Raw genomic sequence first — 52,276 nt, forward strand, 5'->3', positions numbered from 1 at the left:
AGTCAGCTTAAATTAAGCTGGCTTTCTTTATAAAAAATTTGGGGTGGTGGATTTATGAATATAGTAATTGGGAATGCTTGGCCGTACTCTAATAGTAAGCTTCATTTAGGAAGGATTGCAGTACTTTTACCTGGAGATGTTATAGCTAGATATCATAGAATGATGGGTGATAACGTAATTTTTATATCAGGAAGTGATGCACACGGAAGATTAGTTTTAGAAAAAGCATTAGAAGAGGGGCTTAGTCCAAAAGAAACTAATACAAAATATCACAAAGAATTTTCAAGGTGTTTTAAGGCTTTAAACTTTTCTTTTGATTTATTTACAAGTACGGAAACAGATTATCATAAAGAAAAAGTAAAAGAATTTATAAAAGAGCTTTACGATAAAGGATACATATACGAAAAAGTTGCTTTTGAAAGAGAAACAAATAAAGAAAGTAATCATTTATTTTTTAAGTTATCAAACTTTGAAAATGATATAAAGAGGATCTTTATAAAAAGGCAAATGTTTAGAGAAAATGCAGAAGAGATAACTAAAAGATATTTAGAAGAAGGACTTAGAGATAGGGCTGTTACTAAAGAAATAGACTGGGGAGTTGAAGTTCCGATAGATGGATTTAGTGATAAGAGGATTTTCGTTTGGATTGAGGCTGTTATGGGATATTTAACTGCAACTATGAAAGTTTTAGAAGATTCAGATGAAGATTTATATGATTACTGGGATGATGAAGATAGCAAAATTTACTTAGTTCACGGTAAAGATAATATACCTTTTCACACTATTATTTTCCCAGGGATTTTAGCTGCACTTGGAATTAAAAATCCTAATTTAAGCATAGTTTCTAGCAATCATTTAAAACTTGAAGGAAAGCCTTTTTCAGGGGTTAAGAACTGGGCTGTTTGGGTAGATTATATAACTTCTAAGTATAACGTTGATTCTATTAGATATTACTTACTTTTAAATGGACCTGAAGATTCAGATACTGATTTTAAGTGGAGAAATTTTATAAGCTTAAATAACTTTGATTTAGTTTCAGAACTTGATAATTTATATAAAGATACAATAAAATGTGTTAATTTAGATTCTTATAAAAGAACTTTATCAAAAGAAGATAAAAGTAAGATTTTGAAACTTTATTTTAGTATTGGAGAGAAGATTGAGGAAGGTTCTTTTAGAGCTTCTTTAAAAGAATTATTCTCCTATATTAAAGATAAAAATAAGAGTAGGGCTAAATCTATAGATGAATTAATAAATATAGCAAATATATTAGAAGTATTCTTGCCAGATACGGCTAAAAAGATAAAAGACACATTTAAAATAAAAGAAAGTGTTTGGAATATTATAAATAGTGTAGAAATAAAAGAAATATTAGATTATAAACCTTTATTTATACCTATAGATAGGAATAATGCTTCTTATGAATTTTCAAGATTAAAAGAAAAAAGAAAATAAAAAAAAACCTAGAATATCTGCAATAGGGGGACGAGATATTCTAGGAAACCAATCAATTAAGATGGTTATAAGGGGTAAATAATAATGCTTTAACTACTTTACAAGTATTATAATATACCTTTTATATGTCAGTTATGTGTCAAATAAGACAAAAATAAATTTAATATGCATCTAAATTTAAAATTTTAATTGTTTTTCTATCAAAATCAATTAAACCTTCATTTTTCATCTTTATAAGTTCCCTAGATAAAGATGGTCTTTGCACTCCTAAGCTATCTGCAAGTGCTTGTTTTGTCATATTTAAACTTATGGTATTTGAAGATTGTTTTTCTTTTTCTACGAGTATAAAGTCTATTAACATTTCTCTTAAAGATTTCAAAGAAACCTGCCTTATTTTTTTATTTAAAAGCTGTGCTTTATTAGAGAGTAAACCTAAAAAAGAAAGTGTAAAATCAAAGTTTGTTTTTAGTAAGTTTGAAACGTCTGATTTTTTTACACTTATAATAGTAGATTTAGATTTACTTATAACGTCAACGGGGTATATATTATTAGTTCCAAATAGCAAATTTTCACCAAACATATTTGAAGAATGTAAACTTGCAAGAGTTAATGTGTTTCCTGATGCATCATTTTGCTGAAGATCTATTTCACCAGATAATATTATGTTTAATTCTCTGCAAGGTGTTTCACATAAAAATAGTACTTCATCTTTATCGTAGTTTGAAATTTTTAAGGTGTTGTTTTTAAGTAGTTTTATAATTTCATCCTCATCAAAAGAATTGAATAAAAATGTAGATTTAAGTATTTTTATTATAGATTCATTTGTCAAAATAAATCACATCCTTTCTATTTATAAAATTGTCTGTCTTTGTATGTATTATATAAAATGTATTATAATAATTAAAGAATAAATAAAAGGATTGGAGAAATTGATATGGATTTTAAATATAGAATTTTTGATACACACGCTCATTATGACTCAGAAGATTATGATTTAGATAGAAAAGAAGTTTTTAAGGAATTACAGGAAAATGATGTAATAGGAATCCTTGATTGTGCTTCATCATACGAAAGTATTAAGGCTGTAGATGAATTAACAAAAGAAGAAGCTTTCATTTTTGGGGCACTTGGAATTCATCCTGAAAATGCAGATGAACTTACAAAAGAAAGATTAGGAGAAATAAAAAATAAGATACAAAACAACAAAAAAATACTAGCAGTTGGAGAAATCGGCTTAGATTATTACTGGGAAGAAAATCCAGATAGAGAAATTCAAAAAGATACTTTTAGAGCTATGATGAATTTAGCAAAAGAGTTAAACTTACCAGTTGTAATTCACGATAGAGATGCACACAAAGACACTTTAGAAATAATTAAAGAATTTCCGGAAGTTAAGGGGGTTGTGCATTGTTTTTCAGGAAGTGTAGAATTTGCAAAAGAATGTATTAAAGAAGGATACTATATCGGATTTACTGGAGTTGTTACTTTTAAAAATGCAAAGAAAATTTTAGAAGTAGCTAAAGAAATTCCTGTAGACAGAATTCTTGTTGAAACAGATGCACCATATATGGCACCAGTACCAAATAGAGGAAAAAGGAATATGTCTCACTATATAAAATCAATAATTGAAAAAATCGCGGAAATAAGAGAAATAGAGCCAAAAGAATTAAATATTATAGTAAACAAGAATTTTTCTGACTTGATGGGAATAGAAATATAAAGTAAAATAAAATGGTATTGATTGTAAAGTAAAACAGAATATGTAAACGGCTATAGAGAAGTGATTAAAATAAGTTTTTATTTGTTAAGGAGACTCTAAAAAAAGAACTGGAATAGTTGTATTTTCAATAAAAATCAGATTGAAAATTATGCACAGTGTTGCATTGGAAAAATTGCAGTTTTAATAAGCAAGAGCAGTCAAATTTGACAAAATGTCAGATGTTCTATATAATTCAAAATACGTTCTTGCCAAAGGAGGTAAAAAAATGGTAGAAAAATTAAAAGCGTTTTACGAAAAGAATTTTTCTAATAGTCCTAAGGCTAAATATTCTGTAATTGCTATTGCATGCGTAATAGTAGTTGCACTAGCGATAACATCAATGAGGAAGACTGTAACGGTTAGTATAGACGGAAAAGAAGAAGCATTTGTTACTTATAAAGGGACTGTTAAGGAAGCGTTGCAAGACAAAGGCATTCAATTGTCTGAGAAAGATAAGGTGCAACCTTCTCTAGAAGCCGGAGTAAAAGAAAATCAGTTAATTGCAGTTAAAAGAGCTGTACCAATAAGCGTTGAATTTGCAGGTAAGAAGGTAAAATTACTATCGGCAGAAGAGACTGTAGGAGATGCACTTTTAGCAGAATCTGAAACTCTTAAACAAAATGGAGTTGACTACAACAAAGAATTAGACGAGGTTAGTCCAAAAGTAGACGAGCCTGTAGCTAAAGATATGGATATAAAAGTTGTAGATGTAGAGGTAAAGAATCTTAAAGAGAAACAATCAATACCGTTTGAAACAGTAACGAAAAAAGATTCAGGGCTTGAGAGAGGAAAAACCGAAACTAAGACAGAGGGTAAAAACGGACAAAAAGAAGTGACATATGAGTTAGTATATAAAGATGGAAAAGTAGCATCTAAAAAAGAAGTTAGCTCAAAGGTAGTTGCAAAACCAGTTAATGCAATAGTATCACATGGAACTAAAAAACCATCTGTTTATATACCAAACAGAGGTAGTAATGTTGAATTTAAAAAGCATTTAGTAATGGAATCAACTGCATATAGCGGTGATGGAATTACTGCAACTGGAAGCGTACCTGTTTATAATCCAGGTGGAATCAGCACAATAGCGGTAGACCCAAGTGTAATACCTCTAGGAAGTTTAGTTTACGTAGAAGGCTACGGATATGCTAAAGCTGCAGACACTGGTGGAGTAATAAAAGGCAACATCATAGATGTTTTTTTATCATCAAGCGCAGCATGTTCATCTTGGGGTAGAAAATACGGTGTTGATGTTTACATCATATCATACCCAGGTGAATGGTAAATTACAAAAAGATAACAATTTTATAAAAAAGCTTCATGGCTTAAAAGTCATGAAGCTTTTTTGTTTTCTTTACTAATTTGACATAACCAATATATATAGGTAAATTATTTATATAAGTTTTATAAAGAATAAATAGATAAGCTAGATAGATACATATTTAACTTACACGAAAGGATGTATAACGTGATTAAAGAAGTTATTGTAGTAGAAGGAAGAGACGATATAGATGCTGTAAAAAAAGCAGTAGATGCAGAAATTATAGCAACTGGTGGTTTTGGAATAAATAAGAGAGTTATAGATAGAATTAAAGAGGCTCAAAAAAGAAAGGGAGTTATAGTTTTAACTGACCCTGATTTTGCAGGAGAAAAAATAAGAAGCATAATCTCAAAAAGAGTAAAAGGAATAAAACATGCATATATCGCTCAAGAGGACGGAATAAAGGGTGACGATATAGGTGTTGAAAATGCGACTCCAGAATTAATTTTAAGAGCCTTAAACGAAGCTAAGGTTACATTAGAAGAAAAAAATGAAGAGTATTCTATGGAAGATATGTTCTTCTTTAAGTTAACAGCTGATAGCAAAGCTAGAGAAAGAAGACTTAAATTAGGTAAAGAATTAGGGATAGGATACGGTAATGCAAAGCAAATGGTATCTAGATTAAATAACTACGGAATAAATAAAGATGAGTTTGTTGAAGCTATGAAAAAAGTAGAAAGTATATTAGGAGAGTAAGAGTATGGATATATATAATTACAGCACGTTAGAACTTGTTCACAAGTACGGATTTAGATTTACTAAAACATTAGGTCAAAACTTCTTAATAGATAATGCAGTTCCAAGAGATATAGCTGAAGGTGCAGACGTAAATGAAGAAGATTTAGTAATAGAAATAGGACCAGGGGTAGGTACTTTAACAGCGCAACTTCTTCAAAGAGCTAAAAAAGTTACAGTTATAGAAATTGATAGAACATTAATTCCTATATTAGAAGAAGAACTAGGTAATAACGAAAAACTAACTATCATAAATAAAGATGCCCTTAAGGTGGACTTTAATGAAATAATAGGTGAAGAAAAGAGCGTTAAGCTTGTTGCAAACCTTCCATATTACGTTACGACTCCAATAATGGCTAACCTTTTTAAAAGCGGAGTAAAATTTAAAAATATGACTGTAATGATCCAAAAAGAAGTTGCAGACAGAATGAATGCAGAACCTGGAACTAAAGATTACGGTTCAATATCATTATTAGTACAATACTACTGTGATACGCATATAGTTAGAAAAGTAGGTCCTAATTGCTTTATGCCTAGACCAAAGGTAGATTCTATAGTTATAAGATTAGATAGATTAGAAGAGCCTAGAGTTAAAGTTTTAGATGAAAAATTATTATTTGATGTAATAAGATCATCATTTAATATGAGAAGAAAAACTTTATGGAACGGTCTTAAAAACATAGGACTTTCAAAAGAAGATTTAGCACTTGCTTTTGAAAATGCAAATATAGATCCAAAAAGAAGGGGAGAAACCCTTAGTTTAGAAGAGTTTGGAGCCCTTACAAACGAGATATACAAATTAAAATAAAAAATTTGTTATCATAAATAATACCTTTAAGCATATACTGTATTGAATAAATATATGTGGAGGTATTAGGGACTTGGCACATAACAAATTATATAGAAATTTTATAATACTACAAGAAGATGAAAAATTACAATCACCTAATGGAAAAGTTCTATCAGGATATGCAAAGATAGAAGCTAAAGGAGATAAGTGTAAAGTTACATTCTATGCTCAAAACTTAAAAAAAGAAGATGAATATTCCATAGTACTTATTTGTAATAAAAAAGATATGAAAAAAATTGTAGATATGGGACCTATAAAAGTTAGTGATTCTGGAAAAGGTGAAGCCTTTAAAGAATACTATGTAGATAATATAGCTGGGTTAGAGTTCGGATACGAGAAAATATCCGGTGCTGGTATCTGCAAAAAAGGTTCTAGTAAAGCAGAATTTATGCTTTATGGTTTTATGAATGGGGAAAAACCTCAAGAAGGATGGAAGAGTTCAGAATTAATAAAATGTGATGATAAGAATGTAAATTCAAAACCTAAAGAATATTTAAAAGAAACTAAAAAAGAAACAAAGAAAAAAGAAGACGGATGCGGCTGCAAAGATCGAGATAATTTATCTAAAGAATTTGAAGATTACGAAAGAAGCATTGAAGAAGAAACTGTAGATCCTAATGATTTTAGAGTAAAAGGCGGAACTGGAGATTATTTTGAAGGTATAGCTAAGGGATTCTCAGAAGTTAAAGGATGCTTTAAAGAAATATCTTATTCTAAATGGTATAAGATACCTGTAAAAGATATAGAAGATATGTGTAATGCTAAAGAGGTTGATAAATACACAGTAGTCTATTATCCTATGCTTAACTATTATCCTTATATAATAAAGCATGGACATTTTATGATGGGTTATAAATGCGATAAAAAAGGTAATTTAAAATATTTAGTTTACGCAATACCTGGAAAGAAAGATAAATACGATCAACCTTATGTTGGTAAATCAGGTTTTGTAACTTGGGCTAAGTGCAAAGATGACGAAGAACACGGATATTGGTTAATGTTTTACGATTATAAGACTTCAAAGGTTGTAGTACCTTCTAAGTAAAGTCTAGAAATATTGCCATAAATATCTTAAAGTATTATAATTATAGATAATTAGGAGAAGCATGTTATGCTTCTCCTAATTACATATATAGGGGTTTTTGGAGGAGACATGAAGCTAGTTTTATTTCAAATTGGAAGTTTTAAAGTCTATAGCTATGGACTTATGATAGCTATAGGAATTATAGTTGCAGGATATTTATTTTTAAAAAGTGCAACTAAAAAAGGTTATAACGAAGATAAGTTATTTAATCTACTTATTACAGCAGTTATATCAGGAATCTTAGGTGGGAAACTGCTATTTATAATTGTTGAGTTTAAAAATATAATGAAAGACCCTGAAATATTGCTTGATTTTGGGAATGGTTTTGTTATATATGGGGCAATAATATTAGGTGTAGTAGGTGTTTACGTATACTCTAAGAAAAACAAATGGGATACTTTAGATATTTTAGATTCTGTAGTTCCTGGAGTTGCAATAGCACAAGGTTTTGGTAGGATAGGATGTTTTTTAGCGGGGTGCTGCTACGGAAGAGAAACAACTTCTCACTTTGGAGTTATTTTTCCAAGTGATTCACTAGCGCCAGCTGGAGTTAACCTTATACCAACTCAAATCTACAGTTCTATCTTTGATTTCTTATTAGGATTCTTTTTACTTTGGTATGCAAAAAAGGCAAAAGCAAAAGGAAAAGTAGTAGCTATGTATGTAATAATATATAGCATAGGAAGATTTCTTATTGAATTCTTAAGAAATGACCCTAGAGGGAATGTTATGATGTTATCAACATCACAATTTATAGCTATATTTACTTTAATAATAGGTATTTGTATCTATAACAAAGATAAGATAAAGAAGGAGAGAAAATAATCTATGAGAAAATCAAAAGTTATAATTGCCTTTTTGATGGTTATTCTTAGTTTCGGACTTATAGGATGCGCACCTGTTAATGACGCTCTTGTTAAAATGGGATTTAAGAATAATGACTTTGAGTTTATGAAAAACAACAAAGTAAATCAAATAGTAATACAAAACACTAGAGATATAGGTTTTAGATTTATAGTTACAGACCCTAAAGTTATAGAAGATATCTATAAAATATTATCAGACGGTAACCCTGAAACTGAAAAGAGTACTTTAGAACCGGATTACATATTCGAGATACAAACTGGAGATACAGTTAGAAAGTACGATTACGTAGTTGGAGACCCTGAGTCTGGTAAGGGTAACTTTTATGATAAAGATAAAGCTTACAGAGTTCCTAAAGATTTAGACCAAACTATATTAAATAACTTATCATTTATAAAAAAACCTAGAGATTTCTATAACATTTATTATGGAAGCATATTAAAAGTTGTAGAAGGAGTGAAGGGACAGCTTGATGGTCAAAAAATAGGAGTAGATATCTTAGGAGATATAGATTGCGTTAAATATCTATTCTCAGTAGATCTTGGAGATTTCCAAAAACAACTTCAAAAAGTAGTGCCTAGTGCAGAGGTACTAAACAGTAAATCTAATAAGAATGATTATGATGCTATTATAAGTGTTCAAAACAGAGGTTATAATAGTGATACATTTAAAACTATAATAACAGTTGATGATAAAAAGAAAAACATATACGAAAAGTATTATGTTTTAGGTAAATATGAATTTAAAAACTGGGATATAAAAGTTGGAGATGTGAATGAAAAACCAGAAGGTTGGTAAAATTAAGGAGGAAGCAAAAGATGAGTGATTGTTCAAGTTGTGCAAGTAAAGATAGTTGCGCGTCAAAAGGAATAGATATATGTCCATCAAAAAAGACTCCAAAATACGGTAAAATTAAAAACATAATAGGAGTAATAAGTGGTAAAGGTGGAGTTGGTAAATCAACTGTAACAGGTATACTTGGAACTATGCTTAGAAAAAGAGGATATAAAGTCGGTGTTTTAGATGCTGATATAACAGGTCCTTCTATGCCTAGATTTTATGGAATCAACAAAGAGAGAGCTAGTATTTTACCTGTTAATGATAAAGAGGTTAAATTTATACCAGTAGAAACTAAAAGTGGAATAAAGGTTATATCTATGAACCTTTTAACTAAAGTTGAAGAAGATCCAGTTATTTGGAGAGGACCTGTAATTACAGGAGTATTAAACCAAATGTTCTACGATACAGAGTGGGGAGAATTAGACTATCTATTAATAGATATGCCTCCAGGAACTGGAGATATTGCTCTTACAGTAATGCAAGAGTTTGGAGTAGATGAACTAGTTATAGTATCTACACCACAAGATATGGTTTCAATGATAGTTAAAAAAGTTGTAACTATGGGTGAAAAAATAGGAGTTAAAATAAGAGGCGTTGTAGAAAATATGTCTTACATCGAATGCAATGATTGCGGCAAAAAAATAAAGCTATTTAGTAATAAATCAGCAGAAGAACACGCTGAATATTTAGGAGTTCCTTTAATCGGAGAACTACCTATGAACCTAGAACTTACAGAAGCTTTAGAAAAAGGTGAGGCTGAAAGTTATGTATTAAATAACCCTCTTTATTCTTTAATATTTGAGGGCTTATATTAATAAATAAGACTTAAGAGGAGATGAGAATAATATGAAAGCAAATGTAGATCAAGATACATGTATAGGTTGTGGACTATGCACTTCTATCTGTCCTGCAGTTTTCGAGTTAAATGATGAAGGAAAATCACACTCTATAGTAGATGTGGTTCCATCAAACGAAGAAAGCAGTGCAAAAGAAGCAGAAGGAAGCTGTCCAGTAAATGCAATAACTGTAGACTAAAAGATAAAAGGTGAGTTCTAAAAAATTTAGAACTCACCTTTTGTTTTAAAAGAATCTCATTATAGGACTTATGTAGTCAGTAGTTCTAAAACTCCCAGAGTTTAAAACTTCTGATTCTGATAAAAACACAAAATCACCTATATTGCTAGTGCTGACTTTATATATAGGAATAGAAATAATTCTATTATCATCTAAAGCGACAAAAGCTTCTAAATCATTAGTATCTAAAATTTTTCCTCTCATAAAAAAAACCTCCTTTTGCAAATTATTTTTCACAAAATGGAGGTTTTATATTCAAAATGATTAATAAATATCTTTATATATTATTTTAAACACTTCTAATGCTTCTTCTATTTTAGGCTTTAATAATATTTTAATTCTTTCATATTCATCAAAACCACTAGGAGTTAAAGAATATGTTTTTCTAAACTTCTTTTCTGGGTCATCCCATTCTCCAACTACAAGATGTGCAGTTTCTAATTTTTTTAAGAGAGGATATATTCCTCCGGTGCTAGGATGCCATTTGCCTTTAGTTTTATCAGAGATGATGTTTGATATCTCGTTACCGCTAATTGGGCCTAAGCTTAAAATATGAAGCACATAAATAGGTAATAAACCTTTAGTAAATACTTGACCTGATGGTTTGGAGTTTGTATTTTGCTTTTTTTTAAGTGTTAGTAAGTTCTTTTTATACTCTTCGTATAGTCTTTTTTCTTCTGCTCTTATCTCTTTTTCACTTAAGAGATTTAAGTCATCCATAATATTAAACTAAACCTCTTGAATTATAACTCCAAGTAAACCAGGTCCTGTGTGAACTCCTAAAGCAGGGCCTACTGTTGCTTCATTAAGTTCTATTATATTTTTTAAATCTAAGCCTTTTATAGTTTGGTAGAATTTAGCACCATCTTCTTTAGCACCACCGTTTAAGACCCAAACTTTACATTGGCCTTTTGAAGCTGCTTCTTCTACTATTTTTTGAAGTCTTGAAATAGATTGTTTTCTTCCACGAACCTTAGCGTAAGTTTCGTATACTCCATCGTCACCAACGTGGATTATAGGTTTTAAGTTAAGTAGTTCTCCGATAGTTCCAGAAACTTTCCCTATTCTTCCACCTTTTTTAAGGTATTCAAGTGTATTTAAAGTAAAGTACCCTTCAGTTCTATTTCTTATTTCAGGAAGAGCTTCTATTATCTCTTCAAATGATTTTCCGGCTTTTATAAGTTTCGCTGCATCTAAAACTATTGCACCTTCTGCGATACTTAAAGTTTTACAATCATAAACGTATGATGTAAGGTTTGGATGATCTTCTAATAAAAGTCTTATTGAATTAGAAGTACCTGATAATTTAGAAGAGATATTTATAGCTAATACGTGAGTATAGCCTTCTTCTTCTATTTTGTTTAGTATTTTATCTATTGTTTCGTTACTAGGTAGAGATGTTTTAGGAACTTCTACTTCGATTTTTTCGTAAACATCATCTGCACTTATCTCGATTATATCTTCGTATTCACCACTGTTATAAATTATTTTTAATGGTGCAAGTTTTATGTTATTTTCTTTTAATTGTTCAAAAGTTAAGTCGCATGCACTGTCTGTAAGTAATGCTATTTTTTGCATAAAGCAATCTCCTCCTTATATAAAAAACTATATCACTATTGATAATGTTAACTATATCACTATTGATATAGTTTTACAATGGTATTTGTAAAAAATGGAATTAGAAAAATGGCTTTATTTTTGTGAGGTTACAAAAATAAAGCCATTTTTTAATAAATAGTTATAAATTTAAAACTTAATAGGTGCATTGTTGTCAATTATATTCCAAATTGTAGTTCCTGAAGGAATAGAAATTTCTTTTCCTTCTAAATCTAAAAGTTTAGTTTGACCGTACTCAGCATCTTTTTTCCATTTTATTTCTTTTACTTTTCCTTTAGAAAAAACATAACCTGTTCCGTTAGATATAAGGTCTACATCTAGATGACTACCATCGTTTTGAAGAGTTATATTTGTTTTTTGAACAATTACATTATCAAAAGCTAAAGGTTTTTTAGTTAATGCATCATAAGATAAAGTTCCATCCATATATTTTTCATACCTTCCGTCTTTGAATTTGTATGATGTACTATATAAATTATTACATTTTATATCTATAGTGTTAGAAGCTTTTAAGTTTTCATCATTAAAAGATGAATCATCATAATTTAAAAAATCTTTAGGCGCTGGATTAAAACTTTTATCTTTAAGTGCTTCTAATACTTTTTCGCTACTAGTATAAAGGTTATGAGGTGCGACTCTACTATTATCTCTATAGAAGTATTTAGAGTTATACATTTCGTTTATACTCATTGTGGCTGAGTCGTTAGATATTTTGCTTAAAGCTTCTTTAGAGCCTCCACAGTGAGCAAAGGGAAGTGAAAATTCATTTGCTAAAGTAACGAAATAAGGTCTAGCGCTTCTTATAGGTCCAATCTTTTCAGGATAATTTGAATGGAACACACAGATAAACCTTGGAATTCCACCTTCAGCTGAAGTTTCATATACTATATCTGCATAAGAAAGACCGCTTTGAGGTCTAGCGTTTTTAGAATTTTCAACTATTGCCATAAAAGGAGTTTTGGAATTTGGGTCTGATTGAGTTTTAATTCCAGTGTATTGGTAATTAAAAGCAGTAGCAGATGCGTTAGTAGTAGTATCATCTTCTTTTGATTTGTTAAATAAATTGCAAGAAATAAGTGAAAGAGATAATGCTGAAACAATTACAGTTAATAAAATATTTTTTTTCTTCATTTTGTACCTCCTAATATTTATATGTTAATATATATATTATCCACAATAAGGAAAAGATAACCAATAATTACTTAAAAAGTAATTTGTCAAGTCGTAGAAAAAGCATAAAAACTATCAAAAAAAAGAGATAATTCGATGTAATTAAAATTATATCAATTAATTAAAATAGTTTTTAATTGCACAAGAATTTCTTTTGAAGTATAATAGAAAAGTACGAAATCGGTACTATATATTGTGTAATGGGGGTCATTTGTATGCTATATGTTGTGAAAAGGGATGGTAGGGAAGTTGAATTCAATGCCGAAAAGATATCTGGCGCTATAAAAGGAGCGGCTAAAGAAATAGGAGTAACCCTTAAAACTAGTCAAATTTTAGACATGGTTCAAAAGGTTATTAATTATATAGAGAAGGACGATAGCTGTGATAATAGTTATGTAAGAAAAATCACGGTAGAGGAAGTTCAAAATCTAGTCGAGAGAGCTTTAAACAATACAGATTTATCAAATGTAGCTTCGGCTTATAGAAGTTATAGAATAGAAAGAACTAAAGTTAGAGAAATAAAATCTGACCTTATGAAAGCTATTAGCAAAATTGGTGTAGAAACGGATAGAGATAACGCCAATGTTGGTAATAACTTTAGTTCAAAGCTTTTAAGAATAGCATCGGAATCAAATAAATGGCATAATTTAGCAACTATGCCAAAAGGATTATCAAGAGGGCACGAAATAGGAGATGTATACTATCATGACTTAGATAGTTACAACCTAACAACTAACTGTCTACACATTCCAACAAAAGAATTATTAGAAAAAGGATTTAATACAGGATACGGAACAATAAATTCGCCAAGAAGAATAGAAACTGCAGCAGAGTTATCATGTATATTATTACAATCAACTCAAAATGATATGTTTGGGGGACAATCTCACCCAGACTTTGATAATGATATGGCAGTTTTCGTAGAGCCAACAAGACAAGAGATAAAAGAAGAACTTGAAGAGCTTGGAATAGAAGGCGAAAAATTAAAAGAATTAACTGAAAAGAAATTAAGAAAGAGAATCCACCAAGCAATGCAAGGTGTAGTTTATAACTTAAATACAATGCATTCAAGAGCAGGATCTCAAGTTCCATTTAGTTCAATAAACTTAGGTATTCCAACTACTAAAGATGCTGAACTAGTATGTGAAATATTCTTATTAGAGTATGAAAAAGGTTTAGGAAGAGGTGAACAACCTATATTCCCAAACATAATTTTTAGAGTTAAAGATGGTGTTAATAGAGAAGAAAATGATCCATACTACTATCTTTATAAATTAGCATGCAGAGTTGCAGCTAAGAGAATGAATCCTACATTTATGAATATAGATGCAGACTTTAATAAAAAGTGGTATGAAATAGGACACATGCCTGCAACTATGGGATGTAGAACATACCTTATGAGCAACGTAAATGGAGAACCTGGATGTAAGGGAAGAGGAAATATAGCTCCAACAACTATAAACCTACCTAGAATAGGTATACAAGCAAAAGGAGATATAAATAAATTCTTCGAATTATTCGATGAAAGATTAAATCTAGCAAGACGTTCATTAGAGCATAGATATGGTGTATTAAAGAACTTAAGAGTTAAGGATTTACCTTTTGTAGCAGGTCAACACTTAATGAAGGGTGCAGAAGGATTATCACCAGATGATTCAATCGAACCAATCCTAAAACAAGGAACTTGGGGAATTGGATTTATAGGGCTTAGCGAAACTTTAGTAGCTTTAGTAGGTGCACATCACGGAGAAAGCGAAGAAGCTAGAGAACTAGGAGTTAAGATAGTAACTCATTTAAGAGATTACTGTGATATGTTAACAAAAGAAACTAAGCTTAATTGGAGTGCGTACGCAACTCCAGCTGAAGGGTTATCAGGTAAGTTTATAAAGCAAGACCAAAAATTATATGGAGAAATCAAAGGTGTAACTGATAAGGAATACTACACAAATAGTTTCCACGTACCAGTAGGATGCCCTATTTCAATTAAGAAAAAAGTTGAAATAGAAGCGCCATACCATAACCTTTGTAATGGTGGTCACATAAGTTACTTAGAAGTAGAAGATTCACCAACTGGCGAAGATATTATGAATATAATAAACTTTGCATATAGAAATACTAACATAAGTTATGTCGGTGTAAACTTCCATATAAGATATTGTAAAAACTGTGGAACTTATCTTCAAAATCATGAATCTAGATGCACAAGCTGTGGAAGCACAGATATCCAAGGTGTATCAAGAGTTACTGGATACTTAAGTCTTGATGAAAGATTTGGACCTGGTAAATATCATGAAAGACAAGATAGAATAACTCACACAGGAACAAACATGAATCACTATCAAGAATGTTAAAATAATTATAAATCGCAAACACAATTTTTAAAATGTGTTTGCGATTTTTTTTGCGTTTGGGCACAAATGAATTATTTTATAAAAATCTTGCAAAATAATGTCTAAAATTAATTAAAATATAGTATTATTATTTAATAAATGAAACTTTAAATTAAAAACTTGCAATTATCGTTGTTGATAAAAGTATTTTATGTTAAAATTAAATGGTAAAAATATCTAAAATGGGGAAATTTTATTTTTATAGATATTAAAAGGGGGCTTAAATATGACTATTAAAAAGTTAGATGATGGTAAGCAAATTTTTATTGTAGATACCACCCTAAGAGATGGTGAACAAACAGCGGGAGTAGTATTTGCAAATGCAGAAAAGATAGCAATAGCAGAGATGCTATGTGAACTTGGTGTAGACCAACTTGAAGTTGGGATTCCTACTATGGGTGGAGACGAAAAGGAAGCTATAAAGCAAATAGTAAAAAGGAATCTTAACTGTAGCATAATGGCTTGGAATAGAGCTGTGATATCAGATATAAAAGAATCAATTGATTGTGGAGTGGATGCGGTTGCTATATCTATATCAGTTTCAGATATCCATATCAAGCATAAACTTAAGACGTCTAGAGAATGGGTTATAAACAATATGGTTAAAGCTGTTAGATTCGCTAAAGATAACGGGCTTTATGTATCAGTAAATGGGGAAGATGCATCTAGAGCTGATTTAGGATTTTTAGTGCAGTTTATAGAAGAAGCTAAAAAGGCAGGAGCAGATAGGTTTAGATACTGCGACACTGTTGGAATAAAGGAGCCTTTTAGCATCTACCAAGATATAAAATACTTAGTAGATAATACAAGCTTTGATATAGAGATGCACACTCACAATGATTTCGGCATGGCAACAGCTAATGCCTTAGCAGGTATAAGAGCAGGTGCAACCCATGTTGGAGTTACCGTTAATGGCTTAGGTGAAAGAGCTGGAAATGCTGCTTTAGAAGAGGTTATTATGTCATTTAAGCATGTGCTTAAATACGAAGTTGATGTAGATACTAAGATGTTTCGTGAAGTATCTGAATATGTATCAAGGGCATCAGGGAGAGCACTACCTAAATGGAAAGCTATAGTAGGAGATAATATGTTTGCTCACGAATCAGGGATTCATGCAGATGGGGCTCTTAAGAATCCTAAAAATTATGAAGCTTTTGACCCTGCAGATGTAGGTCTTGAAAGGCAAATAATTATAGGAAAGCATTCAGGCAAAGCTGCTATAATAAATAAATTTAATGAATATGATATAAATTTAGAAGATTATGAGGCAACTGATATATTAAAACTAGTTAGGTCTACGTCAGTAAGACTTAAAAGACAATTATTTGATAAAGAATTAGTTCAAATATATAGAGAATATGAAAATATAATAAGTAAGAAAGCAAGATAACATAAAATAAGGGGGCTTAATTTTGGGAGATAATTTAGTATATAAAATAATAAAAAATCATTTAGTTTCAGGAGAACTTAAAACTTCTGAACCTATAAGTATTAAGATAGATCAAACACTTACTCAAGACTCAACAGGAACTATGGCATACCTTCAATTAGAAGCTATGGGGATAGATAAAGTTAAAACTAAAAGATCTATAGCTTTTATAGATCACAATATGCTTCAACAAGGTTTTGAAAATGCAGATGACCACAAATTCATTCAAACAGTAGCTTCTAAGCATGGAGTATATTTTTCAAAGCCAGGTAACGGTATATGTCACCAAGTTTTTTTAGAAAGATTTTCAACTCCAGGAGAAACTTTAATAGGTTCAGATAGCCACACGCCTACAGCAGGTGGAGTAGGAATGCTAGCTATGGGAGCTGGAGGTCTAGATGTAGCTCTTTCTATGGCAGGAGGAGCATATAATATAAACATGCCTAAAGTTTGCAAGATAGAACTAAAAGGCAAATTAAAAAGGATGGTTTCTGCAAAAGATATCATTTTAGAAGTTTTAAGAAAGTTTACTGTAAAAGGTGGAGTAGGAAAGGTTTTTGAATACGGAGGACCTGGAGTTTTAAGTTTGTCAGTTCCAGAGAGAGCAACTATTACAAATATGGGAGCTGAACTTGGTGCAACGACTTCTATTTTCCCAAGTGATGAAAGAACTTTAGAGTTTTTTAAAGCGCAAGAAAGAGAAGATGAATTTAGATTTTTAAAACCAGATAGTGATGCTTTTTATGATGAGATAGTAGAGATAGATTTAGAAAAATTAGAACCTCTAGCCGCTATGCCACATTCTCCAGATAATGTTTTAGAAGTTTCTAAAATAGGAAAAATTAAAGTCGACCAAGTTGCTATAGGAAGCTGTACAAATTCTTCTTATGAAGATTTAATGAAAGTAAGTAAGATATTAAAAGGAAAGAAAATTCAAGATGACGTAAGCCTTGTAATAGCACCTGGGTCTAGGCAAGTTATGGAGATGCTTTCTAGAAATGGAGCCTTAGGAGATATAATTAGTTCTGGTGCTAGGATTTTAGAAAACTCTTGTGGTCCTTGTATAGGGATGGGACAAGCGCCAGGTACAGATGGAATATCATTAAGAACCTTTAATAGGAATTTCTATGGAAGAAGTGGTACTCTTTCAGCAAAGATATTTTTAGTTAGCCCTGAGACAGCAGCAGTTTCAGCTATTACTGGATTTTTAACAGACCCTAGAGAGTTATCAGTTTCTTTAGATTTTGAAATGCCAGAAAAGTTTTTAGTAGATGATTCTATGATTATAAAGCCAGCTGTAGATAATAGAGAAGTTGAAGTTAAGAGGGGACCGAATATAAAACCATTCCCAGTAAATAAAGAGTTAGAAAAAGATTTAAGCGGTAAAGTTTTAATTAAAGTTGAAGATAATATAACAACAGACCATATAATGCCTTCAAACTCTAAGCTTCTACCATTTAGATCAAATATTCCTTATTTATCAGAGTTTTGCTTTAATACAGTTGATACAGAATTCCCGAAAAGAGCTAAGGAAAATGGTGGTGGAATAATAGTTGCAGGTTCAAATTACGGACAAGGTTCAAGTAGAGAACATGCAGCCCTTGCACCATTATATTTAGGAGTAAAAGCTGTAGTTGCAAAATCATTTGCAAGGATTCATAAAGCTAACTTAATTAATAATGGGATTATACCTGTAGAATTTGAAGATGAAACGGTTTATGAATCTATAGATTTATTAGATGACATTAGAGCTTATGATATTAAGGATGAATTAGAAAAAGGTGAAATAACATTTAAAAATATAACTAAAGGAAATGAATTTAAAGCTAAAGTTGATTTAACTTTAAAAGAAATAGAAGTTATATATGCTGGCGGAAGATTAAATTACGTAAAAGAAAATAATTAATAAAAAGCCTATCAATTTTAAAGTTGATAGGCTTTTTGTTATGGATTATAAATTGACACTTAAAGAGTAAGAGTGTTATGTTTTAGATAAATATAGATATATTTAAGGGGAGATTTTATGGAAAAAGGGGCAGGGTATTGCGGAGCAAAACTGACTCCGTTTGAGGAAAGAGAATTAGAGGATAAAAACATTTTAATAAAGGTATTTAGGCCTTTCTTTTTAATAGATGCTGTAGGGACAGAAGAGTGGCTTAGTGAAATGGAAGTTAGGGGACTTAATTTATATAAAGTAAATTTAGGAATGTTTTATTTTATAAAGGGTAAGCCTCGTATAATGAAGTATTTAGTATTAAATAGAAGTGTTATAGATGATGAGACTTGGACCGTGTATTATAGAAGAGGGTTATTATTTGAAAGAATTATTCTTGGAAAAGACTTAAAGAACAGTTTTGAATATTTGTCTGAGATAGAGGGACAAATAAAAAAAGAATCATTAAAAACTTTTATAATATATCTTATCTCTTTAATGGTTTTTATTTACTTAGATTATAGTTTATTAAAAAGCGATTCAAATCTATTTAAGCTGTTAGTTTTTATATGGTTAGGGTTAACTATTCTATCAGGAATTAATTACTTTAGGATAAGAAAGAAGTACAATAAATAATTAAATTTTTATGTTAAAAAGGTTAAATGATATATAAATGTATATAACCGACTAAATTAGTATGATATAATAATTTAAAATCAGGAGGAGCATAATGAGTAAGAAAATAAGACTTGCAGGAATTGCATATGAAAGTTTAGTAAACGGACCAGGTATGAGAAGGGTGTTCTTTTCACAAGGATGCAATCATAATTGTGAAGGTTGCTTTAATCCAGATACTCATAACTTTGAAGGTGGCACTTTAAAAGATATGGATGAACTAATAGAAGATGTATTAGATAATCCTATGATTAAAGGAGTTACTTTTAGCGGTGGAGATCCTTTTGAAAGAGCAGAAGATTTTGCATATATGGCTAAAAAGTTTAGAGAAAACGGAAAAGATGTTTGGTCATTTACTGGATATACTTTCGAATATATAATGGATAATTTAGATAAAAAAGAAGGATTTAAAGATTTATTATATAATTTAGATGCTCTTGTTGATGGTAAGTTTGAAATAGACAACATGGGAGATGGCTTAAGATTTAGAGGTTCTAAAAATCAAAGAATAATTGATGTTAAAAAGAGCTTAGAATCAGGAGAAGTTGTTTTATTTGAAGAATATATGAAATAGAGAGGTGTTTAGAATTATGGAATTTGGATTTAAAACAAAATCATGTAGAGAAACTTCAGGTGTTATAATGCCATTTTTTGAAGATAAGATTGTTATGAAACATGAAGAACTTAAAAAAATGATAGAACACTTAAAAAAGACTGATAAGTTTAACGGTAAGTTAGGTGAAATGTATAGCTTCACTCGTGAAATAGATGGAGTTATTCAAGATATAGTTTTAATTGGTCTTGGAAAAGAAGAAGAGATAAATTTAGAAAAAATAAAAGTAAATATATCAAAAGCTTATAAAAAGCTAAAAGAACTTAAAGATACAGATATAGCTGTAAGAATGATAAGAACAGATGCAATTGATATAAAAGAAATTCTTAAAGCTATGACTATAGCTTTAGAACTTACAGATTACACTTTCGATAAATATAAAAGCAAAAAAGAAGATAAAAAAGACGTATTTATTTCATTTACAGGATGTAATGTTAGTGATATAGGAGAAGAGGATGTTAAAGATTCTATAGAAGAAGGAATAGATATAGCAAATGGTGTAGTTATCGCAAGAGATTTAGTAAACGAACCGGCAAACGAAATGTATCCTGAAGTTTTAGGATTTAAAGTTCAAGAACTTGGAGAAACATTTGGATTTGAAGTTGAAGTTTTAGGTCAAGAAAAGATCGAAGAATTAGGGATGGAAGCATTCTTAAGTGTAGCTAAAGGGTCAACTAACGAACCAAAATTAATTGTAATGAGATACTTTGGTGATAATGAAAATAAAAAGAAAAGATTAGGATTAGTAGGTAAAGGTCTTACTTTTGACTCAGGCGGATATTCATTAAAACCAACTGATAGTATGGCAACTATGAAATCAGATATGGGTGGTGCAGCTGCAGTTATAGGAGCAATGACTTCTATAGCAAAGAGAGATTTAAAAATAAATGTTATAGGTGTAGTTGCAGCTTGTGAAAACATGATAGATGGAAATGCTTATAAAGCAGGAGATATCATAGGAAGTATGGCTGGAAAAACAATATAAGTATTAAATACAGATGCAGAAGGAAGATTAACTTTAGCAGATGCTATGACTTATATTAAAACAGAAGAAAAGGTAACTGAAATTGTTGAACTTGCGACTTTAACAGGAGCAGCACTTGTAGCATTAGGAGAAACTACTACAGCACTTGTAACAAATAATGATGATTTATGCAGTGAAGTAGTTGGTGTTTCAGAGTATACAGGGGAAAGAGCTTGGAAGTTACCAGCTTTTGAAGAATATAAAGAATTAATAAAATCAGATATAGCAGACCTTAAAAACATAGGAGGAAGATATGCAGGAACAATAACAGCAGGATTGTTTGTTGGAGAATTTGCAGAAGAAACTCCTTGGGTTCATATGGATATAGCAGGAACAGCTTGGACTGATAAACCTGTAACTTATAAAGGAAAAGGTGGTACTGGAGTTCCAGTTAACACTATTTATGAATTAGCAAAAGGAAGAGCTAATAAATAGAATTAAAAAAGATGCTTCGCAAATATATTTTGCGAAGCATCTTTTTATTTTAAGATATTCCTTTAGCTCTTCTTTCTTTTGCAGCGATTCTAGGTAAGATTAATCCTAATCCAACTAAAACGAAAGGAGTTATTATATTTAATACTAATTGGAATGTGTTTTCTGAATACATTCCACCTATACATGCAAATGCAGTGAATCCAAAGCACCATGCACCTAGGATAATACCAAAAGCTTTGCTTTTAGTGAATCTATATTCAGCGTGGAATTTATCTCCAGCTCTTTTTAATGCTATATAAGCTACGAATACCCAAAGATATCTAAGTGGCATACAAACAGCATTAAGCTTTATTAACCATTTTACAATAGCATCAACATCACCTATACCAAAAGCAGGTATTATTATTAAAATAGCAACGATTACACCTATTAATTTATTACCATTAATAAAAGAACCATGTTCATTTTGAACAAGTAATTTTTCTGGTATATATTCACTATCTGCACTATCTAAAAGTATACGTAGTGGTGCATCTATTGAAAGGATAAGAGTTGATACTTGTCCTATAACATTTGTTATAGCGTAGATAACAACGAAAGTATTCCCTATTCCATAGTATTCACCAAGTCTTTGGAATGCGTAGTAAGCACCATTTGTTAATAAGTCTTTTGGAACATTATTTGAATCAAACATCATTCCTAAAGAAATAGTTCCAAGTATAGCACAAACAGCAACCATTATAGCAAGTGCTATCATACCTTTTGGGAAACCTTTAGAAGGATCCTTCATCTTATTTACATAAGGTGAAATCTTTTCACAACCACCAACAGCAAATACTAATATAGATAAACTAGTAAAGTATTTAACGTCGAAAGTAGGCATGAATGTATCAAATGACCAATCTATTTTTAGAAGAGGTGCATTTGTTATAGCTGGTGCTGCAATCATTAATAATATGAAAAGAATTGACATTATAAACATTGATGTACCGGCTATAGTTGTTATGTTCTTTAATGCTTTAATTCCTTTTGATGCAAACCAAAGTCCAAATAAGAATATTACTAAGCAAAGAGCTTGTAATAATAAAGGGCTAAGATTACTTATTGAACCATCTTGGAATATTGCCCAAGAAGCTGCAATAACTGCACCTTGAGGTTTTTGTGATATGTAAGGTAAGTGTACAACAAAGTAAGTCCAACCAGCATAATAAGCAAGTTTAGGTCCTATAGTTTCGTTAATCCAAGAACTAACCCCACCACCTAAATCTTTAAATGCAGAACCAAGTTCCCCAACCATTAAAGCGTAAGGAACGAAATATACTGCGAAAATTAGTATCCATGATACAATCGCTTTAAGTCCTCCGAATTCAGAGAATCCGTTAACAACGTTTCCAAATCCCCAAACAGCAGAGAAGGCCATAAGTGCAAGACTATACCACATGATTTTTTTAGTATCGTTTTTTGCGTTCATAAAGAACCCCCCATAACTATATTCATTTTTAAAATAACAAGATAATAAATCTTAATATGTTAACTAAATGTAAACATTTAAATAACGTGTGATTGGTTTTGTTAAAGATTTAATTATCGTATCATAACATATAGTAATACAAGATGTACACTATAGTCAATATGTTCCATAATAATTAAAATTATTACAAATTAAGATTAGAATGGAATAAAAAAGTTGAAAATAAAAGCCACTGAATTCAGTGGCTTTTTTATTAGAAGTCTGATTGACCTGTAGTTCTTGGGAATGGGATTACGTCTCTGATATTTGACATACCAGTTATATACATTATTAATCTTTCAAATCCTAATCCGTATCCTGAGTGCTTAGTTTCTCCGTATTTTCTAAGCTCTAAATACCACCAGTAATCTTCTTCGTTTAAGTTAAGTTCAGACATTCTTGCTTTTAAAACATCAAGTCTTTCTTCCCTTTGGCTTCCACCTATTATTTCGCCGATACCAGGAACTAAAAGGTCCATAGCAGCAACTGTTTTGTTGTCTTCGTTCATTCTCATGTAGAATGCTTTTATATCTTTTGGATAATCAGTTACAAATACTGGACACTTGAAGTGCTCTTCAGTTAAGTATCTTTCGTGTTCAGTTTGTAAGTCGATTCCCCACTCAACAGGGTAGTCGAATTTCTTATCACAAGATTTAAGTATTTCTACAGCATCAGTGTAAGTAACTCTCGCAAAGTTTGAGTTTACTACGTGATTTAATCTTTCTACTAAACCTTTATCTATAAATTGGTTGAAGAATTGAATTTCTTCAGGGCATTCATTCATAACATATTTAATAACATATGTTAGCATTTTTTCAGCAAGTTCCATGTTATCATTTAAATCTGCAAATGATATTTCAGGTTCAACCATCCAGAATTCAGCAGCATGTCTTGCTGTGTTTGAATTTTCAGCTCTAAATGTTGGTCCGAAAGTATAGATGTTTCTAAATGCTAAAGCAAAAGTTTCACCGTTTAATTGTCCTGAAACTGTAAGGTTAGTTTCTTTTCCGAAGAAATCTTCTTTGAAATCTATAGTTCCTTCTTTAGTAGTAGGTACGTTTTGTAAATCAAACGTAGTTACTTTAAACATTTCTCCTGCACCTTCACAGTCACTACCAGTTAAGATTGGAGTGTGAGTGTATACGAAGTTTTGCTCTTGGAAGAATTTGTGTATAGCATAAGCTGCAACTGATCTAACTCTAAATACTGCTGAGAAAGCATTACTTCTAGGTCTTAAGTGAGCTATGCTTCTTAAATACTCGAAAGTGTGTCTTTTCTTTTGAAGTGGGTAGTCTGAATCTGACATACCTTCTATTACTATTTCTTTAGCTTGAATCTCAAACGGTTGTTTAGCGTTTGGAGTTTCTACTAAAGTACCTATTATTTTTAAAGATGAGCATATAGGTAACTTTGAAACGTCTTTAAAGTTATCTAATTCGCTTCCAAATACTACTTGGATATTTTTAAAGAAAGAACCATCATTGATTTCTACAAAACCAAAAGCATTTGAAGCTCTTAAAGTTCTTATCCATCCAGTTATAGTTACGTCTTTGTTTAAATATTCAGCTGTGTTTCTGTAAAGAGATCTAACTAATACGTTATCTTTGTTCATTAATATTACCTCCTAGTAATTGTTTTTTTCTTAATTTTAGACAATAAAAAAATCCTATCGTTTCCCTAAACTATAAGGGACGAAAGGATATATCCGCGGTACCACCCAAATTGCTGATAAACAGCCGGCTTTAACAGGCACAAAACTTATGCCATCCAATATTAACGGTTTGGATCCGTCTAAGTCTACTTGCTTTAAAAGCTTTCGGTTAGAAACTCAGAGATGTTCTTCAATCAAAGGCTTCGTATGAGGCTCGCACCATCCCTCACTCGCTAAGAACTACGTCCTAAGTCTACTCTTCTCGTCAAAGTTTTTTTAATTTGAATACATTAAATTGATTTTACAATACTTTTCTATCAAATGCAATATAGTAAGCATATATTAATTTTATATACTAATATTTCTTTGGGGGATAAAATGTTACTAGAAAAACTTCTAATTAAAAAAAATAATCAAATAAATAAACTTAAAAAAATGTTATTAGAAAGGTCTAAAAATAAAGAAGAGATAGTAGAGGAAATAAAAAATATAATGGAAGATATAGAAATTATATTAGAAGAATATAATTTATTAGATTATATGAGAAAAGAATTTACAATAGAGGAGCTTTCAAAATACGATGGACTTGGAAATAACTTAGCTTACATAGCTATAGAAGGAACAGTTTATGATGTTACTGGTGTTACTGGATTTAAAGAGGGAGTATATTGCAATATAAAACCTGGAAAAGATGTTACTAATGAATACAAAGCATGTAACAATAAAGATAAAGTAAAACTTAAAAGTTCTAGGATTGTTGGCATATTGATAGAATAAAAAATTCTGAGATGATAAAAATCATCTCAGAATTTTTTTATTCAGTTCCAGTTTCAAATGAAGATATAAGTCTCTCAGGGAAGTTTAACATCTTCATATCTTTAATTATTCTTTTTACTTCATATTCAACTTCGTGAATTTTAACAGAAGTTCCACTATCTTTGTCTATATTTAATATAGCGTAAGTAGGGTTTGGTCTTCCGATTTTTGGTTTACCAACGCTTCCATCGTTTATAAATAATTTGTTATCAAATTGTTTAGCACAAGGAAGGTGAGTGTGTGCAGAAACTAAAATATCATAATTAAGTTCTTTCATAATAGTTTCAGTTTCCTCAGAGTCTTTTAGCATATATTCATTTATTTTATTTGGGCTACCGTGTACAAATAAAATATTGTTACCATCAAAATTAAGATTAAGTGAAGTAGGTAAATTATCAAGATAATGCCTGTTTTCAGCTCTTAATTCTTCTACAGTCCAAGGTAATGTAAATGAATTAATAGTATTTTCTCTTATAAAATTAAATTCATTTTCACAAACAGCTGCATCATAATTTCCTTTAATGCAAAGAATTTTTCTTCTTCTTATCATAGCAACTACTTCGTTTGGATGAGGACCGTACCCAACTAGGTCTCCAAGACATACGATTGTATCTACTTTATTGTCTTCTATATCTTCTAATACTCTCATTAGTGCATATAGATTTCCGTGTATATCAGAAATAACTGCGATTTTCATTGTTAAGACCTCCATAATTCAATATAACTATATTATACAACAATAGAAGAGAGATATAAAAGTTATTAAATAGTGTATAATAGAAGATAAATATACATAAACGGAGGGATAAAGAATGAAGGTAAACAGAATTTTTAATGTGATTGAAGAGATGCAAAGACAAGGCTTAAAGCAAATGGTAGTTTCAGCACCTCCATCATTATTTTATTTAACAGGAAAATGGTTTAGTCCAGGGGAGAGAATGATAGCGCTTCTTATTAAATCTAATGGAGAGCATAAACTAATTATAAATAAACTTTTCCCTATAAACGAAGATTTAGGAGTAGATTTAGCTTGGTATACTGATACAGAAGATCCAATAAAACTACTTTCAAGTTTTGTAGATAAAAACGAAGTTTTAGGAATAGATAAAACTATGCCAGCACAATTCTTAATAAGATTAATGGATATAAATAGTGCTAGTGGATACGTAAATTCATCTACAATAATAGATGATTTAAGAAGAGTTAAAGATGAAGAAGAAATAAAGCTTATGAAAGAAGCTTCAAGATTAAATGATAAAACTATGGTAGAACTTTTAGAAAGACTTGAAGAAGGAAAAACTGAAAGATATTATGCAGACCTTTTAAAAGAGCTATACGCTAAAAATGGAATGAACAAATTTTCATTTAGTCCTATAGTTGCATTTTGCCCAAACGGTGCAGATCCTCATCACGGAACTGATGATACAGTTCTTAAAAAAGGAGATAGCATAGTAATCGATATGGGAGGAGTGTATAAGGATTACTGCTCAGATATGACAAGAACAGTATTCTTTAAAGAAGAACCATCAAAAGAACATGCTAAGGTTTATAACATAGTAAAAGAAGCTAACGAAAGAGCTATAGCTATGATAAAACCAGGAGTTAAATTTAGCGATATAGATAATGCAGCTAGAAGCTACATAGAAAAAGAAGGATATGGAGAGTACTTTACGCATAGAACGGGTCACTGCATAGGAATAGAGTGTCACGACGCTGGAGATGTTAGTGCTATAAACCATAACGAAGTTAAAGAAGGAATGATTTTCTCAATAGAGCCTGGTATTTACTTAAAAGATGATATCGGAGTTAGAATAGAAGATTTAGTTTTAGTAACTAAAAACGGCTGTGAAAAGTTAAATCAAGTAACTAAAGAACTTACAGTAATTAAATAATGAAAAAAGATACCTAAAAATTTTAGGTATCTTTTTTTTTATCTTTTTTTAAAGGCTTGAAACATTTTACGTTGAATAATTATCTAATATGTAATTACGTAATTAATTTAAAGCTTAAGGGGGACTTGAAATTTGAAAATAGCTTTGTTTAAGCCTAGATCAGATGTTTATAAAGCAAAAAAAGGAGATAAGGATTCATTTTCTAAATTAATAAAGGAAAATAAACTTAATTTATATAAAGTATCAAAGGGTATATTAAAAAGAGAATGTGATATAGAAGATGCTATACAAAATACTATAATAAATGCTTATGAGAATATAGAAAATTTAAGGGAAGAGAAGTATTTTAAAACTTGGCTTGTAAGAATTTTAATTAATGAATGTAAAAAGATATTAATTAAAAACAAAGATATTATAAGTTTAGAAGAAATACAAGAAATATCAAATAAGTGTACAGACGATTCTTATGAGAATTTAGATTTAAAGGATGCTATAGAGAAATTGCCTAAAGAAACAAAGGAGATAATACTTTTATATTATTTTGAGGATATGAAGCAAAAAGATATAGCTAAGGTTTTGAATTTGAAAGATTCTACTGTTAGAACTAGATTATTAAGGGGAAAGAAAAAACTAGCAGATTTGATGGGGAGGATTATGTAGTATATGAATAATGATTTTGATAAAAAAATAAAGGCATTAATAGAAGATGGAAGTAATGAAATTCCTAAAAATATAGATGATAAGATTAATGATACATTAAATAGTTTAAAGAAAAGAAATAGTATAAAGAGAGAAAAAAAGTTTTTAAAAATAGCTCTCTTAGGGTTAGTAGTTTTATGCGGCACTAGTTTTACTGTTGTTAGTTATGCAACTGGAGAAGATGTTAAAGATTTTGTATTTAATTTATTGGGAAGAAGTGATAAATATAGTAGTAATGCAAATTTAGTTAATCAAGTATTTAGTTTTAAAGGAGGCACTTTTAAAATAAAAAGTGTTGTTTATGATGGTTTTACATTAAATTTTACTTATGAGATTAAATATAATGAAGATAACTTAAACAAAGATGAAGATATAAATATAAATTCAGACTTTAAGATAAATGGAGAAAATAGAGAGTGTAATGCTGTAGGAGGTTACAGCGAAAAGGTAGATAAAAACATTAGGGTTGGAATAAAATCTATTTACTTAAATGATGATTGGATGTCAGATATAGATAATGAAATATATGATAAAAAATTAAGTAAATACGTTGGAATAGGAAGTGAAGATTTTAAATTAGATCAAGATATAAATATTGGAGATGAGAAGTTTTCACTTAAGACTTTAGTTAAAAATGTTTCTGATAAAGCAAATGTTTTAAGCGTAGGTAAGATAATTTCAAATTACAAAATAAAAGAAGTTATTTCTACAGAAACTCATTTGATATTAATAGGTGAGAAGATTAAAGAAGGAGTAAGTGAAAATCAATTAGAGGTTCTATCTGGTGATAAAAAAATGGATAGTGATAGCAAAGTATATTATGAAAATAAAGAGAAAAATAAGTTTGAGTATAGATATATAAAAGGAAAAGATTTTAAAGATGAAGTTAGTATAAAGTGTGGAGGTAAGGAAATAAATTTAAACTTAAAATAAAGTAAAAAGCATTCGGGAGGCCCGAATGCTTTTTCTTGTATGTGTTGTTAAAAATTTAAGTTATTTATATTGAGAATAGGACTCCGGCAATTGTACCTGTTAAACAAGTAGCAAGTGCACCACCTAATAAGGCTTTAAATCCTAATTTAGCGATAATTGATTTCTTTTCTGGTGCTAATGATCCAATTCCACCGATTTGGATAGCAACAGAACTGATATTAGCGAATCCGCAAAGTGCATAAGTTAATATTAATACAGTTTTTGGTTGTAAAACATTTGCTGCCATTTGTTTTGATAATTCAGCGTATGCAACGAATTCGTTTATCATTACTTTTTGACCTAATAAGTTACCAGCTGCAGAGATATCTACAGTAGGAACACCCATTACGAATGCAAGTGGTGAGAATAATTTACCCATTATCCATTGGAATGTTAACCAAGGAGCTCCGAATAATCCACCAATTGAAGCAAGTATCCAGTTAAGACAAGCGATAAGAGCAACGAATGCAAGAAGCATAGCTCCAACGTTAAGAGCTAATCCTAAACCTTCGCTAGCACCGTTTGCAGCAGCTTCAACTACGTTTGAAGCAGTTTGCTCAACTGTGATGTTTGATATATCTTTAGTAACTGGTTCTTCAGTTTCAGGAACTAAAATCTTAGCTAAAACTAATCCAGCAGGTGCAGCCATAATACTTGCTGCAAGTAAGTTACCAGCATCGATACCCATTGCTACGTATCCTGCCATAACTCCACCAGCAACTGTAGCCATACCACCAACCATGATAGCCATAAGCTCAGATTGAGTCATTTCTTTAATATAAGGTTTAACTAGAAGCGGTGCTTCAGTTTGACCTAAGAATATGTTACCTACGGCACTTAAAGTTTCAGCACCTGAAGTTCCTAGTAATTTACAAATAAATTTAGCTATAACTTTAACTACAGCTTGCATGATTCCTAAATAATAAAGAATTCCCATTAAAGCTGAGAAGAATATGATAGTTGGAAGTACTTTTAATGCAAAGATCATTCCAAATGTGTTTTCATCTAAAAGGTTACCGAATAAGAAACGAGTACCCTCAGCTGTAAAATCTAATAATTTAGTTATAAAAGTGCTAATGTAATTGAAAAAATCTCTACCAGCAGGTACGTTTATGATTAAAAGTCCAAAAATAACTTGTATTATAAGACCAGTAATAACTAGACGCCAGTTGATTTTTTTTCTGTTTGTTGAAAATAATACCGCTATACCAATAATAACAGCTATACCTATTAATCCAATAAATCTGTCCAATTTTCCTTCTCCTTTGTGTGTTATATTTTTTTGTATGTTAAAAATTATTACAAACGAACATAAAGATAAATGTTTAGAATAAATATTCAAAAACATCTATACAAAAAATATTTAAACGTTTTCTGCATTGCAAAAAATATAAAAGACTTATTTATAAGTTATATATTTTCGCATAAAAATATGCAGAATATTGTAGAAGAACTAATTTTGTTCGTTCTTATTATAAGTTATAATTGAAAAAAATTAAATAGATTTACAAAAAAATGTTTCGAGAAATTTTGGAAATTAAAGAACTAATAAATAGTATATGCTATATAATAGTATAATAAATAGCAAGTTTTGGATATAAAAGTATGATTTTTTTAGTGATAAAAATTTTTTGTATTATATTGTTAATTTTATTTGCTATATTAATATGGATTTCTACTCAAAAAGGGCAAGAATCAGAACCTAGCGAAGTTGCAATAGTTTTAGGATGTAAGATAGAGAGTGAAAACATTAAAAGAAGGTTAGATTTAGCTGTTAATTTATATAGGGAAGATAAGGTTAAGTCAATAATAGCAACAGGTAGAGGCGAAGGAGATATTCCTGAATATATTTGGATGGAAGAAGAACTTATAAAAAGTTTAGTGAAAAAGTCTGATATATATCTAGAAAAAAGGTCTATGAACACATTCGAGAACCTTTTATTTACTAAGGAGATATTAAAGAAAAATAAAAGTAAACGTTTAATTGTATGTACTAATAGATTTCATATAGCTAGAGTTAGGTTCATTTGTAAGGAGCTAGGGCTTAAAGTCAGCGTTATAAACAGTAGAGAGAGGTTTAATATGAAACTTTCTTTAAGAGAAACAGCTGCTTTTATAAAGGATTATGTAAAGATAAAATACTTAAAATATACTAAAAAACTTAAGTAGCATACTATATTAATGAAATTATATAGTAGATAGAGTTTTTGAATTCGTATTCATTTTAAAATAGAAAATACAAATACTTAAACAGTATTTGTATTTTCTATTTTTTTAACTTAAATTAATTACTTAAATTTACAAATTTGTAAAATGAGAAAGGGTTTTAGTCTTGTAAAAACGTTTCTCCAACTATAACAACATCTCCAGCACCTACTGTTAGAAGCATGTCGTTTTTGTTTAAATTTTTGTTTAAATATTCAACGGCTTCTTTATGAGAGTGAACATTTATACATTTAACACCTTTTTCTCTTATAGCATCTCCAAGTTCATCTGAAGAAACAAGACCTGTATCTTTTTCTCTAGCTGCGTAAATATCCATAAGGATTAATTCATCACAGTCAAAGAAAGCTTCTGTGAATTCATTAAATAAAGTCTTAGTTCTTGTATAAGTATGAGGTTGGAATACGCAATAAGTTTTACCGTGAGGTATTTTTTTTGCAGTATTAAGAGTTGCTTTAATTTCAACAGGGTGATGAGCGTAATCATCTATAACAGTGATTCCGTTTCTTTCACCTTTATATTCAAATCTTTTGTGTGCACCCTTGCATTCTTTTAGACCTTCAGCTATTTTTTCGTAAGATATATCAAATATTAATCCTACAGAAATAGTTGAAAGTGCGTTTAAGATGTTGTGAGTTCCTGGCATTTCAAGAGTAACTTCAAATAGCTCTTCTGAGCCACGAACTACAGTAAATGTAGCACATCCTTTGTTGTTGTATGAAATGTTTTTAGCCCACACATCAGAAGTATCATCAAAACCGTAGCTTATAGTGTTACAATCTGCGTGATTTAAGATATCTTTTACGTTAGGATCTTCGTTATATCCTATAAGATATCCGTCTTTTGGTATAAGTTTTGAGAATTTTTTAAAAGTTTCAGTTATGTGGTCTAAATCTCTATAGTAATCTAGGTGGTCAGCATCGATGTTTAAGATTATACCAACGTATGGGAAGAATTTAAGGAATGATTCCTTATATTCACAAGCCTCAGTTACGAAGTATTCGCTTTGACCTATTCTATAGTTCCCTCCTATAACATCTAATTCTCCACCTACAAGAATAGTAGGATCTAAATCAGCTTCAAGAGTTATGTTAGTGATCATAGAAGTACAAGTAGTTTTTCCGTGAGTACCAGCAACTGCTACGTTGTATTTATGTCCTTTCATAATTAAACCTAAAAATTCAGCTCTATCCATTAAAGTGATACTATCTTCTTTAGCTTTAATAATCTCAGGATTATCTGACGGGATAGCTGCTGTATAAACAACTAAATCTACATCTTTAAGATTATCACTATTATGTCCTATATATATTTCAGCACCTTTATCTTTTAAGCTGTTTGTTATAGCAGATTCTTTAGAATCTGAACCAGATACTTTAAAACCATTGTTTAATAGTACAGCAGCAAGACCGCTCATGCTTATACCGCCAATACCAATAAAATGAACTTTTTTGTTTTTATCATTTAAAAAATCGAATGACATGAAATCAACCCCTTTTCTTAGTTCATTTATAATTATATACAAAATTAATAATTTGAACACAGAAAACGAATAATAATTTATTAATTTTGAATTAAATACTAAATTTACATCTTTAATGAAAATATTTATAGATATAAGTTTAAAATATATTGCAAGAGGAAATGATATAGAATAAAATATGAATATTGAGGTATGATTTTAATCATATATTTCGTATTTATTGAAAATGTGGGTGATTATAATGGAAAAGTTAAGTAGAAATAATAGAGTAGTAGTTATTACAAAAGTTTTAATGGAAAATCCAAATAAGATAATTGGATTAAATAGATTTTCAGAAATGCTAAATGCAGCAAAGTCAACTATAAGTGAAGATATAGTTATAGTTAGAGAAGTGCTAGAAAAACTCCAGATGGGTAGAATAGAAACTATATCTGGTGCAGCAGGGGGAATTAAATATATTCCTCAAATCGGAATAGATAAAGGGAAAGAATTCGCTTTAGAATTATGTAACCTTTTAAACGATGATAGCAGAGTGATACCTGGAAACATAATTTATATGACAGATGTTATGTGTAATCCTGAAATTATAAGTAGAGCTGGAACTATACTTTCATCTTTATTTAAATCAACAGAAGTAGATTACGTTATAACAGTTGAAACTAAGGGTATTCCTTTAGCTTATGAAGTAGCAAGAAATCTAGGAGTTCAATTAGTTATAGCAAGAAGAGATGCACAAGTTACAGAAGGTCCTACGATGTCTATAAACTACGTATCAGGTACTAGTGGAAGACTTCAACAAATGTCACTTTCAAAAAAATCAATGAAGAGTAATTCTAAATGTATATTTATTGATGATTTTATGAAAGGTGGAGGAACTGCACTTGGAATAAAAGATTTATTAAAAGAATTCGACAGTGAACTTACAGGAATAGGAGTTTTAGTTGACAATAAAGATGTAGAAAAGAAAATATTAAATTACGTATCTATAGTTGACCTTCATGCAGTTAATGGATCTACTATATTAGACGTAAAACCTTCAAAAATGTTTGAAAATTAAAATTTTCTAGTTTTTTTTAGAAATATTATAAATTTTCCAAGGAAAAAAGAGGATTTAACCAATAAATGGAGAATTATAATACCATCAAGGCAACTGGAGGTGTAGTTAAATGCAAATAACAGACGTAAGAATAAGAAAGATAACTACGGATGGAAAAATGAAAGCAATCGTTTCTGTAACTTTTGATGAGCAATTTGTTGTACACGACATTAAAGTAATCGAGGGGCAGAACGGACTATTTATCGCTATGCCAAGTAGAAAGACACCCGATGGAGAGTTTAAGGATATAGCACATCCTATAAACACAGACGCTAGAGAGACTATTCAAAAAGCGATACTAAAAGCATATGAAGAAGCATTACAAGAAGAAAATGAAGTAAGTGAAGATTAAATCAGTGATAAAAGGGTAGTAATACCCTTTTATTTTTTTTGTTTTATGCAAAAAAGCGAATATTTTTGATTAAACTCTTATAAATAGTAAGGAAAAATTGATTAAAGGCTAGTTTGCGAGGTTGAAATACTGAGATGTTTGAAATATAATTATAAAGGTATATGATTATAATGGTGTATACACTAAATCAAATAATATATACTATTATGTAAATATTCGTCATAATAGAGGTGGTAAAATGTATAAATGCGCATTAATACTTGCAGCAGGACAAGGGAAGAGAATTAAATCAGATTTACCTAAGGTATTACACAAAGTTTGCGGAAAAGAAATGGTGAACCACGTAATAGATAATATGAGAAAAGCTAACATCGAAGATGTTAATGTAATTATAGGAAAAGGTGCTGAGTTAGTTAAAAAAGGAACAGAAAGCAGAAATGTTTCTTATTCATTACAAAATGAACAATTAGGAACAGGTCACGCAGCTAAGTGTGCTATTGATTTCCTAAAAGGAAAAAAGGGAACAGTTATAGTTTTTGCAGGTGATGCTCCATTAACTAAAGAAAGTACTGTTTTAGAACTTATAAAAGAACACGAAGAAAATAATAATTCAGCAACACTTTTAAGTGCAATGGTTGAAGATCCTACAGGATACGGAAGAATCATAAGAGATGAAGATGGTTTTGTACTTAAGATAGTTGAACACAAAGATTGCAGCGAAGAAGAATTATTAGTAAATGAAATGAACGCAGCAATGTATTGCTTCGATATAGAAGAGCTTATAGAAGCTTTAGATAAGTTATCAAATAATAACGAACAAGGAGAATATTACTTAACTGATGTTATTGGAATATTCAAATCAGAAGGAAAAAAAGTTGGTGCAGTTGTTACAGACTACGAAGATACTATAGGAGTAAATTCAAGAGTTCAACTTGCAGAAGCAGAAGAAATTTTAAGAAAAAGAATAAACTTATCACATTTAGAAAATGGGGTAACTTTAATAGATCCAAAATCAACATATATTGGTGCTGATGTTGAAATAGCAAAAGATACAATAATCTATCCAAACGTTGTATTAGAAGGTAATACTAAAATCGGAGAGTTTTGCACTATTATGCCAAACTCAAGAATAAAAGACAGCGTTATAGAAGATAATGTAAATATTGAATCATCAGTAATACTAGAAAGTAAAGTAGGAAAAAATACTACTGTTGGTCCATTTGCTTATATAAGACCAGAAAGTACTATAGGTGAAAAAGTTAAAATTGGTGACTTCGTTGAAGTTAAAAAATCATCTATAGGAGATGGAACTAAAGTATCACACTTAACTTACATTGGTGATGCAGAAGTAGGAAAAGAATGTAACTTTGGTTGTGGAACAGTAATAGTAAATTACGATGGAACTAAAAAACACAAAACTATAATAGGTGATCATAGTTTCATAGGATGTAACACAAACTTAGTATCTCCAGTAAAAGTTAACGACAATACTTATATAGCAGCAGGTTCAACTATAACTTCAGAAGTAGAAGAAGGTGCTTTAGCTGTAGCAAGAGCTAAGCAAAGAAACATCAAAGGATGGGTTTCTAAAAAAGGACTAATGAAATAATAAATTTTATTATATAAACTAATAATAGCTAAAATATTGAGGAGGTCTTCATAGATTATGATTAATCATGGAAAGAATATCAAAATATTCACAGGTAATTCACACCCAGAATTAGCAGAGGAAATAGCAAAAATATTGGGATTAGAAATAGGTAAGGCTCAAGTAGGAACTTTCAGTGATGGGGAAATAGCAATAAATATCGGAGAAACTGTAAGAGGTGCTGACGTATTTATAGTTCAATCAACTTGTTCTCCAGTTAACAACAACTTAATGGAATTATTAATAATGATAGATGCATTTAAAAGAGCATCAGCAGGTAGAATAACAGCAGTTATGCCATACTATGGATATGCAAGACAAGACAGAAAAGCTAAGTCAAGAGATCCAATAACAGCTAAGTTAGTTGCTGACCTTTTAACTACAGCAGGAGCAGACAGAGTTCTTACTATGGACTTACATGCTGCACAAATCCAAGGATACTTTAATATACCAGTAGATCATTTAGTAGGGTCACCAATCCTTGCTGAATATTTCGTAAACGAAATGGATTTAGATGATAAAGAAGATGTAGTTGTTGTATCACCAGATTTAGGAAGTGTAACTAGAGCAAGAAAGTTCGCAGATTACTTACATGCACCTATAGCAATAATCGATAAAAGAAGACCAAAAGCAAATGTATCAGAAATAATGAATATAATTGGAGATGTTGAAGGTAAGAGATGTATCTTAATAGATGATATGATAGATACAGCTGGAACTATAGCAAATGCTGCAAATGCTCTTAAAGAATTAGGAGCAACTAAAGTATACGCTTGTTGTACACACGGAGTATTATCAGGACCAGCATTTGAAAGAATTACTGATTCTGCAATAGAGAAATTAGTAATGCTTAATACTATAAAATTACCAGAAGGAACAAATACTGAATTATTCACATCACTTTCAGTAGCACCATTATTTGCTGAAGCAATTCAAAGAATATATGATGACAAACCAATAAGTAAATTATTCGAAATGCAAAAATAAGGCTATTTTATTTTAGAGGCTGCACACTACATAATTTTTTATGTAAGGTGCAGCCTAATTTTATAAATTTAAATAATTTCATATATATGGTTAATAATTTGTAACTTATTAGATAAAACTATACTAATGATACTTAATTAATGATAAATTTATAATGGATAGTTAAACAAAAATATAAGTTTTTAAAATATTATATTTAAAATATATGGAGGTGCTAATATGGAGGGCGTATTAGGAAAAGTTTTAATAGTAGATGATGACGAAAATATTTGCGAAGTCATAAACATGTATGTAAAAAGTGCAGGTTATGATACGAAAATTGCAAACAACGGAAAGGAAGCTGAGGATATATTCTTAGAATATAAACCAGATATAGTTTTACTTGACGTTATGATTCCAAACATCGATGGAATAGATGTTTTAAAATGGATAAGAAAAGAAGGAACAACACCTGTAATAATGTTAACAGCAAAAGGTGATACTTTTGATAAGGTTTTAGCTTTAGAACTTGGTGCAGATGATTATATAGTTAAACCATTTGAACCAAAAGAATTATTAGCTAGAGTAAAAGCTGTTATGAGAAGATACACAGCAGATAACACAAACAAAGAATTAATTCAATACAATGATTTAACAATCGATGCAAATTCATACAAGGTAATTTATAAAAACAACGAAGTAAAAATGCCACCTAAAGAATTTGAACTACTTTACTACTTAGCTTGCAATAAGAATAGAGTATTTACAAGAGAACAACTTTTATGCGAAGTTTGGGGGTATGATTACCCAGGTGACTCAAGAACTGTAGACGTACATGTCAAGAGACTTAGAGAGAAATTACATTCAGGCGATACATGGCAAATAGAAACAGTTTGGGGAGTTGGATATAAATTCGAGGTGAAATAGGATGAAGAAGAATAGTTTAGTTTATAAACTAATACTAACTTTTACCTTGATTTTAGCAGCTAGTACTATACTAGTTGCAGGAACTCTATCTTTTTGGTTTAAGCAGTACTATTTTAACCAAAAGAAAAGTGAATTAGATAAACAAAGTTTAATAATAGAAAATGCGGCAATATCTTATTTGACATTAGATAAAAGTTCTAATTTAACAACTCTTAATAACGTTATTGATTTCGTAGGGAGCTCTGTTGAAGCGGACATATTCATTACAGATAATATGGGATACGTCTATGCAGTATCAAATGAAAAAGATGAAAAATATACATATTCACACCTTGGAATAAGTAAAGAACAAATGGATTTACTTAAAAAAGGTGAAAGTATATCTTACAGTCAAAAAGCTGATGATTCAGGAAAAGGATATGTATTTATGAAGCCTATTTTTAATGGTAAATACTTTAGCGGAACTATAGTTATGACTACATCTATGGATAGCATAAATAGTGAAATCTTTAAAGTAAACGAAGTTATTTGGATAACTGCAGTGATTGCTATTATAATAGGGTCAATAATTGTTTATTCATACGGAAAACGAAAGCTAACTATGCCACTAACAAAGATAACTACAGCAGCTAGAAAGCTTGCAAGTGGTGACGTTGATTCAAGGCTAGAAATAATATCTAATGACGAAATTGGAGAACTTGCAGAATCATTTAATATAATGGCTGAATCTTTAAGGCAAATTGACTCAAACAGAAGAGCCTTTATATCAAATGTTTCACACGAATTGCGTTCGCCTATAACTTCTATTAAGGGATTTATTTCAGGTATATTAGATGGAGTTATCCCTAAAGATAAAGAGGGTTATTATTTAAAAATCGTTTATGATGAAACTGAAAGATTATCAAGACTTATAAACGACTTATTAGATCTATCAGCTATGGAAACAGGTAAGATAAAACTTAATATGCAAGAACTTGATATAAGTGTTCTTATAAGACAATGTCTTGCTAAGTTTGAAGGTACAATTAGGGATAAAGGGATTCACGTTAACGTTACATTAGAAAACGCGCACCAATACGTAATGGGAGATATGGATAGAATTACTCAGGTAATTACAAATCTTCTAGATAATGCGCTTAAGTATGGACACGAAAATGGAGAAATCAGAATAAACACTAAATCTAAAGGCGATAAAGTATTCGTAAGCATATATAACGATGGTCCAACACTGAATCAAGAACAACGAGTTAAGATTTGGGATAGATTCTATAAAGTTGATGAATCAAGGACTAATAAGATAAGTACTGGACTTGGACTTCCAATAGTAAGACTTATCTTAACAGAACACAATGAGGACATTTGGGTTGAAAACTACAAAGATAATGGTGTAGAATTTACTTTCACATTAAGTAAAATATAAAAATTGGTGATAAGATATGAAAGAAAATGAAAATAGAATTGGTAAGATAGAAATTACTAATAAAAATCAAACATTAACCAAATACATCATCTTAATTATATTAGTTGTAATAGGTGTATCAATAGTAACTGGTGCAATTACATCAAGATATATATTCAAAAAAATGGAAGCTCAAGGTAATAGTTCTAATGTTAAATCAAATTTATTTAATTACAAAGGAACTAGTAGTGATGCCAAGGATGTTATTAATGCCGTTGGTCCATCTATTGTCTCAATCGGTAAATCTGAAAAAGGGTTAGAAAAGAGCGAGATAAATAGAGATAATACAAGTGGTGTTATAATCGATTCTACTGGAATAATCTTAACAAACTATTCTAGTATAAAAGATTTCAAAGATATATACGTAAAACTTCCAAACAAGGGAGTTAAGCCTATAAAAGCAACTCTTTTAGGACACAACGAAGAAACAGACTTAGCTCTTGTAAAAATAACTCATGCAGAATTAATTCCGATTAAATTTGCAGATATAAATGATGTAAAAGAAGGTCAATTAGTTTTTGCACTAGGTAATTCTACAGGAGATAATTACGTAGGGTTAATAACGCCTGGTATAGTAACTTCAAGAAGCCATAGGGTTACTATAGATGGTGAATACTATTCAGTTATTCAAACTAATGCAGTTATGAATAGTGAAAATTATGGAGGACCTTTATGTAATAGTAAAGGTGAACTTATCGGTTTAAATAGTAGCGTTGCTACTAAAGAACTAAATGATCAAAACTTATACTTCTCTATAGGTGTAGATGCTATTAAAGAAAGTATAGACTCTATAATAGAAACTTCAAACAAACTTGGATTAAAAGGTGCTGAACTTCAAACTGGAGTCGGATTTTATGTAACTAATTTAAGTGAAAATGGTATAGGTTATGAAGCTGGTATAAAGCCTACTGACATAATAGTTAGTATAAATGGCACAGATGTTAACACTATAGATAAATTTAAAAATACACTTGATAAGATAAAACCCGGTGACAAAGTAAAATGCAAGATACTTAGAGATGGAAAAGAAATAGAAATAAATATGCAAATGTAGTAAAGAGACTTTTTTAAAAGTCTCTTTATTATTGTTAAAAATTAGTATAATATAAATAAGTATATTATAAAAATTTAGGATAAAAATATAAGATAATAAATTATATTTAAGAAGAGGAGAAGTTTTATGTTTTTAATAGTAGGACTAGGTAATCCTGGTAGCAAATATAAAAATACAAGACATAATATTGGATTTGAAGCTATAGATAATATAGCAAAAAAGTATAATATAGATGTAAATAGGGTAAAATTTAAAGGTGAGTATGGTGAAGGGTTTATAGGAAGTGAAAAAGTAATCCTTTTAAAACCAACTACATTTATGAATTTAAGCGGGGAATCTGTTAGAGAAGTAGTAGATTTTTATAAATTAACTAATGAAGACATATTAGTTATCTACGATGACATAAGCTTAGATATAGGAAAACTTAGAATAAGAGAAAAAGGTAGTGCAGGTGGTCATAACGGAATTAAAAGTATAATAAATCACCTGGGAACTAATGAGTTCCCAAGAATTAAAGTAGGGGTAGGACAACCTAAAGGTGATTTAGTAAACCACGTGCTTGGAACTTTTTCTAAAGAAGAATTAGAAGTTTTAGAAGAGAGCTTAGAGGCTACTTCAAAAGCTGCAGAGTGTGTTATAAAAGAAGATGCAAAAAAAGCTATGAATGATTTTAATGGGTTTAGTGCAAATAAAACTGTTTAAGGATGGTGTATAAGAAATGAGATTGGAAGGGTTAAATAAGCCCTTGCTAGATAGTAGGGAATTTGGAGAAATAAAAGAGAATATACGGAACAATAAGTATCCGCAAGCTATTTATGGTTTATCAGACTCAGGTAGAAGTTACGTAATTAACGCTATCTACGAAGAGGAAGATAAGCCTTTAGTTGTAGTTACACATAATGATATGGAAGCTAAAAATCTTTACGAAGATCTTAGTTTTTATACAAACGACGTTTATTATTTCCCAGTAAAAGAAGTTGTTTTTTATAATATAGATGCAATTTCTGGAGACTTAAGGTGGGCTAGATTAAAAGTAATAAAAGAAATTTTAAATAAAGGCAAAAAAATAGTAGTTACCTCTATAGAAGCTTTTGCAGCTATGTATACTCCTATAAAATACTACGAAAACAGCAGGCTTAAATTAAAAATCAACGAAGAAGTTAACTTTAATAACATAAGCAAAGTCTTAGTTGAAAGTGGTTATGAAAGAGTAGAAATGGTAGAGGGCAAGGGAGAGTTTTCGTTAAGAGGTGGTATATTAGATATTTACCCAGCAGATGCAACTTACCCTTATAGAGTAGAGCTTTTTGGTGATGAAATAGATTCTATAAGAACATTTAACGTAGAGTCTCAAAGAAGTATAGAAAAAGTTAAAGAATTAAATATATTTCCTGCAAAAGAAGTTATACTTACAGAAGAAAACATAGATAGCGGAATAGAAAAAATTAAGGGCGAGCTATCAGAAGCTTTAAAAGGACGTAAAGATAAAGAAAGAAATTCAAAGCTTGAAGAAATAATTTTAGCTAACATAGAAAGCTTAAAAACTACAGGGAGTTTTGAAACTATAGATTCGTACTTACCTTTTTTCTACGAAAAATTAGAAACTCTTTTTGATTATTTTAAAGGTTATAACATAATAATCGATGATACAGAAAGATGTTTAGGAAAATTAGATAGCACTTATATAGAATTTAGAGAAAATTATTCTATGTTCCTTCAAAAGGGAAATATATTACCGTCTCAAGGTAATTTACTATTAGATTTAGATAAAGTTATCGAAAATTTTGAAGACTCAAGACTTCTAACTTTAGATGTTTTCAAAAAGACAAGGTCTCATCTAAAACCTTTATCTATAGTAAATATAACTCAAATGACTCTTCATAATTATCAAGGTCAACTTGATATATTAATAGATGAAATAAAAAGAAAAAAAGAAAGTGGATACAAAACACTTTTACTTTCAGGGACAAGAACTAGAGGTGAAAGATTTGTAGAAACCTTAAGAGATAGAGGAATTGAAAGTGCATACAAAGATGACGTTAAAGATATACAATTTGGAGAGGTTGTAATAACTTTTGGTAATCTTTCTAAGGGATTTGAATTTCCAGATAGTAAGGTATGCTTAATATCAGATAAAGAAGTTTTTGGAGAAGCTAAGAAAAAGCTTAAAAGGAGAAACCGTAATAAAAAAGGTGTCTCAAAAATAAACTCCTTTGCAGAACTTAAAATAGGAGATTATGTAGTACACGTTAACCATGGTGTTGGTGTATACAAGGGAATAAAACAAATAGAAGTAGGGGGTAATACCCGTGACTATTTAGATATAGTTTATCAAAAAGGTGATAAACTATATGTTCCTGTTGAACAGCTAGATTTAGTTCAAAAATATATAGGTAGTGAAGGTAAGACTCCAAAAGTTAATAAGCTTGGCGGAACAGAGTGGCAAAAAGCTAAAATAAAAGTAAAAAAATCTATAAACGAGATAGCAGAAGATTTAGTAAAGCTTTATGCTGCAAGGTCAACTATAAAGGGATATAAATTCTCGAAAGATACAGAGTGGCAAAGGCAGTTTGAAGACGAGTTCCCACACGAAGAAACTCCAGACCAATTAACTTCTTTAGAAGAAATAAAAGAAGATATGGAATCTACAAAAGTTATGGATAGGCTTCTTTGTGGAGATGTTGGATACGGTAAGACAGAGGTAGCTGTAAGAGCTGCTTTTAAAGCTGTTATGGATGGAAAACAGGTAGCTTTTTTAGTCCCTACAACTATCTTAGCAGAGCAGCACTTCAAAAACATGGTAAAGAGATTTTCAGATTTCCCAATTAAAATAGATATGATTAGTAGATTTAGAACAGCTAAAGAGCAAAAAGCTACTCTTCAGGCAGCAAAAGAAGGAAATGTTGATATTGTAATAGGTACTCATAAGCTTGTAACAAAAGATATAAACTTTAAAGATTTAGGGCTTCTTATAATAGACGAAGAGCAAAGGTTTGGAGTTAAGCAAAAAGAAAAAATAAAAGAGCTTAAAAAGAATATAGACGTTTTAACTTTAAGTGCAACACCTATTCCAAGAACTCTTCATATGTCACTTACTGGTGCCCGTGATATTTCAGTTATAGAAACTCCGCCAGAAGAAAGATATCCTGTACAAACTTATGTTATAGAGCAAAACGACCAACTTATAAGGGATGCTATTTTAAGAGAGATGAATAGAGGAGGCCAAGTATTCTTTGTTTATAATAGAGTAGAATCTATAGAAAGTGCTGCAAATTACATTAAAGAATTAGTTCCAGAAGCTAGGGTAACTTTTGCACACGGAAGAATGACAGAGAGGCAGCTAGAAAACGAGATGGTAAACTTTATGGATAGAGAATACGATGTCCTAGTTTGCACAACTATAATAGAGACAGGTATAGATATGCCAAACGTTAATACTATTATAATATCAGATTCAGATAAGATGGGATTATCTCAGCTTTATCAATTAAGAGGTAGGGTTGGAAGATCAAACAGAATAGCTTACGCCTACTTACTTTATACTAAAGATAAAGTCCTTACAGAAGTTGCAGAAAAAAGGCTTAAAGCTTTAAAAGATTTCACAGAACTTGGATCAGGGTTTAAGATTGCTATGCGTGACTTAGAGATAAGAGGTGCAGGTAATATGATGGGTTCTTCTCAGCATGGCCACATGGCAACTATAGGTTACGACCTTTATTGTAGAATGCTTGAAGATACTATAAAACTTATAAAAGGTGAAATAACTAAAGAGCCAGTTGAAACTACTGTAGATTTAAAGGTTGATGCTTATATTCCAAGCGATTACATCTTAGATGAAAACTTAAAAATAGAAGTTTATAAAAAGATTGCAGCTATAGAAAACATCACAGACTATATGGAAATAAAAGATGAGTTAGAAGATAGATACTCAGATATTCCAGATACTGTGTATAATTTAATGGATATAGCTTATATTAAGAGTAAAGCAAAATCACTAAATATAGAAGAAATAAAAGAAACGCCTAAAGGAATATTCTTTAAATTTGAAGAGGGAGATAAAGATTACAAAAAAGCTTACAAAATTATTTTAGAAAAATATAAAAATAATTTCCTTCTTAAATTTGGGAAAAATCCAGAAATTCAATTTAAAATAGAAAGTATTAAAAAAGAAGAGATTCTAGCCTTCTTTAAAGAAGTCTTTGATGAGGTTGTAAAAGTAATAAATACTTAATCTTAATTAATTGAATTGTTAAAGAGATATTGATATACTTAAAATAGTCAAAATTTGTGAAAATAAAAAGAGAAGTGAGGGAGAGCACGTGGGAAAAATCAAAAAGATAATAGCTCTAGGATTATTAGCAATAACAGGATTCGCTTTTGTTGGTTGTGATATGATCCAAAAAACTCCAGAAGCTATACAAAATGAAAAATTAGCTGTTGTAGGGGATAAAACGATAACTAGAGGTGACTTAGATAAAGTTATGCAACCTACATTTGATCAACTTAAGCAACAATACGGTGAAGACTACATGAAAAATGATCAAATAAAGGAAAATGTTATAAAACAAGAGAAAAGCCAACTAACAGCTTTAGTAGATAGCGCTGTTATGCTTCAAGAGGCAACTAAATTAAATTTAGTTCCAAACGAAGAAACAATGAAAAAAGAAATGGATGACAGAATGAAATTCTTTGAACAACTTTATGGTTCAAAAGAAAATTTAGAGTCGGAAATTAAAAAAGCTGGTTACAAAGATATGGATGCTTTTAAGGCTTTCGTAAAAGACCAAATAATAGTTGGAAAAGTTATGGAATACATCGTTAAAGATGTTAAAATAACTGATGCAGATGCTCAAAAGTACTACGATGAGCACAAATCAGAGTACGAAATGCAACCTGGTGCTAACGTATATCACATCTTAGTTAAAGATGAAAAAACAGCAAAAGAAATAAAATCTAAATTAGATGGTGGAGCTAAATTCGCTGATTTAGCTAAACAATATGGAACAGATGGAACTAAAGAACAAGGTGGTTCATTAGGATACATCCCATACGATTCAAAAGATTACGATCAAGACTTTATGAATGCTGTTAAAAAGCTTAAAAAAGATGGAGAAATATCAGGACCAGTTAAAACTCAATTCGGTTATCACATAATTATGGTTGATAACATAAACACTAAAAAGACAGTTACTCCATTTAAAGATGTAAAAGACGAAATCAAAAAGACTTTAATGAGTCAAGCGCAACAAGCTAAATATGATGAGTTTATGAAAAAATGGAAAGAAGAATTAAAAGTAAAAGTTTATGAAGATAAAATAGGCAAATAATTTTAGTAAAGCATATGTAAGTTTACATATGCTTTATTTTTTTATAAAACTTTCTAAAAGAGTATACTAAATAATAAAATAAGAAAAATTTAGAGATAAATAAATATAAATAATAGTTATATGTGTATAAAATTCCTTATGAATCAAATAATATTAATGACAAAAAACATTATTTGGTTTTATTAGGAGGTTGAAATAAATGAAAGCTACAGGAATCGTAAGACGTATAGATGATTTAGGAAGAGTTGTTATTCCTAAAGAAATTAGAAGAACTCTTAGAATTAGAGAAGGAGACCCTTTAGAAATATTTACTGATAGAGAAGGTGGAGTAATCTTAAAAAAATACTCTCCAATCGGTGAATTAACTGATTTCTCAAAAGAGTATGCTGAAAGCTTACAACAAGTTATAGGTCATATAATTTTAATTGCAGATAAAGATGCTTTTATCTCAGTAAGTGGAGCACCTAAAAAAGATTATATAGACAGAAAGATAAGTAACGAACTAGAAGAAATAATGGATAACAGAAAAACAGTTCTTTTAGGAGAAAATAACGATTCAATTCCATTACATAGTGATGAAGATAACAGCAGTATGTCATCACAAGTTGTTGCACCTATAATTGCAGAAGGTGATGCAATTGGAGTAGTTGTTATAGTAACTAAAGAATCAGGAGAAAAACTTGGAGACCTTGAGATGAAACTTGCAGAAACAGCTGCAAACTTCTTAGGAAAACAGATGGAACAATAAGTTAAATAAAAAAACAGTAATAATACCTCCAAACTTGAAATAAAAATTATTAGTAATAATAAAAGTTTGGAGGTATTTTATGAAAAAACAATCTTTAGTAAAGGGCAGCATAATACTAGGTGTAGCAGGAATAATTACTAAAGTATTAGGTTTGTTTTTTAGATGGCCTATAATAATGCTTATTGGGGACGAGGGTCTAGGACTGTATCAAATGCCCTTTCCTTTATATATGTTATTTATAGCGATAGGTGCTGGAGTTCCTGTTGCTGTTTCAAAACTAGTTTCAGAAAACAACGCTATGGGTCGGTTTAGAGAAAACTTTGTAATAGTTAAAGAAACTAAGATTGCTATGATGCTTTTAGGTGTTGGATATAGTGCGTTAATGTTTATTTTTGCAAGGCCTATAATTCACGCATTTAACTGGAATGAAGAAGCTTATTACGCAATGGTTGGACTTGCTGTTGGGCCTATTGCAATTTCAGTTATGACAGTTTATAGAGGATTCTTTCAAGGAATGCAAAATATGGTGCCAACTGCTATTTCTCAGCTTCTAGAACAAGTTGGTAGAGTCTTTTTTGGAGTAGGGCTTGCATACATCCTTTTAGATAAAGGTATTGGGTATTCAGCAGGAGGGGCTGCACTTGGTGCAAGTCTTGGAGGTTTTTTAGGCGGAGGATATTTAATGATTAAATATCACTCAGAAAGAAAGAAACATAAAATTAAAAAGGTTGAATCAAAGCCTGAGATTTTAAGTAAAATATTTAAAATAGCATTTCCTGTAACCCTAGGGGCTTGTGCTGGAAGCATTATGGGGATTATAGATTCCGCTGTAATACCACACCAGTTACTAAATGCAGGCTTTAATAGTGAGGAAGCAACAGTGTTATATGCACAATTAACAGGGAAGGCATCTGTAATAATAAATCTTCCTATGACTTTATCTATGGCACTTAGTATATCTTTAATACCTGTAATTTCAGAGAAATTTATTCTAAGAAAATACGATGAGTTAAATAGAAAAGTTGATTTATCGCTAAAAATTTCTACAGTTATCTCTATACCTTGTATGTTTGGGATATTTATAATGGCAGAACCTATAATGAGATTTTTATTTCCAGGTAGGCATGAGGGATTTGAAATATTAAGATACCTTTCATTAACAATTCCATTTATTATATTAACTCAAACTACTACAGCTATTTTGCAAGGTATAGGAAAATATATGCTTCCTGTAATAAATCTATTTATAGGGTGTGGTATAAAACTAGTTTTAACTATCATATTAGTTAAAAATCCTGAGATAAATGTGTTTGGATCAGTTATAGCATCGTTTATAGCCTATTTGTTTGTAACTATAATAAATGTTATCCAAATGAAAATTTATATGAAAGTAAAACTTGAAGTTTACAATAATATAATAAAACCTATAATAGGGTCTCTTATTATGGGAGTTAGCGTTATTTATTCATATAATTTTATATTTGAAAAAACTACTAGCGTAGCTATCTCTTGCTTAATATCAGTATTTTTAGGTATTATAATATATATAATATGGATTTTGTGTGCTAGAGTCTTTGATATGGATGATTTAAAAAGAAGAGTACCAAAAAGAAAATGATATAAAAAGGAGAATACCTAATGATTAAGATTATAGGACTTGGGCCTGGGGCTCCGGAAGCATTAACAGTAGGAGCTTTAAGATTATTAAAAAATAGTAAAAATATATTTTTTAGAACAGAGATTCACCCAACTGTTGATTTCATAAAAGAAGAGGGAATAGAGTTTGAGACTTTTGATAAATATTACAACACTTTAGAAAATTTTGATGATGTATATAAAAGCATCGCTGAAGATTTAATAAAAAAGCACGAGGAACTAGGAGATTTAATCTATGCAGTTCCAGGACACCCTTTAGTTGCTGAGATTTCAGTAACAAATTTAATAAAGCTATGTGAAAAAAATAATATAGAATACGAAATTGTTCCAGCTGTAAGCTTTATAGATGCTATGATGGATAGACTTAAAATTGATCCTATGGAAGGATTAAAAATAATAGACGCCTTTGATATAAATAATCAAATATTAGATAAGAGAATAGGAACTATAATAACTCAAGTTTATAATCAATTTATAGCATCAGAGGTAAAACTTAAATTATTAGAGCGTTATAACGATGAAACTAAAATAATATTTGTAAGAGCAGCTGGAGTAGAAGGCGTTGAGAGCATAAGAGAAATACCTTTATACGAGCTAGATATGCAAGAAGATATAGATTATTTAACATCAGTTTACATCCCAAAAGATATAAACAACAAAAAAGACATATACGATCTAATAACTATAGTTGATATACTAAGAGGGGACTACGGTTGCCCTTGGGATAGAGAGCAAACTCACGAGAGCCTTAGAAGCGCAATAATAGAAGAGGCGTATGAAGTAGCAGAAGCTATAGATAAGGTTGATGATGATGCCTTAATAGAAGAACTTGGGGACGTTTTACTGCACGTTATATTCCACGCAGCTATAGGAAGGGAAGAAGGATACTTTGAACTATCAGATATAATTTCAGGAATTTGCGATAAAATGGTATTTAGACACCCTCACATCTTTAAAGATGAAGATGTTAATTCTTCAAAAGAAGTAGAAGAAAACTGGGAAGAATTAAAAAGAGAAGAAAAAGGTTTTGAAACCTTAACAGAAGAATTAGAAGCGGTTTGCAGAGCACTTCCTTCATTACTTAGGGCAGATAAAGTTCAAAAGAAAGCAAATTCAGTTGGATTTGACTTTGAAAATGTAGAAGATGCATCAAATAAAGTAATAGAAGAACTTAGAGAAGTTTTAGAGGTATATAAATCTGAAAATAAGGATAGAATAACAGAAGAAGTTGGAGATTTACTATTTGCTTGCGTAAACGTAGCTAGATTTTTAAAAGTAGACGAAGAAAAAGCACTTAATAAAACTACTGACAAATTCATTAAAAGATTTAAACACATAGAAGAAACTGCACTAAAGAAAAACCTAAAATTAACAGAAATGACTTTAAAAGAAATGGACGAATTATGGGAAGAAGCTAAAAAACAATAAAAAATTCTTACGATAAAAGGATTTTAAGATTTTTTGGAGAATAATATAACTTGAAAAAAACTATGCAAGGATTATTCTATTAAAGTTTACTAAATAAAAAAGTAAAGTTTACAAAACTTTTCAACATTTTAATTAAACGGTATAGACTATGTAGAAAAGTAATAATATAATAGAATAATGTAAGTGTAGTACATATTTAAGAACAGTTAGGTACTATAAATATATAACTGGTTATTTAAGGAGGATGTAATTATGAATAAAGCAGAATTAATTACTAGCATAGCAGAAAAATCTAATTTAACTAAAAAAGACGCTGAATTAGCATTAAAAGCATTAATAGAGAGCGTTGAAGAAGCTTTAGAAAACGGTGAAAAAGTTCAATTAGTAGGATTTGGAACTTTCGAAACTAGAGAAAGAGCTGCAAGACAAGGAAGAAACCCAAGAACTAAAGAAGTTATCGAAATACCAGCTTCAACAGTACCAGTATTCAAAGCTGGAAAAGAGTTCAAAGAAAAAGTTAACAAGTAGTATTGTTATGAATGAACCCGAGGTGACTCGGGTTCTTTTTATAATAATAAATTAATAGTAGAGAAATTAAAATGGTGGCGTAAGCCATTTTTTTTAACATAAATTAAAATATAATAGTTAAAAATATTTTTTAAAGAGGTAAGATGTATGAGATTAGATAAATATTTAAAAGTTTCTAGACTTATAAAAAGAAGAACAGTTGCAAAAGAAGCGTGTGAAGGTTCTAGAGTTTCTATAAATGGTAAAATCGCAAAATCTTCAACAGGAGTTAAAGAAGGCGACATAATAGAAATACAATTTGCAAACAGAGTTTTAAAAGCAGAAGTAATAAATATAGCAGAACATGTAAAAAAAGAAGATGCAAAAGAGATGTATAAAATAATTTCTGAATAAATTTATTCTAAAATAAATAATATTACTTATTTAGAATAGTAATAAGTATAGATTCATATATTTTTTAATAGAAGTATTCTATGTAAGGGAGAAATATATGGATAATAAAAAAGAAATATCTAACAAAATAAAAAAGAGTGGACTGACATTAGAAGAAAGAAAGATAATGACGCTTACAGGTGTCTTAGAAGTAGTTAGCTTTTATGATGAAAAAATTATTTTAAGCACTATACTTGGAAGACTTGTAATTAAAGGGCAAGGGCTTAAGATGGATAAACTAGATATTGAAAATAGCGACGTAATAATAAGAGGATATATAAATAGTTTTGTTTATAATGGTAAAGTTAAGAAAAAAGAAAAAAGAAGTTTCTTAAAGAAATTTCTAAAAAAAGGTGAATAATGCCGTTAGAGATAGACCTTCAGCTTCATATAGTCTTATATAGTCTTTTAGCTGGACTTATAGTTGGAGGATTATTTGACCTATATAGGATAATAAGAGGTAAATTTGGCCCTAAAATAGTTCTTATAATTCAAGATATATTGTTTTGGGTTTTATGTTCTATAGTAATATTTGTTTTCTTACTTTACACAAATTATGGGTTCTTTATGCCATATGTATATCTTTTTATAACTATTTCTTTAGGTTTATATCTAAAAGTGTTTAGTCCTTTTATTTTAAAATTGGAATTGTTCTTAATTGCATGGTTTAAAATAACATTAAGGGTTAGTTTTAAACATATTTTCTATCCTGTTAGATTAGTTTTTGGAAAATTCAAAAACAAAGTATAATTTAATAAAAAATTACTTGAATTAAGTAATATTAATGTTTAAAATAGATTTATAGAATTTGAAAAAATGAGGTACTATGGATGAAAAAAGGTTTAAAGTGGAAAAATATAATAATCTTAGTACTCGTAGGCTATATAGTTATTTCATTTGTTAGGCAAGAAATGGCAATTAGAAGAATTGAGGATGAGATAAGTCAAAAGCAAACGGAATTAGAAAAACTTAAAGATGAGAATGTAAGACTTGAAGAACAAGTTAAAAATGCTAATTCTGATGATTATATAGAAAAACTAGCTAGAGAAAGACTTGGAATGCTTAAACCAGGCGAAATTATAGTTAGTGATAAAAAAGGTGACTCAAATTCTAATAAGTAGTTTGTTATTTGTAATAACATAGATATTTTTATTTAATTTAAGGAGGAGTCTTTTAAACATGACCTTAGCGGCAGGAAACATATTAGAAGGTACAGTGGTAAATATCACAAATTTTGGAGCGTTCGTAGAAGTTGGAGGCGAAACTGGTTTAGTTCATATATCAGAGGTAGCAGATTCTTTTGTTAAAGACATAAGACAACATCTAAAAGAGCAAGATAAGGTGAAAGTAAAAGTTATTTCAATAGATGATAACGGAAAAATCAGCTTATCAATAAAACAAGCAAGTGTAAAACCTAAAAAATCTTTAAAACCAGTTGAATTTGACTGGGGAACTGAAAAAGATAAAAAGAAGAAGGCTGGAAACTTTGAAGATCAAATGTCAAAGTTCTTAAAAGACAGTGATGAAAGAATGCAAGATGTAAAAAAACATCAAGAATTCAGAGGTAAAAATAGTAAAAAAAATTATTAATTTAGTATATAAGTACAAATTTAATATATAAATCTATTTAACAAAAGGCTACTGAGGCGTTGGAATCAGTGGCTTTTTGTTACTTTAAAAAGAAATTTGTACTAAGAATGAAAAAAACTTTGAAAAACTTGTTGACAGTATACATATCATAATATATAATAAATCTTGTCGTCAGGGAATGACGGCGAAACAAGAGAAGGCAGTGCCTGCCGAAGTGGCGGAACTGGCAGACGCACAGGACTTAAAATCCTGCGGTGGTTAAACACCGTACCGGTTCGATTCCGGTCTTCGGCACCAAGTTTTCTTTAAAACATAATATCGCGGGGTGGAGCAGTTGGTAGCTCGTCGGGCTCATAACCCGAAGGTCGTAGGTTCAAGTCCTGCCCCCGCAACCAAATCTGGCGGAATAGCTCAGCTGGCTAGAGCATTCGGTTCATACCCGAAGTGTCGTAGGTTCAAGTCCTATTTCCGCTACCATGCCTGCCGAAGTGGCGGAACTGGCAGACGCACAGGACTTAAAATCCTGCGGTGGTTAAACACCGTACCGGTTCGAT

The 52,276-nt window shown here is 30.3% G+C and carries 49 protein-coding genes, 3 tRNA genes, 1 pseudogene and 1 other annotated feature; of the genes and pseudogenes, 43 read left to right on the top strand and 10 right to left on the bottom strand.

Annotated elements, in window-relative coordinates; all coding sequences use genetic code 11:
- The first annotated feature begins 54 nt into the window (after positions 1-54).
- The gene (locus tag M4I33_RS08915; RefSeq protein WP_257916461.1) at positions 55-1,455 is read left to right on the top strand and encodes a methionine--tRNA ligase; all 1,401 of its coding nucleotides are present in this window, start codon (positions 55-57) and stop codon (positions 1,453-1,455) included.
- 160 nt (positions 1,456-1,615) lie between these two features.
- Here M4I33_RS08915 and M4I33_RS08920 read toward each other — a convergent pair whose 3' ends face one another.
- On the bottom strand, positions 1,616-2,284 hold the full coding sequence (locus tag M4I33_RS08920) for a Crp/Fnr family transcriptional regulator (RefSeq protein WP_257916462.1): 669 nt from the start codon (positions 2,282-2,284) through the stop codon (positions 1,616-1,618).
- A gap of 105 nt (positions 2,285-2,389) precedes the next feature.
- Between M4I33_RS08920 and M4I33_RS08925 the strand changes: the two genes are divergently transcribed.
- From M4I33_RS08925 to M4I33_RS08965, 9 genes are all read left to right on the top strand, one after another.
- The gene (locus M4I33_RS08925) at positions 2,390-3,175 is read left to right on the top strand and encodes a TatD family hydrolase (protein ID WP_257916463.1); all 786 of its coding nucleotides are present in this window, start codon (positions 2,390-2,392) and stop codon (positions 3,173-3,175) included.
- Between the two features lie 265 nt (positions 3,176-3,440).
- The gene (locus M4I33_RS08930) at positions 3,441-4,496 is read left to right on the top strand and encodes a G5 and 3D domain-containing protein (RefSeq protein WP_257916464.1); all 1,056 of its coding nucleotides are present in this window, start codon (positions 3,441-3,443) and stop codon (positions 4,494-4,496) included.
- 183 nt (positions 4,497-4,679) lie between these two features.
- Positions 4,680-5,228 (top strand): ribonuclease M5, encoded by a 549-nt coding sequence (rnmV, locus tag M4I33_RS08935; RefSeq protein WP_257916465.1) that lies wholly within the window; start codon positions 4,680-4,682, stop codon positions 5,226-5,228.
- A 4-nt stretch (positions 5,229-5,232) separates the two neighbouring features.
- Positions 5,233-6,075 carry a 16S rRNA (adenine(1518)-N(6)/adenine(1519)-N(6))-dimethyltransferase RsmA gene (rsmA, locus tag M4I33_RS08940; protein WP_257916466.1) on the top strand — a complete coding sequence of 281 codons (843 nt, stop codon included), beginning with the start codon at positions 5,233-5,235 and terminating at the stop codon, positions 6,073-6,075.
- A 73-nt stretch (positions 6,076-6,148) separates the two neighbouring features.
- Positions 6,149-7,162 (top strand): hypothetical protein, encoded by a 1,014-nt coding sequence (locus tag M4I33_RS08945; protein WP_257916467.1) that lies wholly within the window; start codon positions 6,149-6,151, stop codon positions 7,160-7,162.
- 108 nt (positions 7,163-7,270) lie between these two features.
- Complete coding sequence (locus tag M4I33_RS08950) at positions 7,271-8,026, top strand: prolipoprotein diacylglyceryl transferase (RefSeq protein WP_257916468.1); 756 nt, start codon at positions 7,271-7,273, stop codon at positions 8,024-8,026.
- Between the two features lie 3 nt (positions 8,027-8,029).
- Complete coding sequence (locus tag M4I33_RS08955) at positions 8,030-8,863, top strand: hypothetical protein (RefSeq protein ID WP_257916469.1); 834 nt, start codon at positions 8,030-8,032, stop codon at positions 8,861-8,863.
- 20 nt (positions 8,864-8,883) lie between these two features.
- The gene (locus M4I33_RS08960; RefSeq protein WP_257916470.1) at positions 8,884-9,720 is read left to right on the top strand and encodes an Mrp/NBP35 family ATP-binding protein; all 837 of its coding nucleotides are present in this window, start codon (positions 8,884-8,886) and stop codon (positions 9,718-9,720) included.
- A gap of 31 nt (positions 9,721-9,751) precedes the next feature.
- Positions 9,752-9,940 (top strand): ferredoxin, encoded by a 189-nt coding sequence (locus M4I33_RS08965; protein WP_257916471.1) that lies wholly within the window; start codon positions 9,752-9,754, stop codon positions 9,938-9,940.
- 45 nt (positions 9,941-9,985) lie between these two features.
- Here the strand turns inward: M4I33_RS08965 and M4I33_RS08970 are convergent, their stop codons facing one another.
- The 4 genes from M4I33_RS08970 to M4I33_RS08985 form a co-directional block, all read right to left on the bottom strand.
- Positions 9,986-10,183, bottom strand: coding sequence for a hypothetical protein (locus M4I33_RS08970; RefSeq protein ID WP_257916472.1), 198 nt, complete (start codon positions 10,181-10,183; stop codon positions 9,986-9,988).
- 60 nt (positions 10,184-10,243) lie between these two features.
- The gene (locus M4I33_RS08975) at positions 10,244-10,699 is read right to left on the bottom strand and encodes a PadR family transcriptional regulator (RefSeq protein WP_257916473.1); all 456 of its coding nucleotides are present in this window, start codon (positions 10,697-10,699) and stop codon (positions 10,244-10,246) included.
- A gap of 9 nt (positions 10,700-10,708) precedes the next feature.
- Positions 10,709-11,557 (bottom strand): DegV family protein, encoded by an 849-nt coding sequence (locus M4I33_RS08980; protein WP_257916474.1) that lies wholly within the window; start codon positions 11,555-11,557, stop codon positions 10,709-10,711.
- 168 nt (positions 11,558-11,725) lie between these two features.
- Entirely contained in the window at positions 11,726-12,727 is a 1,002-nt protein-coding gene (locus M4I33_RS08985; protein ID WP_257916475.1) for a DUF3048 domain-containing protein, read from the bottom strand.
- A gap of 254 nt (positions 12,728-12,981) precedes the next feature.
- On the opposite strand from M4I33_RS08985, the gene nrdD reads away from it, so the two are divergent.
- The 6 genes and pseudogenes from nrdD (at position 12,982) to M4I33_RS09015 (ending at position 21,265) form a co-directional block, all read left to right on the top strand.
- Positions 12,982-15,117, top strand: coding sequence for an anaerobic ribonucleoside-triphosphate reductase (gene nrdD / locus M4I33_RS08990; RefSeq protein ID WP_257916476.1), 2,136 nt, complete (start codon positions 12,982-12,984; stop codon positions 15,115-15,117).
- A gap of 265 nt (positions 15,118-15,382) precedes the next feature.
- Positions 15,383-16,546 carry a homocitrate synthase gene (gene nifV / locus M4I33_RS08995; RefSeq protein ID WP_257916477.1) on the top strand — a complete coding sequence of 388 codons (1,164 nt, stop codon included), beginning with the start codon at positions 15,383-15,385 and terminating at the stop codon, positions 16,544-16,546.
- Positions 16,547-16,568: 22 nt separating this feature from the next.
- Positions 16,569-18,491 carry an aconitate hydratase gene (locus M4I33_RS09000; RefSeq protein ID WP_257916478.1) on the top strand — a complete coding sequence of 641 codons (1,923 nt, stop codon included), beginning with the start codon at positions 16,569-16,571 and terminating at the stop codon, positions 18,489-18,491.
- Positions 18,492-18,608: 117 nt separating this feature from the next.
- The gene (locus tag M4I33_RS09005; RefSeq protein WP_257916479.1) at positions 18,609-19,154 is read left to right on the top strand and encodes a DUF2812 domain-containing protein; all 546 of its coding nucleotides are present in this window, start codon (positions 18,609-18,611) and stop codon (positions 19,152-19,154) included.
- Positions 19,155-19,248: 94 nt separating this feature from the next.
- Positions 19,249-19,767 carry an anaerobic ribonucleoside-triphosphate reductase activating protein gene (nrdG, locus tag M4I33_RS09010; protein WP_257916480.1) on the top strand — a complete coding sequence of 173 codons (519 nt, stop codon included), beginning with the start codon at positions 19,249-19,251 and terminating at the stop codon, positions 19,765-19,767.
- Positions 19,768-19,861: 94 nt separating this feature from the next.
- A pseudogene (locus M4I33_RS09015) lies at positions 19,862-21,265 on the top strand (leucyl aminopeptidase).
- A 49-nt stretch (positions 21,266-21,314) separates the two neighbouring features.
- On the opposite strand, the gene M4I33_RS09020 reads toward M4I33_RS09015, so the two are convergent.
- Positions 21,315-22,736 (bottom strand): amino acid permease, encoded by a 1,422-nt coding sequence (locus M4I33_RS09020; RefSeq protein ID WP_257916481.1) that lies wholly within the window; start codon positions 22,734-22,736, stop codon positions 21,315-21,317.
- 253 nt (positions 22,737-22,989) lie between these two features.
- Positions 22,990-24,387 (bottom strand): asparagine--tRNA ligase, encoded by a 1,398-nt coding sequence (gene asnS, locus M4I33_RS09025; protein ID WP_257916482.1) that lies wholly within the window; start codon positions 24,385-24,387, stop codon positions 22,990-22,992.
- Between the two features lie 72 nt (positions 24,388-24,459).
- Positions 24,460-24,704 (bottom strand) — a binding site (T-box leader).
- A gap of 100 nt (positions 24,705-24,804) precedes the next feature.
- Here asnS and M4I33_RS09030 point away from each other — a divergent pair.
- On the top strand, positions 24,805-25,203 hold the full coding sequence (locus tag M4I33_RS09030; RefSeq protein ID WP_257916483.1) for a cytochrome b5 domain-containing protein: 399 nt from the start codon (positions 24,805-24,807) through the stop codon (positions 25,201-25,203).
- Positions 25,204-25,240: 37 nt separating this feature from the next.
- Here M4I33_RS09030 and M4I33_RS09035 read toward each other — a convergent pair whose 3' ends face one another.
- Complete coding sequence (locus M4I33_RS09035; RefSeq protein WP_257916484.1) at positions 25,241-25,939, bottom strand: metallophosphoesterase; 699 nt, start codon at positions 25,937-25,939, stop codon at positions 25,241-25,243.
- Positions 25,940-26,054: 115 nt separating this feature from the next.
- Here M4I33_RS09035 and M4I33_RS09040 point away from each other — a divergent pair, with 115 nt between their 5' ends.
- The 3 genes from M4I33_RS09040 (at position 26,055) to M4I33_RS09050 (ending at position 28,766) form a co-directional block, all read left to right on the top strand.
- A complete protein-coding gene (locus M4I33_RS09040) occupies positions 26,055-27,134 on the top strand; it encodes a Xaa-Pro peptidase family protein (protein WP_257916485.1) in 1,080 nt (359 codons plus the stop codon).
- A 132-nt stretch (positions 27,135-27,266) separates the two neighbouring features.
- Positions 27,267-27,794 carry a sigma-70 family RNA polymerase sigma factor gene (locus tag M4I33_RS09045; protein WP_257916486.1) on the top strand — a complete coding sequence of 176 codons (528 nt, stop codon included), beginning with the start codon at positions 27,267-27,269 and terminating at the stop codon, positions 27,792-27,794.
- A 3-nt stretch (positions 27,795-27,797) separates the two neighbouring features.
- Positions 27,798-28,766 (top strand): DUF4179 domain-containing protein, encoded by a 969-nt coding sequence (locus tag M4I33_RS09050; protein ID WP_257916487.1) that lies wholly within the window; start codon positions 27,798-27,800, stop codon positions 28,764-28,766.
- Between the two features lie 64 nt (positions 28,767-28,830).
- Here M4I33_RS09050 and M4I33_RS09055 read toward each other — a convergent pair whose 3' ends face one another.
- Positions 28,831-30,057: a NupC/NupG family nucleoside CNT transporter gene (locus M4I33_RS09055; RefSeq protein WP_257916488.1), complete on the bottom strand. Its 1,227-nt coding sequence runs from the start codon at positions 30,055-30,057 to the stop codon at positions 28,831-28,833.
- Positions 30,058-30,410: 353 nt separating this feature from the next.
- On the opposite strand from M4I33_RS09055, the gene M4I33_RS09060 reads away from it, so the two are divergent.
- Positions 30,411-30,974 carry a YdcF family protein gene (locus M4I33_RS09060; RefSeq protein WP_257916489.1) on the top strand — a complete coding sequence of 188 codons (564 nt, stop codon included), beginning with the start codon at positions 30,411-30,413 and terminating at the stop codon, positions 30,972-30,974.
- Between the two features lie 157 nt (positions 30,975-31,131).
- Here M4I33_RS09060 and murC read toward each other — a convergent pair whose 3' ends face one another.
- The gene (murC, locus tag M4I33_RS09065) at positions 31,132-32,511 is read right to left on the bottom strand and encodes a UDP-N-acetylmuramate--L-alanine ligase (protein ID WP_257916490.1); all 1,380 of its coding nucleotides are present in this window, start codon (positions 32,509-32,511) and stop codon (positions 31,132-31,134) included.
- 241 nt (positions 32,512-32,752) lie between these two features.
- Between murC and purR the strand changes: the two genes are divergently transcribed.
- The 22 genes from purR to M4I33_RS09175 all read left to right on the top strand — a co-directional run bounded on the left by purR (position 32,753) and on the right by M4I33_RS09175 (position 52,199).
- Positions 32,753-33,568 carry a pur operon repressor gene (gene purR, locus M4I33_RS09070; RefSeq protein ID WP_257916491.1) on the top strand — a complete coding sequence of 272 codons (816 nt, stop codon included), beginning with the start codon at positions 32,753-32,755 and terminating at the stop codon, positions 33,566-33,568.
- A gap of 109 nt (positions 33,569-33,677) precedes the next feature.
- On the top strand, positions 33,678-33,959 hold the full coding sequence (gene spoVG / locus M4I33_RS09075) for a septation regulator SpoVG (RefSeq protein WP_194191914.1): 282 nt from the start codon (positions 33,678-33,680) through the stop codon (positions 33,957-33,959).
- 238 nt (positions 33,960-34,197) lie between these two features.
- Positions 34,198-35,568 carry a bifunctional UDP-N-acetylglucosamine diphosphorylase/glucosamine-1-phosphate N-acetyltransferase GlmU gene (glmU, locus tag M4I33_RS09080; protein WP_257916492.1) on the top strand — a complete coding sequence of 457 codons (1,371 nt, stop codon included), beginning with the start codon at positions 34,198-34,200 and terminating at the stop codon, positions 35,566-35,568.
- 57 nt (positions 35,569-35,625) lie between these two features.
- Positions 35,626-36,594 (top strand): ribose-phosphate diphosphokinase, encoded by a 969-nt coding sequence (locus M4I33_RS09085; RefSeq protein WP_194191912.1) that lies wholly within the window; start codon positions 35,626-35,628, stop codon positions 36,592-36,594.
- Between the two features lie 219 nt (positions 36,595-36,813).
- Complete coding sequence (locus M4I33_RS09090) at positions 36,814-37,500, top strand: response regulator transcription factor (RefSeq protein WP_257916493.1); 687 nt, start codon at positions 36,814-36,816, stop codon at positions 37,498-37,500.
- 1 nt (position 37,501) lies between these two features.
- Positions 37,502-38,920, top strand: coding sequence for a HAMP domain-containing sensor histidine kinase (locus tag M4I33_RS09095; protein WP_257916494.1), 1,419 nt, complete (start codon positions 37,502-37,504; stop codon positions 38,918-38,920).
- 16 nt (positions 38,921-38,936) lie between these two features.
- Positions 38,937-40,013 carry a S1C family serine protease gene (locus M4I33_RS09100; protein WP_257916495.1) on the top strand — a complete coding sequence of 359 codons (1,077 nt, stop codon included), beginning with the start codon at positions 38,937-38,939 and terminating at the stop codon, positions 40,011-40,013.
- Between the two features lie 126 nt (positions 40,014-40,139).
- The gene (gene pth, locus M4I33_RS09105; protein WP_257916496.1) at positions 40,140-40,715 is read left to right on the top strand and encodes an aminoacyl-tRNA hydrolase; all 576 of its coding nucleotides are present in this window, start codon (positions 40,140-40,142) and stop codon (positions 40,713-40,715) included.
- Positions 40,716-40,731: 16 nt separating this feature from the next.
- A complete protein-coding gene (gene mfd / locus M4I33_RS09110; RefSeq protein ID WP_257916497.1) occupies positions 40,732-44,244 on the top strand; it encodes a transcription-repair coupling factor in 3,513 nt (1,170 codons plus the stop codon).
- A gap of 88 nt (positions 44,245-44,332) precedes the next feature.
- The gene (locus tag M4I33_RS09115; protein WP_257916498.1) at positions 44,333-45,340 is read left to right on the top strand and encodes a peptidylprolyl isomerase; all 1,008 of its coding nucleotides are present in this window, start codon (positions 44,333-44,335) and stop codon (positions 45,338-45,340) included.
- A gap of 199 nt (positions 45,341-45,539) precedes the next feature.
- Positions 45,540-46,088 (top strand): stage V sporulation protein T, encoded by a 549-nt coding sequence (gene spoVT / locus M4I33_RS09120; RefSeq protein WP_257916499.1) that lies wholly within the window; start codon positions 45,540-45,542, stop codon positions 46,086-46,088.
- Between the two features lie 79 nt (positions 46,089-46,167).
- Positions 46,168-47,706 carry a polysaccharide biosynthesis protein gene (locus tag M4I33_RS09125; protein ID WP_257916500.1) on the top strand — a complete coding sequence of 513 codons (1,539 nt, stop codon included), beginning with the start codon at positions 46,168-46,170 and terminating at the stop codon, positions 47,704-47,706.
- Positions 47,707-47,726: 20 nt separating this feature from the next.
- On the top strand, positions 47,727-49,172 hold the full coding sequence (mazG, locus tag M4I33_RS09130) for a nucleoside triphosphate pyrophosphohydrolase (RefSeq protein WP_257916501.1): 1,446 nt from the start codon (positions 47,727-47,729) through the stop codon (positions 49,170-49,172).
- A gap of 252 nt (positions 49,173-49,424) precedes the next feature.
- Entirely contained in the window at positions 49,425-49,700 is a 276-nt protein-coding gene (locus M4I33_RS09135) for an HU family DNA-binding protein (RefSeq protein ID WP_194191902.1), read from the top strand.
- 147 nt (positions 49,701-49,847) lie between these two features.
- A complete protein-coding gene (locus M4I33_RS09140) occupies positions 49,848-50,093 on the top strand; it encodes an RNA-binding S4 domain-containing protein (protein ID WP_257916503.1) in 246 nt (81 codons plus the stop codon).
- 97 nt (positions 50,094-50,190) lie between these two features.
- Positions 50,191-50,493 carry a sporulation protein YabP gene (gene yabP, locus M4I33_RS09145; RefSeq protein ID WP_257916504.1) on the top strand — a complete coding sequence of 101 codons (303 nt, stop codon included), beginning with the start codon at positions 50,191-50,193 and terminating at the stop codon, positions 50,491-50,493.
- Positions 50,493-50,882, top strand: coding sequence for a spore cortex biosynthesis protein YabQ (gene yabQ / locus M4I33_RS09150; protein WP_257916505.1), 390 nt, complete (start codon positions 50,493-50,495; stop codon positions 50,880-50,882). The genes yabP and yabQ overlap by 1 nt, the downstream gene beginning before the upstream one ends.
- Positions 50,883-50,962: 80 nt before the next feature.
- Positions 50,963-51,253, top strand: a complete 291-nt coding sequence (locus M4I33_RS09155; protein WP_194191898.1) for a septum formation initiator family protein — start codon at positions 50,963-50,965, stop codon at positions 51,251-51,253.
- A gap of 58 nt (positions 51,254-51,311) precedes the next feature.
- Positions 51,312-51,722, top strand: coding sequence for a S1 domain-containing RNA-binding protein (locus tag M4I33_RS09160; RefSeq protein WP_257916506.1), 411 nt, complete (start codon positions 51,312-51,314; stop codon positions 51,720-51,722).
- 208 nt (positions 51,723-51,930) lie between these two features.
- A tRNA-Leu gene (locus M4I33_RS09165) sits at positions 51,931-52,019 on the top strand.
- A gap of 22 nt (positions 52,020-52,041) precedes the next feature.
- Positions 52,042-52,117, top strand: a tRNA-Met gene (locus tag M4I33_RS09170).
- A gap of 5 nt (positions 52,118-52,122) precedes the next feature.
- A tRNA-Met gene (locus M4I33_RS09175) sits at positions 52,123-52,199 on the top strand.
- The last annotated feature ends 77 nt before the right edge of the window (positions 52,200-52,276 follow it).

Source organism: Clostridium sp. LY3-2, from assembly GCF_024705715.1.
Classification (GTDB): domain Bacteria; phylum Bacillota; class Clostridia; order Clostridiales; family Clostridiaceae; genus Clostridium.

Bases quoted from the DNA above. Each gene is read 5' to 3' on its own strand.
- M4I33_RS08915 (WP_257916461.1), top strand. From the start codon at position 55: ATGAATATAGTAATTGGGAATGCTTGGCCGTACTCTAATAGTAAGCTT.
- M4I33_RS08925 (WP_257916463.1), top strand. From the start codon at position 2,390: ATGGATTTTAAATATAGAATTTTTGATACACACGCTCATTATGACTCA.
- M4I33_RS08930 (WP_257916464.1), top strand. From the start codon at position 3,441: ATGGTAGAAAAATTAAAAGCGTTTTACGAAAAGAATTTTTCTAATAGT.
- rsmA (WP_257916466.1), top strand. From the start codon at position 5,233: ATGGATATATATAATTACAGCACGTTAGAACTTGTTCACAAGTACGGA.
- M4I33_RS08950 (WP_257916468.1), top strand. From the start codon at position 7,271: ATGAAGCTAGTTTTATTTCAAATTGGAAGTTTTAAAGTCTATAGCTAT.
- M4I33_RS08955 (WP_257916469.1), top strand. From the start codon at position 8,030: ATGAGAAAATCAAAAGTTATAATTGCCTTTTTGATGGTTATTCTTAGT.
- M4I33_RS08960 (WP_257916470.1), top strand. From the start codon at position 8,884: ATGAGTGATTGTTCAAGTTGTGCAAGTAAAGATAGTTGCGCGTCAAAA.
- M4I33_RS08965 (WP_257916471.1), top strand. From the start codon at position 9,752: ATGAAAGCAAATGTAGATCAAGATACATGTATAGGTTGTGGACTATGC.
- M4I33_RS08970 (WP_257916472.1), bottom strand. From the start codon at position 10,183: ATGAGAGGAAAAATTTTAGATACTAATGATTTAGAAGCTTTTGTCGCT.
- M4I33_RS08975 (WP_257916473.1), bottom strand. From the start codon at position 10,699: ATGGATGACTTAAATCTCTTAAGTGAAAAAGAGATAAGAGCAGAAGAA.
- M4I33_RS08980 (WP_257916474.1), bottom strand. From the start codon at position 11,557: ATGCAAAAAATAGCATTACTTACAGACAGTGCATGCGACTTAACTTTT.
- M4I33_RS08985 (WP_257916475.1), bottom strand. From the start codon at position 12,727: ATGAAGAAAAAAAATATTTTATTAACTGTAATTGTTTCAGCATTATCT.
- nrdD (WP_257916476.1), top strand. From the start codon at position 12,982: ATGCTATATGTTGTGAAAAGGGATGGTAGGGAAGTTGAATTCAATGCC.
- nifV (WP_257916477.1), top strand. From the start codon at position 15,383: ATGACTATTAAAAAGTTAGATGATGGTAAGCAAATTTTTATTGTAGAT.
- M4I33_RS09005 (WP_257916479.1), top strand. From the start codon at position 18,609: ATGGAAAAAGGGGCAGGGTATTGCGGAGCAAAACTGACTCCGTTTGAG.
- nrdG (WP_257916480.1), top strand. From the start codon at position 19,249: ATGAGTAAGAAAATAAGACTTGCAGGAATTGCATATGAAAGTTTAGTA.
- M4I33_RS09020 (WP_257916481.1), bottom strand. From the start codon at position 22,736: ATGAACGCAAAAAACGATACTAAAAAAATCATGTGGTATAGTCTTGCA.
- asnS (WP_257916482.1), bottom strand. From the start codon at position 24,387: ATGAACAAAGATAACGTATTAGTTAGATCTCTTTACAGAAACACAGCT.
- M4I33_RS09030 (WP_257916483.1), top strand. From the start codon at position 24,805: ATGTTACTAGAAAAACTTCTAATTAAAAAAAATAATCAAATAAATAAA.
- M4I33_RS09035 (WP_257916484.1), bottom strand. From the start codon at position 25,939: ATGAAAATCGCAGTTATTTCTGATATACACGGAAATCTATATGCACTA.
- M4I33_RS09040 (WP_257916485.1), top strand. From the start codon at position 26,055: ATGAAGGTAAACAGAATTTTTAATGTGATTGAAGAGATGCAAAGACAA.
- M4I33_RS09050 (WP_257916487.1), top strand. From the start codon at position 27,798: ATGAATAATGATTTTGATAAAAAAATAAAGGCATTAATAGAAGATGGA.
- M4I33_RS09060 (WP_257916489.1), top strand. From the start codon at position 30,411: ATGATTTTTTTAGTGATAAAAATTTTTTGTATTATATTGTTAATTTTA.
- murC (WP_257916490.1), bottom strand. From the start codon at position 32,511: ATGTCATTCGATTTTTTAAATGATAAAAACAAAAAAGTTCATTTTATT.
- purR (WP_257916491.1), top strand. From the start codon at position 32,753: ATGGAAAAGTTAAGTAGAAATAATAGAGTAGTAGTTATTACAAAAGTT.
- spoVG (WP_194191914.1), top strand. From the start codon at position 33,678: ATGCAAATAACAGACGTAAGAATAAGAAAGATAACTACGGATGGAAAA.
- glmU (WP_257916492.1), top strand. From the start codon at position 34,198: ATGTATAAATGCGCATTAATACTTGCAGCAGGACAAGGGAAGAGAATT.
- M4I33_RS09085 (WP_194191912.1), top strand. From the start codon at position 35,626: ATGATTAATCATGGAAAGAATATCAAAATATTCACAGGTAATTCACAC.
- M4I33_RS09090 (WP_257916493.1), top strand. From the start codon at position 36,814: ATGGAGGGCGTATTAGGAAAAGTTTTAATAGTAGATGATGACGAAAAT.
- M4I33_RS09095 (WP_257916494.1), top strand. From the start codon at position 37,502: ATGAAGAAGAATAGTTTAGTTTATAAACTAATACTAACTTTTACCTTG.
- M4I33_RS09100 (WP_257916495.1), top strand. From the start codon at position 38,937: ATGAAAGAAAATGAAAATAGAATTGGTAAGATAGAAATTACTAATAAA.
- pth (WP_257916496.1), top strand. From the start codon at position 40,140: ATGTTTTTAATAGTAGGACTAGGTAATCCTGGTAGCAAATATAAAAAT.
- mfd (WP_257916497.1), top strand. From the start codon at position 40,732: ATGAGATTGGAAGGGTTAAATAAGCCCTTGCTAGATAGTAGGGAATTT.
- spoVT (WP_257916499.1), top strand. From the start codon at position 45,540: ATGAAAGCTACAGGAATCGTAAGACGTATAGATGATTTAGGAAGAGTT.
- M4I33_RS09125 (WP_257916500.1), top strand. From the start codon at position 46,168: ATGAAAAAACAATCTTTAGTAAAGGGCAGCATAATACTAGGTGTAGCA.
- mazG (WP_257916501.1), top strand. From the start codon at position 47,727: ATGATTAAGATTATAGGACTTGGGCCTGGGGCTCCGGAAGCATTAACA.
- M4I33_RS09135 (WP_194191902.1), top strand. From the start codon at position 49,425: ATGAATAAAGCAGAATTAATTACTAGCATAGCAGAAAAATCTAATTTA.
- M4I33_RS09140 (WP_257916503.1), top strand. From the start codon at position 49,848: ATGAGATTAGATAAATATTTAAAAGTTTCTAGACTTATAAAAAGAAGA.
- yabP (WP_257916504.1), top strand. From the start codon at position 50,191: ATGGATAATAAAAAAGAAATATCTAACAAAATAAAAAAGAGTGGACTG.
- yabQ (WP_257916505.1), top strand. From the start codon at position 50,493: ATGCCGTTAGAGATAGACCTTCAGCTTCATATAGTCTTATATAGTCTT.
- M4I33_RS09155 (WP_194191898.1), top strand. From the start codon at position 50,963: ATGAAAAAAGGTTTAAAGTGGAAAAATATAATAATCTTAGTACTCGTA.
- M4I33_RS09160 (WP_257916506.1), top strand. From the start codon at position 51,312: ATGACCTTAGCGGCAGGAAACATATTAGAAGGTACAGTGGTAAATATC.